Annotated in this window: 42 protein-coding genes (2 of these 42 only partly in view); 21 read left to right on the top strand and 21 right to left on the bottom strand. The window is 50.6% G+C overall.

The window, feature by feature from the left end:
- From proA to AWQ23_RS13020, 3 genes are all read right to left on the bottom strand, one after another.
- Nucleotides 1–1,241 carry the 5' portion of a glutamate-5-semialdehyde dehydrogenase gene (proA, locus tag AWQ23_RS13030; RefSeq protein ID WP_062436060.1) on the bottom strand. It extends 46 nt beyond the left edge of the window, so only the first 1,241 of its 1,287 coding nucleotides appear in the window; its start codon is at nucleotides 1,239–1,241; its stop codon lies off the left edge, out of view.
- A 126-nt stretch (nucleotides 1,242–1,367) separates the two neighbouring features.
- Nucleotides 1,368–1,703 carry a carbon dioxide-concentrating mechanism protein CcmK gene (locus AWQ23_RS13025; RefSeq protein ID WP_062436058.1) on the bottom strand — a complete coding sequence of 112 codons (336 nt, stop codon included), beginning with the start codon at nucleotides 1,701–1,703 and terminating at the stop codon, nucleotides 1,368–1,370.
- Between the two features lie 108 nt (nucleotides 1,704–1,811).
- Nucleotides 1,812–2,120: a carbon dioxide-concentrating mechanism protein CcmK gene (locus tag AWQ23_RS13020; RefSeq protein ID WP_062436057.1), complete on the bottom strand. Its 309-nt coding sequence runs from the start codon at nucleotides 2,118–2,120 to the stop codon at nucleotides 1,812–1,814.
- Nucleotides 2,121–2,198: 78 nt separating this feature from the next.
- Between AWQ23_RS13020 and AWQ23_RS13015 the strand changes: the two genes are divergently transcribed.
- The 3 genes from AWQ23_RS13015 to AWQ23_RS13005 all read left to right on the top strand — a co-directional run bounded on the left by AWQ23_RS13015 (nucleotide 2,199) and on the right by AWQ23_RS13005 (nucleotide 6,627).
- Nucleotides 2,199–2,957, top strand: coding sequence for a hypothetical protein (locus AWQ23_RS13015; RefSeq protein ID WP_062436055.1), 759 nt, complete (start codon nucleotides 2,199–2,201; stop codon nucleotides 2,955–2,957).
- Nucleotides 2,958–3,026: 69 nt separating this feature from the next.
- The gene (locus AWQ23_RS13010) at nucleotides 3,027–5,327 is read left to right on the top strand and encodes a cation-translocating P-type ATPase (RefSeq protein WP_062436053.1); all 2,301 of its coding nucleotides are present in this window, start codon (nucleotides 3,027–3,029) and stop codon (nucleotides 5,325–5,327) included.
- Nucleotides 5,328–5,475: 148 nt separating this feature from the next.
- Nucleotides 5,476–6,627, top strand: coding sequence for a serine hydrolase (locus AWQ23_RS13005; protein WP_062436051.1), 1,152 nt, complete (start codon nucleotides 5,476–5,478; stop codon nucleotides 6,625–6,627).
- 203 nt (nucleotides 6,628–6,830) lie between these two features.
- Here AWQ23_RS13005 and AWQ23_RS13000 read toward each other — a convergent pair whose 3' ends face one another.
- Nucleotides 6,831–7,553 carry a hypothetical protein gene (locus AWQ23_RS13000; RefSeq protein ID WP_062436049.1) on the bottom strand — a complete coding sequence of 241 codons (723 nt, stop codon included), beginning with the start codon at nucleotides 7,551–7,553 and terminating at the stop codon, nucleotides 6,831–6,833.
- Nucleotides 7,554–7,781: 228 nt separating this feature from the next.
- Nucleotides 7,782–9,140, bottom strand: a complete 1,359-nt coding sequence (locus AWQ23_RS12995) for a Rieske 2Fe-2S domain-containing protein (RefSeq protein WP_062436047.1) — start codon at nucleotides 9,138–9,140, stop codon at nucleotides 7,782–7,784.
- A gap of 175 nt (nucleotides 9,141–9,315) precedes the next feature.
- Here AWQ23_RS12995 and AWQ23_RS12990 point away from each other — a divergent pair, with 175 nt between their 5' ends.
- From AWQ23_RS12990 to AWQ23_RS12950, 9 genes are all read left to right on the top strand, one after another.
- Entirely contained in the window at nucleotides 9,316–10,158 is an 843-nt protein-coding gene (locus tag AWQ23_RS12990; protein ID WP_012308201.1) for a prohibitin family protein, read from the top strand.
- A 348-nt stretch (nucleotides 10,159–10,506) separates the two neighbouring features.
- The gene (locus tag AWQ23_RS12985) at nucleotides 10,507–11,754 is read left to right on the top strand and encodes an S-layer homology domain-containing protein (protein WP_198158664.1); all 1,248 of its coding nucleotides are present in this window, start codon (nucleotides 10,507–10,509) and stop codon (nucleotides 11,752–11,754) included.
- Nucleotides 11,755–11,842: 88 nt separating this feature from the next.
- Nucleotides 11,843–12,670, top strand: a complete 828-nt coding sequence (locus AWQ23_RS12980) for an A24 family peptidase (protein WP_062436045.1) — start codon at nucleotides 11,843–11,845, stop codon at nucleotides 12,668–12,670.
- 49 nt (nucleotides 12,671–12,719) lie between these two features.
- Nucleotides 12,720–14,387 carry an AarF/ABC1/UbiB kinase family protein gene (locus AWQ23_RS12975; RefSeq protein ID WP_083500723.1) on the top strand — a complete coding sequence of 556 codons (1,668 nt, stop codon included), beginning with the start codon at nucleotides 12,720–12,722 and terminating at the stop codon, nucleotides 14,385–14,387.
- Nucleotides 14,388–14,894: 507 nt separating this feature from the next.
- Complete coding sequence (locus AWQ23_RS12970; RefSeq protein ID WP_062436040.1) at nucleotides 14,895–16,019, top strand: response regulator; 1,125 nt, start codon at nucleotides 14,895–14,897, stop codon at nucleotides 16,017–16,019.
- An 83-nt stretch (nucleotides 16,020–16,102) separates the two neighbouring features.
- Nucleotides 16,103–16,468: a response regulator gene (locus AWQ23_RS12965; RefSeq protein WP_012308196.1), complete on the top strand. Its 366-nt coding sequence runs from the start codon at nucleotides 16,103–16,105 to the stop codon at nucleotides 16,466–16,468.
- A 39-nt stretch (nucleotides 16,469–16,507) separates the two neighbouring features.
- Complete coding sequence (locus tag AWQ23_RS12960; protein WP_062436039.1) at nucleotides 16,508–17,008, top strand: chemotaxis protein CheW; 501 nt, start codon at nucleotides 16,508–16,510, stop codon at nucleotides 17,006–17,008.
- 42 nt (nucleotides 17,009–17,050) lie between these two features.
- Complete coding sequence (locus AWQ23_RS12955; protein WP_062436037.1) at nucleotides 17,051–20,056, top strand: HAMP domain-containing methyl-accepting chemotaxis protein; 3,006 nt, start codon at nucleotides 17,051–17,053, stop codon at nucleotides 20,054–20,056.
- Nucleotides 20,057–20,102: 46 nt separating this feature from the next.
- On the top strand, nucleotides 20,103–22,871 hold the full coding sequence (locus AWQ23_RS12950) for a response regulator (RefSeq protein ID WP_062436036.1): 2,769 nt from the start codon (nucleotides 20,103–20,105) through the stop codon (nucleotides 22,869–22,871).
- Nucleotides 22,872–22,884: 13 nt separating this feature from the next.
- Here the strand turns inward: AWQ23_RS12950 and AWQ23_RS12945 are convergent, their stop codons facing one another.
- From AWQ23_RS12945 to AWQ23_RS12925, 5 genes are all read right to left on the bottom strand, one after another.
- On the bottom strand, nucleotides 22,885–25,632 hold the full coding sequence (locus tag AWQ23_RS12945) for a carboxypeptidase-like regulatory domain-containing protein (protein ID WP_232308909.1): 2,748 nt from the start codon (nucleotides 25,630–25,632) through the stop codon (nucleotides 22,885–22,887).
- A gap of 165 nt (nucleotides 25,633–25,797) precedes the next feature.
- The gene (locus tag AWQ23_RS12940) at nucleotides 25,798–26,601 is read right to left on the bottom strand and encodes a hypothetical protein (protein ID WP_062436032.1); all 804 of its coding nucleotides are present in this window, start codon (nucleotides 26,599–26,601) and stop codon (nucleotides 25,798–25,800) included.
- 95 nt (nucleotides 26,602–26,696) lie between these two features.
- Entirely contained in the window at nucleotides 26,697–27,716 is a 1,020-nt protein-coding gene (locus tag AWQ23_RS12935; protein ID WP_062436030.1) for a hypothetical protein, read from the bottom strand.
- 156 nt (nucleotides 27,717–27,872) lie between these two features.
- The gene (locus AWQ23_RS12930) at nucleotides 27,873–28,448 is read right to left on the bottom strand and encodes a hypothetical protein (protein WP_062436028.1); all 576 of its coding nucleotides are present in this window, start codon (nucleotides 28,446–28,448) and stop codon (nucleotides 27,873–27,875) included.
- A gap of 978 nt (nucleotides 28,449–29,426) precedes the next feature.
- Complete coding sequence (locus tag AWQ23_RS12925) at nucleotides 29,427–29,984, bottom strand: J domain-containing protein (RefSeq protein ID WP_062436026.1); 558 nt, start codon at nucleotides 29,982–29,984, stop codon at nucleotides 29,427–29,429.
- 149 nt (nucleotides 29,985–30,133) lie between these two features.
- Between AWQ23_RS12925 and AWQ23_RS12920 the strand changes: the two genes are divergently transcribed.
- The 3 genes from AWQ23_RS12920 to AWQ23_RS12910 all read left to right on the top strand — a co-directional run bounded on the left by AWQ23_RS12920 (nucleotide 30,134) and on the right by AWQ23_RS12910 (nucleotide 33,178).
- On the top strand, nucleotides 30,134–30,391 hold the full coding sequence (locus AWQ23_RS12920; RefSeq protein ID WP_062436694.1) for a MoaD/ThiS family protein: 258 nt from the start codon (nucleotides 30,134–30,136) through the stop codon (nucleotides 30,389–30,391).
- A gap of 101 nt (nucleotides 30,392–30,492) precedes the next feature.
- Complete coding sequence (pdxH, locus tag AWQ23_RS12915; protein ID WP_062436025.1) at nucleotides 30,493–31,140, top strand: pyridoxamine 5'-phosphate oxidase; 648 nt, start codon at nucleotides 30,493–30,495, stop codon at nucleotides 31,138–31,140.
- A 64-nt stretch (nucleotides 31,141–31,204) separates the two neighbouring features.
- Nucleotides 31,205–33,178, top strand: a complete 1,974-nt coding sequence (locus tag AWQ23_RS12910; protein WP_062436023.1) for a bifunctional aldolase/short-chain dehydrogenase — start codon at nucleotides 31,205–31,207, stop codon at nucleotides 33,176–33,178.
- A gap of 76 nt (nucleotides 33,179–33,254) precedes the next feature.
- Here AWQ23_RS12910 and hemH read toward each other — a convergent pair whose 3' ends face one another.
- The 3 genes from hemH to AWQ23_RS12895 form a co-directional block, all read right to left on the bottom strand.
- A complete protein-coding gene (gene hemH, locus AWQ23_RS12905; protein ID WP_030007947.1) occupies nucleotides 33,255–34,415 on the bottom strand; it encodes a ferrochelatase in 1,161 nt (386 codons plus the stop codon).
- 160 nt (nucleotides 34,416–34,575) lie between these two features.
- Nucleotides 34,576–37,158 carry an EAL domain-containing protein gene (locus AWQ23_RS12900; protein WP_062436021.1) on the bottom strand — a complete coding sequence of 861 codons (2,583 nt, stop codon included), beginning with the start codon at nucleotides 37,156–37,158 and terminating at the stop codon, nucleotides 34,576–34,578.
- A gap of 144 nt (nucleotides 37,159–37,302) precedes the next feature.
- Nucleotides 37,303–37,740 (bottom strand): NfeD family protein, encoded by a 438-nt coding sequence (locus AWQ23_RS12895; protein ID WP_062436019.1) that lies wholly within the window; start codon nucleotides 37,738–37,740, stop codon nucleotides 37,303–37,305.
- Between the two features lie 147 nt (nucleotides 37,741–37,887).
- Here AWQ23_RS12895 and AWQ23_RS12890 point away from each other — a divergent pair, with 147 nt between their 5' ends.
- Nucleotides 37,888–39,693: a protein phosphatase 2C domain-containing protein gene (locus AWQ23_RS12890; RefSeq protein ID WP_062436016.1), complete on the top strand. Its 1,806-nt coding sequence runs from the start codon at nucleotides 37,888–37,890 to the stop codon at nucleotides 39,691–39,693.
- Here AWQ23_RS12890 and murG read toward each other — a convergent pair.
- A complete protein-coding gene (murG, locus tag AWQ23_RS12885; RefSeq protein ID WP_062436014.1) occupies nucleotides 39,677–40,726 on the bottom strand; it encodes an undecaprenyldiphospho-muramoylpentapeptide beta-N-acetylglucosaminyltransferase in 1,050 nt (349 codons plus the stop codon). The genes AWQ23_RS12890 and murG overlap by 17 nt on opposite strands.
- A 107-nt stretch (nucleotides 40,727–40,833) precedes the next feature.
- Between murG and AWQ23_RS12880 the strand changes: the two genes are divergently transcribed.
- Entirely contained in the window at nucleotides 40,834–41,640 is an 807-nt protein-coding gene (locus tag AWQ23_RS12880) for a hypothetical protein (protein WP_062436012.1), read from the top strand.
- Nucleotides 41,641–41,716: 76 nt separating this feature from the next.
- Here the strand turns inward: AWQ23_RS12880 and AWQ23_RS12875 are convergent, their stop codons facing one another.
- The 5 genes from AWQ23_RS12875 to AWQ23_RS12860 form a co-directional block, all read right to left on the bottom strand.
- Nucleotides 41,717–42,175, bottom strand: coding sequence for a phosphate-starvation-inducible PsiE family protein (locus AWQ23_RS12875; RefSeq protein WP_030007941.1), 459 nt, complete (start codon nucleotides 42,173–42,175; stop codon nucleotides 41,717–41,719).
- Between the two features lie 72 nt (nucleotides 42,176–42,247).
- Nucleotides 42,248–44,410 carry an endonuclease MutS2 gene (locus AWQ23_RS12870; protein ID WP_397428305.1) on the bottom strand — a complete coding sequence of 721 codons (2,163 nt, stop codon included), beginning with the start codon at nucleotides 44,408–44,410 and terminating at the stop codon, nucleotides 42,248–42,250.
- A gap of 2,688 nt (nucleotides 44,411–47,098) precedes the next feature.
- Nucleotides 47,099–47,371 (bottom strand): DUF2442 domain-containing protein, encoded by a 273-nt coding sequence (locus AWQ23_RS12865; protein ID WP_062436010.1) that lies wholly within the window; start codon nucleotides 47,369–47,371, stop codon nucleotides 47,099–47,101.
- Nucleotides 47,343–47,588, bottom strand: coding sequence for a DUF4160 domain-containing protein (locus AWQ23_RS15795; RefSeq protein WP_071884936.1), 246 nt, complete (start codon nucleotides 47,586–47,588; stop codon nucleotides 47,343–47,345). The genes AWQ23_RS12865 and AWQ23_RS15795 overlap by 29 nt, the downstream gene beginning before the upstream one ends.
- 119 nt (nucleotides 47,589–47,707) lie before the next feature.
- A complete protein-coding gene (locus AWQ23_RS12860) occupies nucleotides 47,708–49,255 on the bottom strand; it encodes a pitrilysin family protein (protein WP_030007808.1) in 1,548 nt (515 codons plus the stop codon).
- 199 nt (nucleotides 49,256–49,454) lie between these two features.
- Here AWQ23_RS12860 and AWQ23_RS12855 point away from each other — a divergent pair, with 199 nt between their 5' ends.
- Complete coding sequence (locus tag AWQ23_RS12855; RefSeq protein ID WP_030007807.1) at nucleotides 49,455–49,796, top strand: hypothetical protein; 342 nt, start codon at nucleotides 49,455–49,457, stop codon at nucleotides 49,794–49,796.
- A gap of 29 nt (nucleotides 49,797–49,825) precedes the next feature.
- Nucleotides 49,826–51,628 carry a GAF domain-containing sensor histidine kinase gene (locus AWQ23_RS12850; RefSeq protein WP_062436008.1) on the top strand — a complete coding sequence of 601 codons (1,803 nt, stop codon included), beginning with the start codon at nucleotides 49,826–49,828 and terminating at the stop codon, nucleotides 51,626–51,628.
- Nucleotides 51,629–51,659: 31 nt separating this feature from the next.
- Here the strand turns inward: AWQ23_RS12850 and AWQ23_RS12845 are convergent, their stop codons facing one another.
- Both AWQ23_RS12845 and AWQ23_RS12840 read right to left on the bottom strand, forming a co-directional pair.
- Nucleotides 51,660–52,508, bottom strand: coding sequence for a mechanosensitive ion channel family protein (locus AWQ23_RS12845; RefSeq protein ID WP_232308908.1), 849 nt, complete (start codon nucleotides 52,506–52,508; stop codon nucleotides 51,660–51,662).
- Nucleotides 52,509–52,532: 24 nt separating this feature from the next.
- Nucleotides 52,533–53,768, bottom strand: coding sequence for a hypothetical protein (locus tag AWQ23_RS12840; RefSeq protein WP_071884960.1), 1,236 nt, complete (start codon nucleotides 53,766–53,768; stop codon nucleotides 52,533–52,535).
- Between AWQ23_RS12840 and AWQ23_RS16225 the strand changes: the two genes are divergently transcribed.
- Nucleotides 53,767–54,012: a hypothetical protein gene (locus AWQ23_RS16225; RefSeq protein WP_198158662.1), complete on the top strand. Its 246-nt coding sequence runs from the start codon at nucleotides 53,767–53,769 to the stop codon at nucleotides 54,010–54,012. The two genes, AWQ23_RS12840 and AWQ23_RS16225, sit on opposite strands and share 2 nt — an antisense overlap.
- Before the next feature lie 36 nt (nucleotides 54,013–54,048).
- Nucleotides 54,049–57,671, top strand: partial view of an Ig-like domain-containing alpha-2-macroglobulin family protein gene (locus tag AWQ23_RS12835; RefSeq protein WP_062436002.1) — the 5' portion only. 2,110 nt of this gene lie beyond the right edge of the window; only the first 3,623 of its 5,733 coding nucleotides appear in the window; the start codon lies at nucleotides 54,049–54,051; the stop codon falls past the right edge of the window.

The raw sequence follows: 57,671 nt of genomic DNA, 5'->3' as shown, positions 1-57,671 counted from the left end.
GTCGCGGCGATTTGACCATTGCCGACGAGATGATATTTGTAGGTCACAAGTCCTTCTAAACCCACGGGGCCACGGGGCGGCAGGGTTTGGGTACTGATGCCTACTTCTGCACCGAAGCCGTAACGGAAACCATCGGCAAACCGGGTCGAGCAATTATGGTAAACGCCCGCTGCTTTCACTTCATTGAGGAAAATCTGGGCCGTGGCCGCATCTTCTGTGATAATCCCGTCGGTATGCTTGGAGCCATAGGTATTGATGTGGGCGATCGCCGCTTCGACATCGGGCACAATTTTAATTGCTAACACTAAATCACTGTATTCTGTACGCCAATCTTCTGCCGTCGCAGGTTGGACAGGAATAATTTTTTGGGTTGCCGCATCGCCGCGCAAAGTGACCTGTTTCGCCGTTAAAGCTGCGGCGATCTGGGGTAAAAATTCCGGGGCAATTTTTTCGTGAATTAACAGTGTTTCCACCGCATTACAAGCCGCCGGATACTGGGTTTTCGCATCGACGACAATCGGAATAGTTTTGCTTAAATCTGCCGCCACATCAACATATAGGTGACAAATGCCGTCGGCATGGCCCAGCACGGGGATATTCGTATTTTGCTGCACATATTGCACAAAGGCATTGGAACCGCGCGGGATGATCAAATCCACATATTGATCGAGGGACAGGAGGGTTTTAATTTCTTCGCGGGTGGTCAGGAGGGTGACAGCCTGGGGGGAAACAGCCGTGTCCTGGAGGGCGGTTTGGATGATTTCTGTCAACACAGTGCAGGATTGGATCGCTTCTTTGCCCCCTTTGAGAATCACACCATTACCCGATTTAATTGCGAGGCTGGTGATCTGAATTAGGGCTTCCGGGCGGGCTTCAAAAATAATCCCTAAAACCCCCAGGGGACAAGTGACCCGCTTCAGCACTAAATCTTGATCTAATTCTCGGTGTAGCTGGAGATGGCCGACGGGATCGGGGAGATTAATCACGTCATGGATACCGGCGATCGCCGCTTGTAATTTGCTCTCTCCCAACTTCAGACGGGCATAGAGGGCTGGCGCAATCCCCTCTCGCTGGGCCGCTTCACAATCTGCCTGGTTTGCCGCGACGATCTTCGCCTGATTAGCCGTGAGAGCCTGGGCCACTTTTGCCAAAGCATCATTGCGCTGGGCCAGGCTTAAGGTGCCTAGTTTTTGAGCCGCCGCCCGCGTTTGTTGCGCCAAGTCAATTAGCTGAGTTGCCATGATTCCCTCCAAATTTATCCAGTCCTATGGTTCTATTTAACATCACCCGTAGCCCGACCCAACAACGAAAAAAGCCCATCAAAATAGGCTTTTCTGTAATGAATCTGCGGTTTTGAGAAGGTTGATTTAAACGCGGGTTCCTTCTACGGCAGCCCGGTAGGGTTCAACTTCTTCGCTGTAGTCGATGGGCAGTACCGCACAGACGTTGGGATGGGGACGGGGAATAATCACCCAGGATTCTAAAACGCCACCATGGGCTTTCTCAACGGCTTCAATACCCGCAGCCATTGCCGTTTTGACTTCCGAAACGTCGCCACGAATGTTGATATTGAAGCGGGCACTACCAACCCGAATGTAACCCACCAGGGTTACACGACCGGCTTTAACCATCGCATCGGCAGCGGCAAGTACTCCGGGAAAGCCTTTTGTTTCAAGTGATCCAACCGCAGCTTGAGCGGGCATAGGGGGTCTCCTTTATCTTTGTGATTAGTAAAACTTATTCATATTTGGTTCTTCACCCAAGCACATATTATTCTCTAAACTGGGCAAAACACCAAGATCTTCGCTGCACTAGGAGCGAAATTCGAGGGAGGCCTGGGTATATTCCAGGGGTAAAATCCCGACAACATTATCGGGGGGATTGGGCACGGTGTAATGGCTCATCACTTGACCACCGACAGTTTCCTCGGCGGCCCTTAGACCGGCTTCCATGGCAGGGCGCACTTCTGAGGTACGACCCCGAATGACAACGATGAAATTACCTCTTTCGGCTTTGTCAAAAAACACAATGGTGACACGGCCCGCTTTGACCATGGCATCAGCGGCGGCAAGGACGGCGGGAAAACCTAGGGTTTCAATGACTCCCACGGCTTCTTGCATAATCTCGACTCCTGGGGGCAAGGGATAGGGCTATATTCTCCCACATTGGTTCCCTTCTGCTATAGGAAATTTTTTGGAATGGTCTTGACTGGTTCTTTGCTGCCACTGCCCCCGGAGATTTTGGGTTATCCCCAGGCGACAACACCGGAGATCGCACGACGGCGATCGCATTTGAAACAGTGGGGCATTGAGGCGATGGTTGCGGTAGGGACGAAAAACCTCGGTACTTTACCGATTCTAGGGTTGGGTTACGTGGGGGTTGTGGTCATGGTGCTTTGGCGGGGGCAGCCCCGTGCGCTGAAAATTCGCCGTTTGGATAGTAACCACGACAGCTTGTGGCCGGAAATTGACTGTTTAGTCAAGGCCAATCAGATCGGCATTGGCCCCCGTTTGCTCAAGGGGGCAGCGGATTTCCTCTTAATGGAATTTGTGGCGGGGCGATCGCTCCTGGCTTGGTTGCAGGCCCATCAAGGTCAAGTACATCAAGCCTTGAGACGGACGGTGATGGAAAATATCCTCTCCCAAGCCTTTGCTCTCGATCAGATGGGGTTAGATCGCGGGGACATGGGGCGTTTGACCCAAGACGTGATTGTTAACGCTCAATGCCAGCCCGTGCTTTTAGATTTTAGTGGTGCTAGCCTGAACCGCCGCCCCCAAAACCTAACCAGTGCGCTCCAGGGACTGCTGTGGGGGAGTGCGTTGGCGGAGTATTTTGCCCCGGATTTTCCGGCGAATCAGCGACAAAGATTAATGCCGCACCTGAGACTTTACAAACAAAAACCCCATTCTGAACAGTTTCAAGCGATTATGGCGGCCCTAGGCTGCAAACAACGGTAATAATCAGCCCTGGGACGAAAAATTTTTGGCATACTCAGGGGACAGCCTGTTGCAGTTGGGGCCTTTGGTATGACTTCCCGTTCTCTTTCTCCCGAATCGCGCCTTGCGCCACAAACCACGACGACCTTTGATGTTCAGGGGATGCGTTGTGCGGGTTGTGTCAAGGCCGTAGAACGCCAGTTAACGCAGCAGTCTGGGGTGCTTTCGGCGGTGGTGAATCTGATTACGGAGGTGGCGGTGGTCACCTATGAGCCAGAAAAAATTCAACCAGAAGCGATCGCCAACCGTCTATCCCAAGCAGGCTTTCCTAGCGAACCCCGAACCACAGAAGTTGAAACCTTTAACCAATACCAAGAAAAACGCGCCCAATCCCAGCGAGAACAATATTGGCGTTTGGGGGCGGCGATTGTCTTGCTCCTCGCGTCGAGCCTGGGCCATTTGCATCACCTGACGGGCCTGAAAATTCCCCTGCTGCACTTGATGGGTGTCCATTGGGCGATCGCCACCTTGGCCTTATTTATTCCGGGGTTGCCGATTTTGCGGGACGGCTGGACAGGACTGATTAAAGGCCATGCCAATATGAATACTCTGGTGGGTCTCGGAACATTGAGCGCCTACCTGACAAGCTGTGTGGCTTGGCTGATGCCCCAGTTGGGTTGGGAATGTTTCTTTGATGAACCGGTGATGTTACTGGGATTTATCTTCCTTGGCCGCACCCTCGAAGGTAATGCCAGACTCAAGGCGATCGCCGCCCTCGAATCCCTCCTCGCTCTGCAACCCCAGGGGGCGCGCCTGATGGGTCGAGAACAAAAAGGCGAAACCGAAGAAATTACAATTCCCGTGGCCCAGGTACAGATTGGCGAATGGGTGCGCATTTTACCCGGCGAAAAAATTCCCGTAGATGGAGCGATTATTCGCGGTGAAACCACTGTGGATGAATCGATGTTGACGGGGGAAGCGCTGCCCCAGGAAAAAACGGTCGGCGCATCGGTAAAAGCAGGCACCCTCAATCAACTGGGGGTGATCATTGTGCAAGCCACCCAAACGGCCCAAAATACGATGCTCGCCCAGATTATCCGCACCGTAGAGGCCACCCAGACCCGCAAGGCTCCCGTGCAAAAAATGGCGGATACCATTGCGGGATATTTTGCCTATGGGGTGATGGCCTTGGCGGTGTTGGTCTTTTTATTTTGGGAGCTGATCGGTAGCCAACTCTGGTTAGATTCAGGGGCGACGAACCCAGAAATCTTAAGCCTGAAATTGGCGATCGCCGTTTTGGTGGTGGCCTGTCCCTGTGCCTTGGGGTTAGCAACGCCCACAGCTCTCCTGGTGGGGACAAGTCTTGGGGCTGAGCAGGGCATTTTGATCAAAGGGGGGGATATCCTCGAACGCCTCAATCAACTGACCACCGTTGTTTTTGATAAAACGGGCACCCTCACCCAGGGCAAACCCCAAATTGTCGAGTGGGTTAGTTTTGCCCCTTGGTCGCAAGATTCCCTGCTGCAATGGGCCGCGAGCCTGGAACAGCGCAGCACCCATCCCTATGGCCAAGCCTTTGTGGCGATCGCCCAGCAGCAAAACCAAAAACTCTTTGCCCCTGATCAGGTTGAAACCGCTTTGGGTAAAGGCATTGTCGGTCAAGTAAATGGCCAGTCGGTACATATTGGTAGCCAAGCCTGGCTTGAGACCGCCCAAATTACAATCCCGGAAGCCTGCCATCACCATCTCGAAACCTGGTCAGCCACGGGCAAAACCACCATTTTTATTGCCATCGATCACCAGGTGGCTGGTTTAGTGGCGATCGCCGATCCAATTCGTCCCGATGCCGCCGCTCTAATCGAGAATCTACGCGCCAGAAATTTAGAGGTAATCCTCCTCAGTGGCGATCAAGCACCCGTCGTCAAAAATCTCGCTCAAACTCTCCAGCTTGATCATTATCAAGGTGCCCTTTCCCCCATCGAAAAAGCCGCCGCACTCCGTACCCTCCAGGCTCAACAAAAAGTAGTCGCGATGATCGGTGATGGCATTAACGACGCGCCAGCCCTCGCCACCGCCGATATTGGCATTTCCCTCCAGGGGAGTACTGATGTTGCCCTCGCCACCGCCGACATTATCCTCATGGGCGATCGCCTGATGGATTTTGCCCAAACCCTCCACCTGAGCCAAGCGACCGTCAAAGTGATCCGCCAGAATTTAATCTGGGCCTTTGGCTATAACCTCATCGCAATTCCCCTCGCCGCAGGGATTCTCTTGCCGCAATTTAACTTCACCCTCAGTCCCGCTGTGGCCGCAGGCTTAATGGCCATGAGTTCTGTACTAGTTGTGACGAATTCCCTCACCTTAAAAAAATCGTTCCAAAAAACAAATTAAAATCCCCAATAAAGTTTCACATCAATATTTTTAAACCACTGGACTCGCCTCTGAATATTCATTTCATAATGAATGCGGCGTCAAATAGAATTAAATATTTATCATGCTTAAAATGCTGGCTTTAGTCTTCTTGGGAATTACCACTTCCATGACCTTTCCAACCATTGCTAAAGCGCTACCCGATCAAAAAATTAATCAATATTTAGCAGAACACTACACCCAATACCAAACACGAGAAAATTTCTCTGGAATTCAATTATCCGTTAAAGTTAACGAAGCCCCAACCCAAACCTACGTCATCGGTCGGGAAAGTCATGACCCCAACAGTGCGCCCATTACAGCCGAAAGCCTCTTTCACATCGGCAGCATCACGAAATCTTTTACGGCGGCTTTACTGCTTCAAAATGACAGTAACCAAGCCCTTGATCTAAATGCTGACTTTACCCAATATTTACCCGAATATTCCCACTGGTCTGGCATTACAACCACGCAGCTTTTGAATATGACATCTGGCTTGCCAAATTATACAGATAGTCCCACTGTTAATTATTTGTTGTCGCAAGACCTGGAGCAATTTTGGGAAGAACGCAGTTTGATTGACTTTGTTTATCCACAACATTCTTCTGCTAAACCGCCCCTCAGAAGCGGGTATGACTACAACAACACAGGATATTTATTAAGTGCCCTGCTTTTGGAAACAGTTACCGAAAAATCCTTTGCTAATCTGATTACAGAGCAGCTTTTGCAACCCTACGAACTGGAAGACACATTTTATCCTGTGCCTAATCCTAGTGCCGCTGTTCAGCAACGTCTCGTCGAAGGTTACAATTTCAACCCTTATACCAACCCAGAACTTGTGGGAAAAGATGTTAGCCGTAACAACCTGTCTTGGGCAGGGGCGGCAGGGGCCTTAGTTTCAAATACAGAAGACATTATTCACTGGGTACGAACATTATTCATTGAAGACAATTTGCTGTCCGCTGAAGAAAAAGAAGAAATGCAGCAAATCGTTTCTTTACAGACAGGAGAGGCGATCGCCCAAACAACAGCGACAGATCCCTATGGTTTTGGTTTGGGGATTATTCAGGGTTACGACGAACGTTGGGGCAATTATTGGTTTTATCAAGGCGAAACACTGGGCTATCGTTCATTTTATGTGTATTTCCCTTGTAATCAAGTGATTATTTCTGCTCTATTTAATAGCTCTGTAGATGCTCAAAATAACCACGCCCGCAGTTTAATCCAGCAGGTCTACGGTACTCTTTTAGAAGATGATCCTGCGTTGATATGTCAGACTTGAGTGTTGGAAAACGAAGTTGCTCATCCTAGACAAGCAAATTTAGTCTGAGTTTAGACCCAAGTCGATTTTATTTGTTCGATGCCGTCTTCATAAGCAAAGGCTAAAAAAATCTTCCGCTGCTTAAGCTTGGTGAACGTTTCTATCGGGGAGCTTAAGCATTGGAAGACAAGAATCAATTAAATTTGGCCTAGATTGGTGGCTGGTTAGCGCACCGTAAAGCTGTAACGATCTTGGACGACATAACCACCCGCAGACCAGTTGTAGTAGACGCGTACTTCATAATTGCCTGGGGTGAGACCTCTGAATTGACGGGAACCCGAACGCTGCCCTTGGGTATAAAACCATTCACCGTAGCTATCGTCTGGGGCATTGGCCGCAACAATGGTGATCCAATCCTGGCGATTACCAGGGAGATTAGCGTAGTTCACCATAATCGGTTCATTAGCTTGGTAGACCGTTTTATTGGTAGAGATATGACGGTTGTTAATTGGTGTTGCCGCTTGTGTCCCGACAGTGAAACGATACCGATCCTGGACGACATAACCGCCATTGGGCCAGTTGTGGTAAACCCGCACTTCGTAGCTGCCAGCAGCGAGACCTTTGAATTGACGGGAGCCAGAGCGTTGACCATCGGTATAAAACCATTCTTCGTAGCTATTGTCGGGGGCATTGGCCGGAACGATGGTAATCCAATCTCCAGAATTGCCCGGTAGATTGGCGTAGTTCACCATAATTGGCTCACTGGGGGCGTAGGTTGTTTTTTGGGTGGCAACTTGTCGTCCAACTGGAACTTGACTCACCAGCACCGGGTAGGCGTTAGGGATTGTGCTGGGAACCGTGGGACTGGGATTGGCGATCGCCCCCTCAACCCAAAAGCCGAGGAGGACGGGTAAACAAGAAAACAGGGGCCGTAAGGTCGATTTCATGGGGATTTTTAGAGAGAAAAGATAGTGAAAAAGTAGTGTGCGAAGTAAATTTCAGTTGGGTCTTGGGCAAACAAGTCCGTTAGATAGAGATAGTTGCTGAGGCCAAGAACTGATGCAGATTTTCTCGGAATAGCCGACTCTAGCTGAATTATAGGCAGCTCTTGGGGAGGTGACCTAGGTTTTCTGGCTGATTACAAGAAATTTTTCCCTAAAGAGAGTACGTCCTGATCACTGCTGATAGTTTCGCGTTGGGGGATATTCCCCTTCAAAAAATCGACGTTCTAGGCGATGGAGTTGCCACCAGAGTCCCGCTAAGACAATGATCACCGTGGCGATCGCCCCAAGGCTCCAAGCTGGGAAACCATAGAAAACAGCGAAGGGCAAACCCAACCACAGGAGAAATCCCAAACCAATGATGCTTTTTTTCCCTTTTTGAATCCGATGAAGGGCCTGGGTACAACTGGCGCAATTTTTGGTGTGGGAATGATAGCGCTCTAATAATTGACTTTGTTGTGGTTCTGCGGGCAAAAAATCCTCGTCCGGGAAAGGTTCGCCGTACCGTTCTACCCACTGGCGATAGGCCAACACAAACAGATCTGAACTGGTTGGTAAATAACAGATTTTGGCGTAGTTTTGGGTCGATTTTGCCAGCTCCCGTTCTTGGAGGTGCAAAAAGATTTGATCATCTTCGAGGATGCCCATTTGATTGAGATGGGAAAACCACCGGGGGGTAAATTTAAACGCGAGTCGGGGTATGGCCGCTTTAAAACGGAAGGGGAGCCGCACAATCGCCCGGCAGCGTCCTTTCTCGGTGGGGGTCGCGTAGACAACGGTCATCACCTGGCCAAAGGGACTTTCGGGAATGTCGTGCCACATGGCCGCTGGTGCAAAAAAAGTTGTTTTCTGGGAGCCTAAGGTGCCGCGTCGGGGGCCTTCTTCCCAATTGCCTGTGAAGCCTGTTTTTTCAACTTCAGAAACGTCCAGGATAAATTCCTTGGCATTTTTACGGTTACCGACCCGGGGGTGGTGGGTAAAGGCCACATGGCTCGTATCCAGGACATTTTCTAAGAGGGTTGTCGCATCGTAGGGAATATCACGAAATACATCAGCCATCACCCATTCCCCTGGATGTTGGTCTAACTGGGGCACCGTCGGGATCGGCGTTTGGGCTGCCACGTGGCGATCGCCCCCATAGACGAACAGCAACCCTTGTTTAACGCAACTGGCATAGGTTTTTACCTGGGCTCTGGGACTGTGGTGGGCCTCACCGTCTGGGGCTTGGAAAGGAATTTTGGTACAGGCGCCCGTCTCCGCAAATTGCCAACCGTGGTAAGGGCATTCTAAACAGTCATCGACAATGCGACCTTCGGATAGGGGCGCGAGGCGGTGGGGACACACATCGCTAAAGACTTGCCATTGCTGGGTTTTGGGCTGCCACCAAATTACGAGGGGTTCCCCCAGCAGGACGAAGCGGGTGGGTTTGGTTTTGTCGAGATCCTGCACGAAATGGATCGGATACCAGGCTGCGTGCCAATCAAAGGCAGGCGTCGTGTCGGCAGTGGGTTCAGGGAGGGGCGTTGCAACCATAGATTAGAAAAGGAAATTTCAGACGGAATGATTGGGGTCAGTGCTTTTAGCTTAACGAATTGTTACATTTCCTTGGGGCGATCGCCTTTGGGTTTTGCCCTTTGCCTCCTGGTCGTCTTCACTACAATGGGATGGAAAACCGAGCCGCTAGAACTGATTTGGAGACCAAAACCGCGTGCGTAACATTACTCCCAACCAAAATTTTCCCCTCTCACTGATTGGGGTGGCGATCGCCCTGTTATTTTTCATCGTGCTCAATGCGTTTGTCATCATTAATCCTGGCCAAGCCGGTGTCTTGAGCGTTCTTGGGAAAGCCCAGGACGGCGCTCTCCTGGAAGGAATTCATTTCAAACCACCTCTGATTGCCAGCGTGGATGTCTACGATGTCACCGTCCAAAAATTTGAAGTCCCAGCCCAAAGCTCGACCAAGGATTTGCAAGATTTGACCGCCCGTTTCGCCATTAACTTCCGCCTCGATCCCGTGAAAGTCGTCGAAATTCGACGTACCCAGGGCACCCTACAAAATATCGTCTCGAAAATTATTGCCCCCCAAACCCAAGAATCCTTTAAGGTTGCCGCCGCCAAGCGCACCGTCGAAGAAGCGATCACCAAACGCACCGAACTTAAGGATGACTTTGATACCGCCCTCGAAACCCGCCTCGAAAAATATGGCATCCTTGTCCTCGACACCAGCGTCGTTGATTTAAACTTCTCCGCAGAATTTTCCCGCGCCGTCGAAGAAAAACAAATCGCCGAACAGCGGGCGCAACGGGCCATCTACGTCGCCCAAGAAGCCGAACAGCAGGCCCAGGCAGATATCAACCGAGCCAAGGGGAAAGCCGAAGCCCAACGCTTGCTCGCGGAAACCCTCAAGGCCCAGGGGGGAGACCTCGTGCTCAAAAAAGAAGCCATTGAAGCCTGGAAAGAAGGAGGCGCACAAATGCCGAAGGTGCTCGTCATGGGTGATCAACGCTCCAGCGCCCCCTTTATCTTTGATCTCAACGACATGCCGAAATAGCCCTACAACCCAATCAAAATTTTCACAAAATTACCATCGGGCGATCCAAAGGCGATCGCCTTTTTATGTTGTTTTTGACTAGCTGGAAACATTTTTTAAGCAGGGCTAGTCTTCAATAATCCCTGCATAAATTTAGCAATCCCCATTATTGTTTAGAACATTTCCAAGCAGTTGAAAACGAAAAAATCAGCGGAACATTTACGGGAACAAGTCGTCTAAAAACCTAGTAAATTTAGCTTAAATAATTCGATTTAAGCATTTTTTAAGTGAGAAGTGACGGTAACAACGCTAACCTGAAAATAAGCAGTCACCCTAATCTGAAACGCAAGGAAAAATAATATGCCTTCTATGAAGCGAACCCAGCAATCCACCGCTCTTCTTTTGGCCTTATCCCTCGGACTAGGAAGTACATTACCCTTCCAGGGATCGTTGCTGCAACCCGCAGCGGTGGTGGCCCAAACAAGTCAATTTCCAGATGTTCCGAGTAATTATTGGGCCACAGGATTTATTAATGAATTGGTGAACCGAGGGATCATTGCCGGTTTTCCTGATGGTTCTTTTCGGCCCGATGCGCCTGTGACCCGTGCTCAGTTTGCGGCCATGGTGCAGAAAGCCCTCCCCAAGAGCCAAGACCGCAATGCGATTAATTTTGTAGATGTCCCCAGCAGCTATTGGGCTTTTAATGCGATTAATAATGCCTACGAGATGGGCTTTCTTTCGGGATATCCAGGTCAGGTTTTCCGCCCCGAACAAAATATTCCCCGGGAGCAGGTTTTAGTCGCCCTAGCCAATGGTTTAAATTATTCAGCCCGTAACAACATCAATACCACCCTCGGCTATTACCAGGATGCGGCGAATATTGCTGATTTTGCCCGGAGCCCCATTGCCGCCGCGACAGAACAAAAGATGGTGGTGAACTATGCCAATTTGCAACAACTCAATCCCAAGCGCAATGCCACACGGGCTGAGGTGGCCGCGTTTATTTATCAGGCTCTCTTTTCCCAGGGTCAGGTACAGGCACTAAATTCCCCTTATATCGTCACCCAGGATGTGGTGGCTGTGGACTATCGCATCACAGCGGGCACGATTATTCCAATTAGTTACACCGCTGACAAAATCCTCTTAACCCAGGATGAAATTTTACCGGTGACCCTCACGGTGGATGCCAATATTGTCAATACCCAGGGGATAGTGCTGATTCCCCAGGGCAGTGAAATTCAAGGGGAGTTCCGACCGTCAGGAAATGGGACGCGCTTTGTCGCCCAACGCCTAGAGTTACCCAACGGCCAAATGTACAATATCAACGCGGCCTCCCAGGTGATCACAGATACGGAGAGTGTGCGTCGGGGCACTGATGTGGGTAATCTGTTGAGAAATGCGGCTTTAGGTACGGGGGCCGCTGCCGCGATCGCCGCCATTACCGGAGACCGGGCGATCGCCACAGAGGAACTCTTAATTGGTGCTGGTGCTGGTATTCTCGCAACCTTGATCCCCCAATTTTTGGGCCTTGATCGCGTGGATCTGTTGGTGGTAGAAACCAATACGGATCTTGATCTCACCTTGGCCAATGACCTGATTCTTCAAGTCAATCCCTAGGAAAAAGATTGTTTTAGGGTTTTTGAAAATTTGGCGATCGCCTAAGGGGATAATGGGGCTGGTTGGCTAGGGTTTGAGAGACATCACCATGCTCGCGCTTTTACAACAGTCCGGTTTGTTGGCGATCGCCTTTATTTTTCTATTCATCTGGGGAGCCTGTTTCGGCAGTTTCCTCAACGTGGTGGTTTATCGGCTGCCAGCGGGTTTATCCCTGGCACATCCCCCCTCCCGCTGTCCCCACTGTGGCCACCAACTGGGCGCACGGGAAAATATTCCAGTATTGGGTTGGCTCCTGTTGGGGGGCAAATGTCGCTGGTGCAAAACGCCCATTGCCGCCCGGTATCCCCTCGTTGAAGCGCTGATGGGTTTGCTCTGTGTCGCCACGGTGGTTCAATTTGGGTTGACCCTAGAGGCGATCGCCGCCTTTACCCTGCTGTTTTGGTTGGTGGCCTTGGCCCTCATTGATTACGACACTTTTACCCTGCCCAACCCCTTAACCCAATCGGGCCTCGTACTCGGTCTCCTCTTCCAGATGGGGCTAGGCTTCCAGGCGAATGGCTTCCCTGGCGCGATCTATGGGTTAATGGGTGGCATTGGGGCCGCAGTATTGGGACTGTGGTTACTAGATGGCATTGGTGTCATTGGTTCGGCGGTGCTGGGCCAAGAGGCCATGGGGGGCGGTGATCCGAAACTTTTGGCGATGATTGGCGCCTGGCTGGGGTGGCAAAACGTCCTCTTAACAGTAATTTTGGCCTGCGCCCTGGGCACAATGATTATCGGCGGGGCCATGGGCCTCGGTAAACACCAACGGGGACAACATTTACCCTTTGGGCCGTTTCTTGCTCTGGGGGCGATTAGTAGTCTCTTTTGGGGCGATCGCCTGATCGAACTCTACCTAAACACGTTTTTGGGTTGAAGCTTTTCTGTATGATGAGGGATGGTCGAAATCTAGGGCAAAATCAATCGTGAAAACTCCCCGCTGGCAACGGCGCAAACTGAGTCTCAGGCAACGGCAACTGGAAATCTTTACCGTGGCCGCCCAGTTTATCCTCCGGCTCGGCAAAGACCGACTCCCCGGTGGCAACCCCGCCCGCAAACGCCACCGCCAAGCCCGCTGGCTCGTGAATCACCTCCTGGATCTGGGGCCAACTTTCATCAAAATTGGCCAGGCCATGTCAACCCGCCCGGATCTATTTCCCATCGAATACATCGAGGAACTGAGCCAACTCCAAGACCGGGTGCCGCCATTTAAGGGGCAAGCGGCGATCGCCGTCATCGAGCAAGAATTTAACAAATCTATCTATGCCCTCTTTAAGGACTTTGAACTAGAACCCCTCGCCTCCGCTAGCCTGGGCCAAGTGCACCGGGCCACCCTCTACAGCGGCGAAGAAGTGGCTGTAAAAGTTCAGCGCCCCGGCCTGAGTCGTCTGTTCCAAGTGGATATGCAAGTCCTCGAAAAACTCTTGCATTGGGCCAGTTATTTTTTAAAAGACCTCAAAAAATACAATCTCAATCAAATTTACCGGGAATTTTTCGAGCTTCTCTACCAAGAAATTGACTATATCCATGAAGGAAAAAATGGTGATCATTTTCGGCAAAATTTCGCCGACGATCAGCAAATTCTCGTGCCCAAGGTTTATTGGCAATACACCACCCGCAAGGTCTTAACCCTCGAATATCTACCGGGCATTAAAATTGACGACCGGGCCGCCCTCGAAGCAAGCAATATTGACCCAGACCATGTGATTAGCCTCGGCATTTCTTCTTACCTCAAACAACTGCTCCAGGATGGCTTTTTTCAGTCCGATCCCCACCCCGGCAATATGGCCGTCGATGCCACAGGGAAGCTGATTTTCTATGATTTCGGCACGATGACCGAAGTCAAATCCATGGAAAAAACCCAGATGATGCGCACCTTTTTTGCGGTGCTGCGCAAGGATACGGACGAGGTGGTCGAAACTCTGGTTTACATGGGCCTCATCGAACCGATGGCAGATATGACCCCAGTCAAACGGATGATTGCGTTTCTTTTAGATCGGTTCCGCGATCGCCCCATTGATCTCCAGGAATTTGAGCAGATTAGTAACGAGCTCTACCTGATGTTTGAGCAGCAACCGTTTCGCCTGCCGCCCCAAATGACTTTTATCATCAAGGCCCTCACCACCCTCGATGGCATTGCCCGCGCCCTCGACCCCCAATACAATCTCATGGCGGCGGCCCAACCGTTTATTCGTAGCTTGGCCGTGAGTCACAAACCTGGGGAAAATCGCCTGGGGAGCCTCGCTCAACAGACTAAAGAATTCGTCCTGTACCAATTCCAGAAACCCAGCCGCACCGAAATGGCCATTAAACGCCTCGAATCACGCATCGAGTTGGGCGAACTACAATTTCGTGTTAAATCCGTTGAAGGCGATCGCCAATTGCGCCGCATCTACCTCGCGATCAAAACCATGATGTACGGCATCCTCTGGGGCTTCAGTAGCGTGGTCGGTATTTTAGTCTGGAGTCAAGCGACCTCTCTCTTCCTCATCGGGGCGATCGCCCTCACCGTATTTTTCTTTGGCCTCCAAACCCTCCGCGCCCTCCTCCAACTGCTCATCCAAGAACGCCTCGATCACTTAATCCGTCGTTAATAGGCTCCCCCAATTTCAATTTAGACACCATTGGAACAGCACAAGGTGAAAATCCTAAAATTCCTTGCTATATCTAGGTTTGAATCACATGAATGGGGCGTCAAGATCGGTGGGGTCAAAGTCTTTTCGTAGCTAAACATACTACTTTTAACCAAGTCTTTATGGTAAGAAAATAATCTCTTTCTGTAGCATTAGTATTGCTCAGATTAACTAATAGAGTTGCCCCCAAGCACCATGAATTTTCAATCTTGCCCTAGCCCCATTTATTCAAGCTTTTTGTACTGCGGTTTGAGCCTAGTCGTCCCATTCAATGCGGCCACCAGGCAGCCCGATAAAACTATGAAATCCATATTTTTCAGGCGATAAAGTCGATCTAGAATAAATTGCCCCTGACATAATTCTGTCGCTGCGCTTACCCACTACCCTCCCGATCCATGTTTCCCAGCCATGGGTAAAGACCAAAGGCGCTAAACCCTCTTCAAATCAATTCCCGCTAGTGTGTTTCATATGAAAGTGCAAGATGCCACCACCAAAAACGTTGTGATTCCGGGCCAAGTCCTCCAATCCCTGATCCAACGGCAAATGTCGGGGACCATGACAATTTACGATCCCTTAGATGAATCGGTATTTTGGCAGCTTTATTTTGGGGGCGGGAAGCTGCATTTTGCCACCAGTGGTATGGGTAAACGGGAGCGCTTAACGTATCTTTTAGGGCAACTGTTTCCGAAAGCAAAATTTCCCATGGGAGATAGCTTTTCCCAAGATTACGATTACATTTGTCAAATTTGGAAGGCGGGGAAATTATCCCTCCAGCAAGTCCGCCAAGTTTTATTTTTTACGACCCAAGAGGCGATCGCCCAATTTCTATCCCTGCCCCGCGCTGCCATTAAATTTGAACGCGCCCTTAATTTAGATCCCCTGTTGCTGTCCTTGTCCCTCAAGGAAATGGTGCGCCCAATCCAGCCGACCGTTCGCCAATGGGTACAACTCCGCCCCGAAATCGCTTCCCCTTTCCAGCGCCTACAAGTCAAAGATTTCCGTGAAATCCGGAGCCGCTCCTGGCTAAACCTCCAGGACTATCAATTTATGGAAAGCCTCCGGGAGCCCCTCGACCAACAAGTCACCCTCTATGAGCTGAGTCACCACACCCGCCGTTCTACCCTCGAACTCAGCCAACTCTTCCATCCCCTCGTCAAAACAGGCTTGATTGAAGTTATTCCCTATGCGGGCGTTCCCCAAAAACCCAAACCCCGCATTGCCTGTATTGATGACAGCAAATCAATACAGCGGGTCGTCAAAATGACCCTAGAAGCCAGTGGCTTTGAGGTTATCGGGGTCACTGAACCTGCTTTATCTCTGAGTACCTTTGCTCGCCAACGGCCAGAACTAATTCTGATGGATATCAACATGCCCGAAATCGATGGTTACGAGCTTTGTCGCCTGTTCAACCAATCCGAAATGCTTAGGGATATCCCCGTGGTGATGCTTACGGGGCGCGATGGAATTATTGATCGCCTCCGTGCCAAGATGGTGGGGGCTTCTGACTACATCGCTAAACCGTTCAATCCCCAGGATTTGATACGGATGGTGCAGTCCTATGTGGAGCAAACATCAGCGCAATCTACGCCCTAGAGGTTGTATTTCATAATCTCTAAACTCAATTTTCAGAATAAATTGCGCCAAGTTCTAACACTGACACTGATCAAGAAAATAAGATGAAAAAAGTTTTAGTTGTTGATGATTCTAAATCGGAACAAACCCTTGTCCGGGCACTCCTGGAAAAAATGAGCCTAGAGGTCAGCCTTGCGGACAATGGCGATGAAGCCTTAACTTGGCTGCGCAACCATGACCAACCGGATCTAATTTTCCTCGATATTGTGATGCCTGGGCTCAATGGCCTCGATTTATGCCGAGAAATTCGCGAAAGTCTGGGTTACGAGGAGGTGCCAATTATTTTTTGCTCTAACAAAAGCCAGGACTTCGACCGTTTTTGGGCGTTACGTCAAGGGGGCAACGCTTATTTAACGAAACCCTACAGTCCGATGGAATTCATGAAAACAGTCAAAGAGTATTTGGCTTAGATAGTGCTGTTTTTTCTTCGATAAAGGTCTGATTTTGCCATGGTCGCTCCCCCTACCCAAACCGATTTTTTCCGGGTTCAACTGTATCCTGCTGGGGCTGACCCCCTTGCCCAAACGCGCTTGTTGATTCCCCTAGAGAATATGTTGGAAGTGATGACCCTGCCCCGCCAAGACATTTGCCCGGTACCAGGGGTCGCTCCAGGAGTGTTGGGGGTGACGAACCAACGGGGGCAGTTGATTTGGGTGGTGGATCGGCGATCGCCTTCGGGATTAGGAACATCTGCAGCGCGGCCCAATCCCCAGGAAAAGCTAACGGTGGTGCTCCTGGGCCAGGGGGATGCAGGGCAAGTGGGCTTTGTGGTGACCCAGCTTGAGGGCATTGCGCCGTTTGACTTGGGGGAGGCGGCTCCGGTGGCGACGGCTTGGCAGAGATTTTATCCCCATTGCGATCGCCAACTGGTCAAGGGGCCAGAGACGGGATTTACATTGGCCATGGGCCATTTATCCCGCCACCTACAGGGCGTTCCGGTCAATCAGTAAGTTTTGAGTTTTTTCAACGTCAATTTCACAGAATCACTACCTATGGGCACAACAGAACAGACCATGAACACGGCAACTTCTCCGGCTTTTTCTGAGGAAATCAAAGAACTCCAGGCGGCAATCGCCCTTGATCCGACAGATATTGTGATGAAAATCAGTCTGGCGAGTCAACTGGAAACCGAAGGCTTTTTGCCGGAGGCGGCGGAAGTTTACCGCGACATCGTGGCTTCAGATCAAGACGGCGTCTTTGCCGCCAGTGCCCAACAGGCGCTCCTTGCCCTAGGGGAAGCGATGGATTTCCCAGAGGTAAAGAATGGCAATGGTAACAATGGCGATCGCTCAGCGGCATCAACCAACGGGAATGGAACAGCGGCTACGGCCCACCCACCGGAATCTCCCATTGTCCTAGAAGTCTCAGAAGCGAAAGAATACAGCCCAGAGATTGTGGCATTGCAAGCAGCGATCGCCGCTGACCCCACGGACATGGTCGCCCAAATTAGCCTCGCCAGCGCCCTCGAAAGTGAAGGCTTTTTTCCAGAGGCGATCGCCAGCTATCAGCAAATCATTGACCAAGATCCCGAAGGCATTTTTGCCGCCAGTGCCGCCAAAGCCCTTGAAGATCTTCAGGCACAGTTGCCCCAGCCCGATCCAGAGACCGATGACCCCTCGGCGATCGCGCTTCCAGACCAAACCCCCAAACCCGTTGCCCTGGTTTACGACGATGTTGACTATACCGATGTCGATGTCACCTCCCCTCCCCTGAAGCGATTACAGAACCTTTCTATTGCCCAGAAACAATTCATCGGTATTTTTGCTTCCAGTGCCATTGCGATCGCCGGAGTGGTGGCAGCAGGGGCGGTGATTATTGTTACTTCTGGGCGATCGCAGCTCCGGGAACAGGCCACCTCAGAGCTCGCGGTCAACGACATTAACTACAACGTCAAAATTGACCAGATGGGTTTTGGGTTCCGGGGCCAATCGGATAACGCCGCAATCATCGCCGCCGCAGCGGCCTACCAAAGTACAGGTACCGTTCCCCCTGAGCAGCTCGCCCAGGTGCAGGCCATTCTCCAAAACGAAATCCAAGCCCGTAATATCGAATATGCCACCCTGGTCAGTACGAATCTCCGGATTATCACCAACGGCAACGGCGATCGCCAAGGGGAAGTATTTGACCCCAATGGCCTCGTCACCCAAGCCCTCCAGACGAGACAGCAACTCAAAACCAGCGAACTACTCCCTTGGGATGACCTGAATCGAGAAGTAACCAGATTCCCCATTGGCACCAAAAAAGGCGAATTTGCCCTCGTCCGCTACACCGTTACCCCCGTGATCGGCAGCAACGATAATCTTCTTGGGGCCTTGGTTTCCGGCGATGTGATTTTCAATGCCAAATTGGATATTGCCGCGAATACTGTCAGTGCGTTCAATGGCGGTTACAGTGCGATTTACCAAGTCAACCCCGATGGTGGTTTCCAGCTCGCCAGTGCCCTCTACCAACAGGATGCCCAGGAAGAAGGGGAAGACAGTACCCGTAAGGTGATCCAGACCTCCCTTAATGCCCCTGATCTGCTCACGCTACCGGATTTCTCTTTCCTGACGGCCGCCGTCAACGCTAGGGGGGAAACCGTGGTCGATACCCAGGTGATTGATGGCATCTCCTACACCCTCGCGGCGGAATCCATTCTCAATAGCGCCGGGGAACCCGTGGCGATCATTGTCCGGGGCACCGATGAAAATACCCTCAATGCCCTAATCCAGGACAGCTTACTGCTTCAGACAACGGTGGGTTTAATTGGGGTCTTTGTGGCGGCTGGTCTAGCGTGGCTCCTGGGACGCACGATCACAAGACCGATCAAGCGCCTCCAAAAGGTAACCACTGAGTTTGGGGCCGGGAACCTTGATGCGAGGGCCGAGGTTTTTGCCAAGGATGAAGTGGGACAGTTAGCCACCACGTTTAATAATATGGCAGCGCAAATTCGCTCCATTACCGATGCCGTCGAAGCCCAAGCTCAAGCTAAAGATCAAGAGGCAGCCTTCCAGCGCCAGGAGCGGGAACGTCTCCAGGAAGGGGTGATTCGGTTGCTGCTCCAAATTGAAGAGGTGCGCCAGGGGAACCTCACGGTACAGGCGATGGTAGACGAAGGGGAAGTGGGTTCCATTGCCGATGCCTTCAATGCCACCCTCCGGAGTCTGCGGGCCTTGGTTTCCCAGGTGAAATCTTCGGCAGACGAGGTATATGATTTGGCGATCGTCAACAATGACCTGATCACGCGCCTCTCCACGGAAGCCACAGTCCAGGAACAGGCGATCCAATCGGCGGAACGTTCGGTACAAGGCATTGCCCAATCCATTCAAGCGGTAGCGAAATCGGCCCAGGGGGCAGCCCAAATTGCCCGAAAATCCCGTTTGGCGGCCCAGGAAGGCCAGGCAACCATGGACGAAACGGTGACAAGTATTGATCTAATTCGGGGTTCAGTGGCAGATACCTCGAAGAAAGCGAAACGTCTAGCAGAATCTTCCCAGGAAATTTCGAAGATCGTTAACATCATTTCTGACATTTCCGAAAAGACGAACCTCCTGGCTTTTAATGCTTCCATTGAGGCAACGCGGGCTGGGGAAAATGGCCAAGGTTTCCGAGTGGTCGCTGATGAAGTACGTCGCTTGGCAGAACAGGTCACCACAGCAGCCCAGGAAGTGGAGCAGTTGATCGGCGGGATCCAAGAAGAAACGGCCCAGATGATGCAGATGATGGAGGAAAGTACTTCCCAGGTGGTCACGGGGACAGAATTGGTGAAAAAGACGAAAACGACGCTCCAGAGTGTGTCCCGCATTAGTGAGGAAATTGACAAAGTGCTGGCGCGGATTTCGAAGGCGATGGTCTCCCAGCGGGATGTGTCTGGGAAGGTCACGAAAATTATGCAATCGGCGGCGGAGGTGGCCCAAAAGACGGCGGCAGAATCCCAAACGATGTCTGGTCAGTTGGATGCGCTAACCCAGGTGGCGATCGCCCTGAAGGATTCTTCGTCCCGCTTTGAGATTGAGTAACGTTTTTATTTTTCGGCTGTTTTAATGTTCTTTTACTATCTTTGCCATGTTGGATGCTGCTAGTTTAAAGGCGATCGCCCTCGAAGCCCGCCACTGCTTTTTGCTGGAAGATGCCCCGGATTTTGTTGAGTTGTTCCACCAAAGTATGGGGCTGTTGCAAGCAGAACTCCAACAACCAGCAGGCCACGATCAGGCAAAGCTATACCAAGATCTGGTGCGCGCTGCCCATTCCATCAAAGGAGGCGCTGGCATCGCAGAATTATCGACCCTGCACAACCTAGCCCACCAGATGGAGGATCTCTTAGAGGCGATCGCCGCCGGCCGGATTAAAGCAGAACAGACTGCACTGGATTTGATCAGCCTCGCCATGGAGGAGGTGCAACATTGCCTCGACTTGGCAGCCCGGGACGACGACCACCCAGGGGACAGTCCGGGGGCCGCACAAATGGCGATCGCCCTCCAAGAATTTCTCGGTCAGGCCCAAACCCCTGCACCCGAAGCCATTGCTCCTGCTGGTAATGCCCCCAGTAAATTTGTCGCCACCGCCCTCAAGGTGGATCTCGAAGCCTGTGTGCAGCGCCTCGAAAAACTCCTCACCCACGATCCCACCCCCCGCAGCGCCGCCCGCCAACTCAAAACCCTCGAAGAAGAATGCCGCCTCCTAGGGGATGCCCTTGGGGTTCCCTGGCTGAAGGCCATTGCCACCCTGATCCAAACAGCCCTAGATAGTACGGCCATTGATTCCGTTACCCTCAGCCAAGGGGCGATCGCCGAAATCCGTCGTCTGACCCAGGCATACCTAACCAACCCTGATGAGGCCAAGATTAGCGAATCATTCCAAGCTCTCCTAAGCGTTCCAGAACCACCAAAACTTGAGATCCCAGCCGAGGCTGACCCCAGTCCCGATCCAGTTCCTGCCACGCCGGTTAATGCCACGCCAAAACCTGCTCCCAAACAAACCTCTAGCCTGCAAATTCGGATGCCGATCCAGCAACTCAACCGCATGGGGAATGCTGTCGGGGAACTGTTCATTGGCTACGAAAAGCTCACCCGGCACCAAGATCAACTCCTCCGGGCCAGCCGCAATCTTAAAAAAAGAACCCAGCAACTCAACCCGATCCGCGATGAAGTGACAGCCCTCTACGATAAATTGGCTGTGGCTACCGCTGGTTCAGGCCAAAATGGTGGCAGCCAAAAACCGTCCCTAGAATTGGCCACTACGACCCATACAGAATTTGACACCCTCCACTTTGACCAATACACCCAGGCCCATTCCCAACTCCAGCAGTTCCAGGAACTAATGGTGCAGGTGCAGGAGATCCAGGAAGATTTGGAACTAATGCGGTGGGAGTTCCAAGAATCTTTAGAAGGGGTGCGGCAACAGTTAGAGTATCTCAACCAGGATCTGACCCAATCGCGCCTGATGCCTTTTGGTAATCTGGCACGCCGTTTTCGTCAGTCCTTGGAGACCTTGAGTAAACGCTACCCCCAGATGGCACAGCTCGTGATTGAGGGGGAACAGGTTTTGGTAGACCAAGCAATTTTGGAACAATTGCGCACGCCCCTGACCCACCTAATCCGGAATGCTTTTGACCATGGCATTGAACCGCCCCAGGAACGCCGCCAAGCCCAAAAAACCGAGACGGGAACCATTCGCCTCAGTGCGCAATTGCGGGGGAATATGGTGGAAATTTTGGTGCAAGACGATGGCCGGGGTATTGATCTAAACCGGGTGCAACAAAAGGCGATCGCCAAGGGACTTTGTGCGCCCAATCACCAACCAACTGAAGCCGAAATCCTTGAATATTTATTTGCCCCAGGCTTTTCGACGAGGGACACCGTCAGCGATCTCTCTGGTCGGGGTCTAGGTCTTGATATTGTCCGCCTCGAACTGGCCCAACTCAAAGGCACCATTATCGCCAGTAGTGAGCGGCACCAGGGCACAAAATTTACGATCCGCATTCCCCTGAGCTTTAATATTTTGCCGTTGCTCCTCTGCCGCTGCCAGCAACAGGCGATCGCCTTTCCTTCGGTGACTGTCCAGGCTGTGCTCTCGCTGGTTAACAAAGACAATTTAGAGTATCCAGAATTTCTTGATTGGCAGGGCACCCCCCTCAAACTCCATGCCCTCGATCAACTGCTGCCCTATCCCCAAAGCAATCTCCTCCTGCCCCCTGAACAGCGGCCAGCCCCCACCATCGGTCTGATCGTGCGTCAGGGGAAAAAATCTTTGGCGATCGCCGTGGATGAAATCCTTGGGGAACGGGAACTGGTGCTGAAATCCCTAGACAATACCGTGGCCTATCCTCCCTACGTTGCGGGGTGTACCGTGTTGGGTTCTGGGGAAGTGATTCCGGTGCTTTTACCCGATGCCTTTGAGCAACTCTTGGCCAGCCCAGAGCAACCCCAAGCTTCTAGCCCCGCCCCTGAACAACCCAAGCGCCAACCGACGATTTTGGTCATTGATGACTCTGTTGCTGTCCGCCGTACCCTCAATAAACTATTAAATCAAGTCGGCTATCAGGTGCAGCAGTGCCGGGATGGCAAAGAGGCCTGGAACCTCCTCAACCGCTCAAAACAGACCTTTGATCTCGCAATTTGTGACCTGGAAATGCCTGGTTATGATGGCTTTACCCTCTTGCAAATGGTGCGGGGCCAAAGCCAATGGGACCACTTACCCTTCGTAATGCTCACCTCCCGCGATAATGATCTCCACCGTCAGAAAGCCCAGGATCTCGGTGCCAATGATTACTTCACAAAACCGTTTCACCCGGTGCGCTTCCTGAAGGCGATCGCCCAATATGTCGAGGCTTAACCGCAAACCAAGATTACAGGCGCAAATCCAATTCTGTAAATTCTTCAGCATCTATCTCAATGCGGAGCTGGCCCGGTTTAGCGGGTTTGCCATCGATGAATAGGTCATAGACACCAGTTCCTACAGATTCTAGATAGTAGATACCTGCGCCATTGGTCACCGACAATGATCGCTCCTGGGGGTTGTTTTGGTTGACTGCTTCGACCCTTACCCCACCCAGTGGTTTCCCTTGGGCATTGACCACCGTGCCCGCGACAATGTAGGCACGGGTAAGGGGCACATAAATAGGCGTGTAACTACCAGCACTCACTTCTACTGCAAAGGCCGACTGCGTTGTCTGCCAGCCCAGGGGCAAGCCCGCCGGATCTACATCGAAGCGATAGGTATCCGGTGGCAGTCGCACAAAGATTCCTCTCCGTCGCAAATCCGGCTCATATTCACTAAAGCGGTTAATGGGCTGTTCGTTAATCAAGAATAAAAAGTCTGCGGTTTCCGCCTCAATCCCTTGCAAATAGGCCGTTTCTGTTTCATCTTGGACACCATTCCGATTGGCATCGATAAAAGGGATCACCACAATGCCACCCTCTGTTCGTAAACGTTCAAAGCGACTGGGTTTTAGGCTGAAATTAGGTGAAAGGATTGCATCGGAACCAATGAGGAGGCTGAAGCTTGACTCATTACCCGTAAGAGAAATATCTTGGTACCGCGCGGTTAGATTCAGGCCCAAAAGCTGATTGGTGGTTACAGCAATTTGCCATCCTGCTCCCTGGGTGCCAACGCCATAGCCAAGATCGACGATCCAGTCGGAAAGGCGATCGCCCACCGTCGAATTCATTTCATAGCGCCACCCTGCCACGAGCAGCTCGTTCGTCCGGGCCTCGTTGTCCTCGTTGGGGCTACTTTGGTAGCGCGCAAAGACCGAGTGACCCGTATCCACCAGGGCTTCAGGATTACGGAAAAAATACTCTACTTCCGTTGCAATCTGACGGTCACGCAGCCGGTGGTCTAGGGTGAGGTTTTGATAGCGGGAAAACAATCGCCAATCAGGGCTTTGGTCGGCACTAAAGGTCACGCTATTGCGAATTAAAAGATCCCCAAGGGCACCACTGAGGTCGAATCCACCTTCCAGGGCTTTATTGTTAAAGCTCCAACCAACCCGCGTACTAAAACCCGGAAAAAGCCGCCAAGTGGCCTGGGCGATTTGATCGCTGCTGTTACTGTTGAAGGCAAGACGAAAATTGTCACTGACATCCCAGCGGGTGCGAATGCGCTCAGACAGTTCATCTTTGTCAAACTCAAAATCAAACCTCTGGCCTGGATTGAAGCGGACATTTAGATCGTAGCGGAGATCAGATTGTTGTTCGTCGCTATTAAAGGTTGCTGCTCCCGTGATCCGCAGGGGCAATCGACCGGGCTGAAAGAAAAATTCCCCTAGACCTTTAAGTTGACCATCGTAAAAAAGACCCGTACCGAGGGTGAGATTGTCCGTGGCGCCCCAACGGTAGGCGAATCCTCCCTGGAGATCATCCGAGAGGGAGCCAAAAAAAGTATCCGCTTGTCGAAGCCGTTCAAAGCCAGCAGAGAGGAGGAGGGCTGAGGTGCCTTTACTCAGCTGCCCAGGCAGAGAAGAAAATTCAGCGGCCCGAATTTCTGGGAAGGCGCTCAGTTGACCATTGGGATAAAGTCGAAGTTCGTAGCGATTACCGGCTATGCCGCCTCTGCCTTTATTGGTAGAAGCACTGGGAATATTTTCAAAGCGATAGATGCCAGACTGATCAACGAGTTGTTCCCCAACAATTAAATTGCCATTTTTATTGACCAGTTGAACAAGAGTCCCTGGTTCGGCGCGGCCTCGGATATCACGCTCTAGGCGATCGCTATTGAGACGTTGTTGGGGATTAAAGCCATTGCTGGCATTGGTAAATTCGGTGGGAGGTTGAAAGCCAAAGCGGCGCACGATACTGACACCTGTATAGCGACCACTGCCCTCTGGCCAAAAGGTACGCTGATCGCCGATGACATAGTCGGTGCTAGGGGTTTGGCGTAGGTATTGAAATTCTTCGAGTTGCCAACTGCGGGGATCGGTTAAATCGCGTTGATCAATCTTGCTGTACCAACTTCCCCCAAAAAATGTCCCGATGCCAACCAGATCGCCTTCGTATTCTGTGGGGCGATCGCCTCCTCCTGTCACACGAATTTCTTGACCAATAGCACTAAAAGACAAATTCGGGGCTTCAATGCGGGGTAAACCCTCCAACACAATGGTCCGCTCCGGGAGGGAATATCGCCCAGTTAATCCCAAAGAACCTGATGCCCTCAGCCACTCAGGGGTCAGAACAATAGCATATTCAGAAATATCAAACTCCACCGGAATTTGTAGCAGATCGCGGATCTGGGTGACGGTGAATACCAAGCCCAATTGTGGATCTGTATCGAGAAGGCTGGGATCGAGCCTGATGACTGCTGCCGGAGACCGCAATTCTATGGTGCCATCGGCAAGGGGGGTTGCCGTAAATTGGAGCGCTTTGAGGACATCATTGTAGGCGATCGCCCAGTTGGAAAAATCAATGGCTTGAATGCCATTTTCTGAACCTCGTACCAAGGTGCCAGGATTGGCAGTGCGATCGCCAAGCTTAATCCCCACCGGAATCAAATCAAAGGATGCAGGGAAAGTCTCCGACGTGGTTTCCGTTGCACCATTATCAGCAGGCTCGCTGTCCTGTTGGGCATCAACAACCTCAGCACCCAATAGGAAAAGCATGAAAAAGCTGAATAGTAGTAGCCGAAAGGTCAAGGGTAAATACTCTAAACGACGGGGAAAAATGTGAGACTTTTTCAGGTTAGAGTGCGCCACAGTTTCTCACAACAAAATAAGTCATCTGGCTGAATTTATTTTTCCCATTGGTGAGGGTCGGGTTAAGGCACGCTACCGTGCGGCAGGCACCGTGACATCAAAGGAAAATGGCGTTGTGGTCACTGCTCCAGATTCGCTCCATTGCAACTGCCCTGCTACTTGATAGGTTCCCGCTGGTAAGTTAGTCCGGTCTGGGGGCAGCTCTAGGGGGAAAAGGCGATCGCCTCCGGCAATTACAGTACGTTGATCAATATCTGCCTGGAGCAAAGGCTGATCATTTTGTGACAATGTCCAGGTGCCTTTTGATTGCACCGTACCATTGCTGGGGTTACTCACCAAAAGTTGAAATTCTTGTTTCGTTGGATCGTAGCTCGCCTCAACGGGAGTCAAGGCAAAATTGACCTGGCCATGTTTCACGTAAACTGTCACCCCCACACGGGCCCGAATACTCAAACCGCCCCCCGCTTCATCTCGTTCTCGCAGGGGTTCAGCAAAGATCACCGACCGATATTCACCATTTGCCGTCGAAGGCAACATTCGCGTAATCAGTCGCACTCGTCTCGTTTGGCCGGGTTCTAGAACCAACTCCCTAGGGGAAAACATCAAATAAGGACTGAGGTCATAGGGATCGGACTCTGCGGTGGCAAAACCAGTGCGCGTGTAGGTAAAAGATTCCGCCGAGAGGCGTACCCGCTGGGATTGGGTTCCCTGGTTTGTTAGACTGATCACCCCATTCGCCATCCCCTGGCTGGTTTCTGTTTTGATCACCATGGGAGAGACTTGCACCTGGGCGTTGAGGGGGAGTGGCAAAAGTAAAGCCAAAGAACAGAGCGCCCAGCTAAGGTTTTTGCGCCAAGACACAACAGGATAAGCCATAGGACAAGGAAGAAAAGAAGTAATGGATAATGAAAAGATGATGGCCTAGAAGCAATCTACGGAGAAAGGCTGCTTACAAATTGCTTATGTGTGTATTATTTAGCCGTAATGGTGACAGTGGTTTGGGCGTTGTATTCTGAAGCGAACAGTTGATCACTATTCGGCGTCCAGGTGGAGCGAATCGTTAAGGTTGCATCACCATTGTCATCTGTATTTTGGTTTTCAATAAGCTCTGGGCCACTGTAATTGTTGAAGCCGTTGCCATTGAGTTCATAGGCGAATTGATGGGTCGCGGTCAGGTTGGTTGCCCCCCCTGTTGGCGGCGTGTAGGTAGCGCTGTCTACACTGAAGTTGATATCGACGGTGGTGGCATTACAGTCAAACTTCGCTGTATCGCTGGCTTGAAGCTGGGAAACATTGGGCTCACTGCCTGTTTTGATATAGGGGGTGGCTGTTTCCCGGAAGCGAATCACATTATCGAGTACACAACTAGGGCTGACTGTATTACTGATCGTGGTAGTTTCATTAGCAATAGTGCCCCCACCAACCGGGGTTGCATCAACTTCAAACTGGGTGGTGTAGGTGCCAGCGGCAAATTCGGAGGCGCTCCCCTGGAGGGCAAAGCGGGATTGGATATTGACGGTGAGCGTTCCGGTACCATCGAGGGAGAGATTTTCGCCTTTACCACCAGCAGTTGACACGACTAAATTGGTTGAGCCACTGGTATTAACGGTGGTTTGAGTATCGACCAGATTCGTAAAGGAACCACCCGAACCAATCGAAATCGTATGAGTAACACCATTCGGAGAACCGAGATCCAGATTAGCCGGGCCAGCGGTTGGTGCAGTGAGCGGCAGTAGCGTCACATCTAGATCAACATTGCTGAGGTTGCTTCCTCCGGTCGTGCCATCATCGGTACAGCGAAATGTCACGGCGTAGCTTTCGGTTTGGGTTGTGCTGGTGACATCGTAGCTGAGAGGGGAAGAGGGGACATTCGTCGTAAAGCATCCTGGGGTTTGGGCGGAGGCTTGCTTTGTTTGGAATCCCCCCAAAAACAGAGAGAGGAAGATGATCTGAAACCACCACTTGGGAGATGGAACGGCTTGAGAATTCATTACCTGAAGTGTGATCCGATGACGTTATTGCTTGATATTTTAGAAGCTACCGGAAAAAACAGATTTAGTTCAATGTGCAAAAGTGAGGCTAGTTTCCCCCAAGAAATGAGAGGAAACTTTTCTGATACAACAAAACAATCAAGGAAAGATTAGAAACTACTGTGCGGTGATGTCTACAGTCACAGATGCAGAGTAAGCACCAGCGACTAACTCATCAGCAGTCGTAGACCAAGCCGAAGCAATTACAAGACTAATATCTCCATTTGCATCAGTAATTTCACCAGTAAGATTATTACCTGAGCCATCACTAAATGCAGTTGCTCCTGCACCATTAATACTCTGAGTGAAAGTATGAGAAACACTGCTTTCGAGGGTGTCAGCGCCAGTATTCGTGCTAGTAGGTGAGGTGGCAGTAATGTTAGTGAGTGAAATATTCACTGTTTCACTGTTACAGTCAAAGTCGATTTGGTCACTTGCGGATAGTCCGGTATTTTCAAGAACCGTCACGTTGTCTGGTGTGTAATCAACAGCCGTTGCATCAAAGCCTGCACTCGTCTTGATAGCACATTGAGCATCGACTGTTCCGGAGAAAGATGCCACATCATTAGCATCCGTTGGATCAGCATAAGCTGACAGCATTGTGAAGTTAGCAGCGGTAATGGCTGAGACAAAGATCGTACCACCAACAATAAGCTTGGCAGATTTGGTGCTAAAAACGTTGTAGAATTTCATGGCTTTTCCTCAGTTTTAAAACAAAAAACTTTTGACCTGTAAAGCATTTTTGAATTTGAGGCAGTGATCGTCTGGCTTGACAAATTTCTTTTTGCTTTATACTCCTAATCATACCCAAAAGAGATCCAAAACCTAATAGCAAAAAAACAAAAATACAAAAGTTCACAAAGTCCATTGTTTTCAGGTAAAAACACAAGAAAAGGCAGTTATTTTCACTGATTTATATTTTTTAAAAGATATTAACTACACCTAAGTACAGTGGTTTTAAGGGCGTTTTTAGGTATTTTTACGGTTAAAATAGTACCAGGCAAGAATGCCTAGTTGATATTACGGATATCAAGTTAAATGGATTAAATATTTTGTATTTGCACACAAAATCGTCGGCAAAAATCGAGCAATTTGTGGGTTGCTTTTGATTTTTTTTACCACAAAGAGGGCATCTTCTTGATCAAAAAAAGACACCTGAGTCAGTTTCTTTTAAAGAAGTTCTCTAAAAAAATAAACTTTGTCTTATTTGGTTTTTTGAATCTTGTTGGGTCAGTTGGAACAACAACTGGCCGATAACAGCGCAGAAAAAATGTTTTTGTTAACGACAAGCTCTAGCGGCGATCGCCTTTTTTTAAGAGCTACTTTTGCTAGTAAGTATATGTACTTTATTTTTTCATTACAAAAAGATGGTTTTTCTTTACTGTTCTTTCATCATATCTGCATTTCTTAACGATGTCTATCTAGCGATCTGCCTTTGGACAGATGACGCACCCAGGATTACAAAATTTAATTGTCAGCCTTTGGCAGCAGATGTCTTTGGCTGAGCCGATCCAGGGTTAAGATTCGTCTTAAAACAAGGCTAAACCTATTTTGTGGTACTCATTAAGCGATCGCCAGCAGTTTTCGTCAAATATGTCCAAGTCCCCAACAGCCACCCACCCACCAGAAAAGGTGCAATGACGGCGGTTACTACACTTTTTGCGGCCTCGATTAAATCGCAGGAATCAAAATAGTTTGCAAGAGTTCCTCTACCCGTTGGCGGAGTTTGCGGTTGTGGGGGTCAGCCAGGAGTGCTTTGTGGAGATAGGTGCGGGCTTTGTGGTGCTGCCCCTGTTGGAGTAAATGGCGGCCCCAACTGAGGTAGGTAATCCCTTGCCATTGGCGCACCTCTAGATCCTGGGGGAGCCGCTGGGCTAGACCTTCCATTAAGGCGATCGCCCTAGCATAGCGCTGTTGTTGTAGGCAGTCCTGGAGCCGTTGGTAGCTCTGCCACTTCAGCCGCTGATCTAGAGGAGAAAGGATCGCCTTCCCCGTGGGCTGCTGTGGTTCCGGGGATGGGAGCCAAGTTTGTTTGTCCGGAGAACGGTGGATTTCTGCTAGGACTTTGTAGGCTTGGGTAATCTGGATGAATTTGTATTCCGCTTGGCGATCGCCACGATTTACATCCGGGTGACATTGCCGCGCCAAACGACGATAGGCCGCCTTTACTGCTTCCAGCTCTGCATCAACCCGTAACCCTAAAATTTTGTAGCACTCAAGGAGATTCATCGATGGTTGTTATCTGGAAGGAGGCGAAATTTAACCCAAGGATACCCCAAAAAAATCCTGTCAGCGTGATTCCTTTGGCGAAACCCCAACAACACCGCTATGATCCTCTGAAAATGTCCTCACAACTCCCCCTCACCCGAAAACATTCAATGTCTGCCCCGCTCCAAATCACCATTAAGCTCTTCGCAATCTACCAGGAAACCTACGGCACCGAAGTTTTACATTGGCAAGTTGCCCCTGGCAGCACAGTTATGGACGTTTTCCAGCGCATTCTCAGTGAATATCCCAGTTTGGCAGAATGGCAGGCCGTCACCCGCTTTGGCGTGAATTTAGAATTTGTCTCCCCGGAAACAGTGCTCCAGGAGGGCGATGAAGTGGTTCTGATTCCTCCCGTCAGTGGTGGTTGATTTTTTGAGCGCACCACCCGCTGGAAAAAATTCCACTACAATACAAAGCGACTTTTGTTCTGTCCTTTAAGTCCATTACCGTTAGTTCGTTGGTGCCGCCGATGATTATGCACGTTGCCAATCTCCGCCAAAATTACACCAAAGCGGGTCTCCATGAAGATGATGTGAGCGATGACCCCATGGTGCAATTTGCCACTTGGTTTCAGCAGGCAACGGAAACCGAAGAAATTCGTGAGCCCAATGCGATGGTTCTCAGCTCCGTCGGCCCTGACGGGAAACCCAGTTCGCGGGTTGTGCTTTTAAAAGATTTTAGTGACGCTGGATTAACTTTTTTTACCAACTACACCAGCCAAAAGGGTTTGGAACTAACAGGAACCCAATATGCGGCTTTGGTATTTTGGTGGGAACCCCTAGAAAGACAAGTACGCATCGAAGGCACCGTCGAAAAACTGCCTCCTGAACGCTCCGATGAATATTTCGCCAGCCGCCCCCGTAAATCCCAAATTGGGGCCTGGGCCTCTACCCAAAGTCAGGCGATCGCCAATCGGGAAGTCCTCGAACAGCGCTTCAAAGACCTCGAAGCCGAGTACGCCGATAAAGAGATTCCCCGGCCAGACCATTGGGGCGGCTTTTTGGTGAAGCCCGAAAAAATTGAATTTTGGCAAGGACGTCCCAGTCGGCTCCATGACCGGCTTGTGTTTACCTTACAAGGCGATCGCACCTGGCAACGGCAACGCTTAGCGCCGTAAATTTTAGCTCCGCAACCCGAAGCAGCCTAAGATTTGTACTGTGTAATTTAGCGGAACTCAGTACATGAAAAGCCTTTGGAATGATCAAGAAGCAGCCACCTACCAGGGGGATTTGGCCCTGCGGGTTTACACGTCGCGTTTGTTAGGGCGAGATCCCTCTTTGGTACTCCATGGCGGTGGTAATACCTCCGTCAAGGTTACAGAAACGAACCTGGTCGGCGAAACCGAAGAAATCCTCTACGTCAAAGGGAGCGGTTGGGATTTGGCGACCATCGAAGCAGCCGGTTTTGCCCCGGTGCGGATGCAGCATTTGTTGAAATTGGCTCAGTTACCCAGCCTAAGTGACCCCCAGATGGTCAACGAACTAAAGACCCAAATGACCGTCGCCACCGCCCCGACTCCCTCGGTGGAAACGATTTTGCACGCGATCTTGCCCTACAAATACGTCGATCACACCCATGCCGACGCGATTGTGACGATTACCAACACACCGGAGGGACTGGATCGCATCAAGGAAATTTATGGCGATCGCCTGGTGATTATTCCCTATATCATGCCGGGGTTTGACCTCGCTCGCCTTTGTGCCGAAAAATTTGCCGCCGCCGCCCACGCCCAAACCGAGGGGATGATTTTGTTAAACCACGGGATTTTCTCCTTTGGGGCGACGGCCAAAGAATCCTACGAGCGGATGATTGCCCTCGTCCAGGAAGCAGAAACCTATCTCCAGCAGCAAGGGGCTTGGCAGATTCCCCAACGTTCTGTAAAAACCAGTGACACTCCCATCGCCGAAACCCTAGCGCAGCTCCGTTACGACGTTTCCCAGGTGGCAGGTTTCCCCGTGATTCTTAAAGGTGATCACCGCCCGGAAATTTTGAACTTTACCCAACGGGAAGACTTAGGGCGCATTTCCCAACAAAATCCCGCCACCCCTGATCATGTGATCCGCACCAAACCTGTGCCCCTAATTGGTCGCGATGTGCAAGGGTTCGCCGCCGCTTACAAAGCCTATTTTGCCAGCCAAGCGCCCCAGGCCAAGGAACCCAAAACCATGCTCGATCCAGCCCCCAGGGTAATTCTCGATCCGGAACTCGGTTTAATTACCATTGGTCAAACAGCAAAAGCCGCAAACATCGTTGCAGATATTTATCGCCACACCATCGAAATTATTTCCCGCGCTGAACAGCTCAGTCGTTACCAAGCCCTTTCTCAAAAGGACATTTTTGACATGGAATATTGGGATCTAGAGCAAGCCAAACTAAAAAAAGGGGGCAATCCACCAGAATTCACCGGCGAAATTGCCCTGGTGACGGGGGCCGCCTCTGGCATTGGCAAAGCCTGCGTTGAATCTCTCCTCAAACGAGGTGCTGCAGTGGTAGCTCTGGATATCAACCCCGCCATCGAAACCCTCTGCGATCGCCCCGATTTTTTTGGCCTGACTTGCGATCTCACCGACGAAACCCAAATTAAAAACGCCTTAGAGCAAGCAGTCCAATATTTTGGTGGTCTGGACATGGTAATTCTTAACGCCGGGATTTTCCCCCCCAGCCAGGCGATCGCCAATCTCTCCACCGACCACTGGCGACAGGTACTCGACATTAATCTCGACAGCAATTTGGTTCTGCTGCGGGAATGCCATCCTTTTCTGAAACTGGCACCGAAAGGGGGCCGGGTCGCGATCATTGGCTCGAAAAATGTTGCTGCCCCAGGTCAAGGGGTGGCTGCCTATTCCGTTTCCAAAGCGGCCCTCAACCAACTGGCACGGGTGGCCGCCCTCGAATGGGGTTCAGACGGGATTCGGATCAATACCGTCCATCCCAATGCCGTTTTCGATACAGGAATTTGGACACCTGAAGTGCTCGAAAAACGCGCCAAAGCCTACGGCCTGACCATTGAAGATTACAAGAAAAACAATCTCCTCCAGGTGGAAATCACTAGCCAGGACGTCGCCGAATGTGCCGTAACCCTTTGCAGTGATCTATTCGCTAAAACAACCGCCGCCCAAATTCCCCTTGATGGCGGTAACGAGCGCGTCATCTAAATATAAACAAAGTCCCCCTTCCGAAGGGGGAGCTAGGGGGATGTCACTTCCGCAGAGGGAGCTAGGGGGATGTTATTTACATAATGCCAACAAAATGGAGCGGGCCTTGGCCACTAATCAACTCCAACAACAACGCCAAAAAGCCGATCATGGCGAGGCGGCCATTTAAAACCTCGGCGCTGGTATTCATGCCCCAGGACAATTCTTGGGGATACATTTTCATATTTTCTTTGGGGTGGGTGACCTGACCAAAGGTGCGAGGACATTGTTCGAGGGAATCGGTGACCAAGTTCGCCAAGGATTCGATGAACAATGGATGGGTATTCAGAGCCGGAACGCGGCGGAAATTTTCAATGCCAGCTTCCTCGGCAACTTCCCGATACTCAATATCGATTTCCTGGAGGGTTTCGATGTGCTCAGACACAAAACTAATGGGAATCACCACCAAATCCTTCACGCCTTTTTCGCCCAGGGCAATGAGGGAATCTTCGGTGTAGGGTTGGAGCCATTCTACGGGGCCAACACGACTTTGGTAGGCCAGGGTGTAGTCATTGGGACGACCAAGGGCTTCCATGATTAACTTGGTGCATTCTTCGATTTCCCGTTGGTAAGGATCCCCTGCCTCTTCGACATAGCTTTGGGGGACGCCATGGGCACTAAAGAAAATATGGGCCTGGTCTGGGTTTTCAAATTGATCCAGCTCTTGGCGAATGAGATCGACCATCGCAGCAATGTATTGGGGATGGTCATACCAGGAGGGAATGAGGGTGTAATCGAGTTGATTGAGGTCTTTGTCGGTGCGCCACATTTCTTCGAGCACCCGGAAGCTAGACCCGCTAGTGCTGATGGAAAACTGGGGATAAAGGGGCAATACCACAAGCTGATCAAGGTTATCTTGTTTAATTTCGGCGATCGCCTCTTCGGTGAAGGGGTGCCAGTAGCGCATCCCCACATAAACTTTGACCTCTTGACCCCACTCCGCCAACTTTTGGGCGAGGGCTGTCCCCTGGGCCTCGGTGATTTGTCGGAGGGGCGAACCACCGCCAATTTCTTTATAGTTTTCTTGGGATTTGCCGGCCCGGAGCGTGGAAATGAGCCAAGCAAGCGGCTTTTGCATCCATGGCGCGGGTAAACGAATAATTTCGGGGTCAGCAAACAAATTAAATAAAAAAGGACGGACATCCTCTAATTTGTCTGGCCCACCTAGGTTAAGTAATAAGACCCCAACACGACCCATAGCTGATACAAATTAAATTTACTGGTATTTTCTTTAAGTTATTGTAACAATATATCTCTTTGGGACGGCGTGCCTGTCGTGGTGGCTACAAGAAAGTCGAAAAAGTTTACATTTCACCACTTTATTTTTCAGGTTTTCGGCAAGCCCAAGTAGTGTCTTTCTAAACAACTCGCTTGAGGCCTTCAGCGGAGAAGCGATGGACCTGTTCGGCTCTTTGGGGACGCCCGAGAAAATATCCTTGGGCAATGTCGCACCCCATTTCTTTGAGTAAATCCAGGATGGCCTGATTCTCGACCCCTTCTGCCACCACTTCTAGGCCGAGGCTGTGGGCTAAATTAATCGTCGAGCGGACAATCACCAGGCTTTGTTCGTTGGTGAGCATATCCACCACAAAGGATTGATCAATTTTTAGGGCATGAACCGGAAACCGCTGTAGATAACTCAGAGAAGAATATCCGGTACCAAAGTCATCAATGGATAAATGCACCCCCAGATTAGCGAAGCATTGTAATAGCTCTAGGGCATAGCGCGGGTCACTCATGAGGGCGGTTTCTGTAATTTCGAGTTCAACCTGTGCAGGGATGATTTCATATTGCTGGAGGAGCGACTCAAAGGTGGTCAGGCAGTTTGGATCGAGCAAGCTACAGGCCGATAGATTAAGGGCGATCGCCAAATCAAGGCCTTGGTTTTGCCAGGCTTTTTTTTGTTGGAAAGCTTCTTCCCAAATCCAGTAGGTCAGCGCGTGGATTGCATCACTTTGTTCCGCGAGGGGGACAAATTCAGCGGGGGAAATAAGCCCAAACGTAGGGTGGTGCCAACGGGCCAAAGCCTCTACGCCGATCAGTCTTTTTTGCCGGAGATCAAACTTCGGTTGGTAGCATAAAAAGAATTGTTGGCGGGCGCTCGGTTTCCCGAGGCTAGAGAGAATGGCGAGGCGACGCGGGGTGTAGTGGTCAATATCTTCGTGGTAAATCTCATAGGCTGTACGTTTTTGTTTTGCCGCATACATCGCCACTTCGGCACTGCGGAGGGCGGCGTGGCTGTCTGTCCCGTGGTTGGGGAACATCGCAATCCCCAGGCTCGCCGTAATGTGAATCACATTGCCCGCCGTGACAAAGGGTTGTTGGATCGCTGCCTGCAAAATATCGGCCAATTCCACCGCATGCTGACAGGCTTCTTCCCATTCACTGTGCATCATCGGACAGGCAACGGCGAATTCATCTCCCCCCAAACGACAGACAATCCCCTGGTAGGGACTGAGGGCCGAGAGTAAGCGCAGGGCAATCTGTTGCAGAAAGGTATTCCCAAGCTTGTGGCCCAGGGTGTCATTGAGATCCTTGAAACGGTCTAGGTCAATCAGCATCACAATGATTAACTCGTACCCCAAGGAGGGAGTATTTAACCACTCCTGAATTGTGTCGTGGAATAGATTGCGATTGCCGATGGTCGTCAAACTATCGTAGCGGGCTTGGTAGCGCAGTTCTTTGAAATGGTGCGCATTGGCGATCGCCAAAGAAATCGACTGACCCAGGGCGCGGAGGGTATCAATTTCATAGGAAGCTAAGGTTTTATCCTCTTGGAATAGCATCAACAGCAAGCCAAACTGTTGTTCATGGAAAATCAAAGGAATCGTTAAAACCTTTGCCGCATTGCTCAGGGCAACACTTTGGGGACTGAGATCATCACAAAAACAAGCTAACTCCGCAGCGTCTAAAATTTGGAGCGTTTTATCCTGCAAAGCATAGCGAAAAAGACGATGGCTGGCGGTGAGTTGATTGAGGGCAACGCGCCTTTCCGACGAAAAACCCGCATGGCTCTGGAGCTTGAGTAGGCCATCCTCAAAAGTTGCACCTTCTAATAAATAAAAACCAATACAAGTTTCTGCATAATATTGATGTAGCGTTGTCGTGGTTTCCCGGGCGATATCTTCAATTTCTAGGGAGCCATGTAACCGCTGGGTAAGGGCATGGGCCAAGGTCAAGAAGCAATTGTGCATCTGCAAAGACCGTTGGGAACGTCGCAGTTCCGCTTCGACCTGTTTGAGGGCAGAAATATCAATGGCAATGCCCGTAAATCCCGAAGCATTTTGATCGAGATCAAGCTCAACCCGCGACGCAAAGCCATATAACCTTAACGTGTTGCCCTGTTTTGTCCGGACTCGAAATTCCCCTTCTGCATAGCCTTGACTAAAAACTTCTAGTAACTGTTGCTGCACAAACTCTCGATCTTCAGGCACAACTGTCTCAATCGCCTTGAGGTGAGACATTTCTGCATCACTAAAACCGAGCACTTCTTGATAAAAACGATTCCAACGGATAAAGTTGCCCGCACCATCACAGACGAACAACGCGCCTTGGAGACTATTAAATAATCCTTGGAGAATATTGCGTTCGGATTCTAAGGCTTCACTGGTCTGTCTGTAGGCAGAGGCCCGCCGCTGGAACGTCGTTAAAGTTGGCAACCACCGCACCAGTCCAACGCCAACGAAGATCAGCCCAACACCTTCACTAATAAATCGCTCACCGAACTGCCAGACCGTTCCTAAAGATTGCCACTGGGTACCGAGGTATTGGGAGAATTGCAAAAAAGATAACCAACGCCCTAAAGCTAACAGGATGCAACCAAAAATAATGTAGCGATAGTCCTGTTGCCGCATCGCGATTTTTTGATCATGTTTTACGAGGACATAGACAATGCCCGTTAACATTAAAGCGGCACATAGGGCAGCAAGGGACTGGTACATAGATATGGCTAGAGCGGTAAGAAATGGTGTCGGAAAAAAGCTGCAATCTAAATGTATTTTATCGGTGAAAAACTTCTCAAATTATAGAATTGCTTACAGGTTAACTGAGCTTAACTAAACCTCTTCTGAGTTAGGGACATGGGCCTAGGGTTCAAGGAGATGCCGGGGCATAACAATTAAGGTTGTGCCTTCCCGACGCAGCACATAAACGGTCTGATGGGGATCAATGGTGACGGTTTCGTCGGCGCAGCGGGCGCGCCAGGAGTTGCCTTCGTACAAAACGCGGCCAGCTTCACCGGGGGCGATCGCCGTTAGGGTTTCGGCATCGGCAGCATCACTGATGGTCCGCATGGAAGTTTTGGGGGTAAAAAAACGGCGGGAACTCACAATGGCGATGGTCGAAAACAGCAGCCATAGAAAAATTTGTATATTCGGATTCAGGCTCGGAATGAGATACACAATGACAGCCACGGCCACGGCCCCAAGCCCTAGCATAAACTCCATGAAGGCGGTGGGAAAAATAAACTCTAGGGAGCAAAGCACCGCGCCAATAATTAACCAGATCATTAAAGGATTGAGCATTCACCGAGACCCTAATACTGGGGATTTTTCGCCATATAATTTCGATCAGGGATGGCCTCCGTCTGTCAGCACCATTGACCGCTGACTTCATCATAGCTTGACTACTGGGCCTGGGCTGTTTGTGCGCTGTACTGTTTTTTAAAGTTTATGTCTATTACTCTTCCTTATCTCCGAGCATCGGGTTCCTTGGCGTTAACCTTTCAGGCAGCGGATCTTGTTGGCGATCGCTACTGGGTGGTTGCGCCGCAAATTTGGCAAGACACCAAGCCCGAAGCACCACCGGACTGCACAGCCCCCAATGACCTGGCCGAATGCTATGGCAAATTATATTCCCGTCAACTGCACCTGCCCCGCGTTTACGATATTTTATCTCTCCCGGAAGGAGAAATTTTACTCCTCGACAACATCCCAATTAACAATCAAGGGGAACTGCTGCCTGCCCTAGGATCGGTCTGGGCAGATGCTTCTCCCCTGCAACAGTTAAATTGGCTGTGGCAAATGCTCGATCTTTGGGAAGATTTAGCGGTCGTGGCCATGGGTACCAGTCTTTTACCATTAGAAAATATCCGGGTCGATGGTTGGCGACTCCGACTGATGGAATTATTGGCCGATCCCCCTGGTGAGCCTGTAACCTTAGGGGCCTTAGCAACTCCCTGGCGATCGCTCTTATCCGAAAGCGCGCCACCACTCCAAGAACTGCTGACGGAAATGATTGAGAGCTTCAACGATCCGAATGCCGATCTAGAGATCATTTTGCCCCGGTTAAATCAACTCCTTTTAGAGCAGTCTAGCCAGCAACATCTGCAAATGGCGATCGCCAGTGCCACCGATCAGGGAAAACTCCCTACAAGCAACCAAGATGCCCACTACCCTACAACCCAGGATTTAGCCGCTCCCCCTACGGCAACCCTAGCCTTGAGTGATCATTTATTAATGGTGTGTGACGGCGTTGAAGGCCATGGCCAAGGTGAAGTAGCGAGTCAGTTGGCAATTCAGTCCCTTAAGTTGCAACTGACAGGTTTCTTCCAAGGGCTATTTGATACCGATGAAGTGGTGCCCCCGGCGGTCATCGAACAACAGCTAGCGGCCTACATTCGCATTACAAATAACTTGATCGCCGAACGTAACGATCAAGAAGGACGCACAGGGGGCGATCGCATGGCCACTACTCTAACCCTTGCCCTCCAGGTACCCCAAAGACCCAAGGCCGACGAACTCCAGGATAGCCACAGCCACGAACTCTACATTGCCCAGGTGGGGGACAGCCGGGCCTATTGGATCACTAAAGATCAATGCGTTTGCTTAACGGTGGATGATGATGTGCTCAGTCGGGAAGTCCAGGCGGGCCGGGCTATTTATCGTCAAGGGTTACAGCGCCCCGATCACATGGCCCTCACCCAAGCCTTAGGGATTAAAGGGGGCGATCGCCTCCATCCTGTGATTCGCCGCTTCGTGTTTGCTGAAGATGGGGTGTTGGTGGTCTGTTCCGACGGCCTGAGTGACCATGGATTTTTAGAGTCCCATTGGCAGACCTTCGCCCCGGTGATGATCCAGGGTCATTTGCCCCCGGCAGCCCTGCTCCAGAGCTTGATTGAGAAGGCGATCGCCAAAAATCCTGGGGACAATATTACGGCGGCGATCGCCTTCTACCGCTTCACAACGGACACCTTCACCCAGGCCCCGGAACTTGAAACGGCTCCCGCCCCTGAAGACTTTGAGCCGGAATTTGTCCCCCCAGATCTGGCCCTAGATACAACCCTTGAGGCGGAACTGGCGTCGGAACCAGAAGCGGAAAACAGTCTGTCCCAGTTCACCTTAATTTTGGTGAGTTTAGTGGCGATTCTTCTGATGTTAGTCCTGGCGGCCTTTGGTTTGAACTGGCTGTTAAACCGTGAACCTCTACCGACGCAACCGGATGATCCGAATCTTGAAACCCCTACAAACGTAGAGTAGTACGCAGGAAATAAGCAATTTTTTCGGCACTTTCTGGCATCCCTAAAGCGGCGACATTGGCGGCGATCGCCTCCCGTTTCCCCGGTGCTTCCAATAGACCCAAGACCATCGCCGTGAGGGATTCAGGGGTTAATTCAGCCTGGGGTGCTAACAGTGCGGCTTCGTGTTTCGCAAAAACCTGGGCATTGAGGGTTTGGTGATCCTCGGCGGCGTAGGGATAGGGAATCAGAATGGCCGGCGTTTTGGTAATGGTTAATTCCGTCAGGGCGCTGGCCCCGGAGCGACTAATCACCACGTCCGCCCGTTGCAGGAGGGGAGCAATATTCTCAACAAAGGGTAAGGTGAGATAGTTTTCGGCTTGGAACTGACTAACATCAGGGTCGTTTTTCCCGGTGATATGAACGATCGAGGCTCCGGCTTCGAGCCAGCGGCCCGCACATTGACGCACCAATTGATTTATCCCCACGGCCCCCTGAGAGCCTCCCATCGCCAAAATCAAAGGGCGATCGCCTGGAAGATCCAACTCTAGGGGTTGGGGCGTGAGAAATTCGGCTCGCACTGGGGTACCGAGGTGAATGGTTTTTGCCTTGGGTAAATATTGGGCCGACTCCTGAAAGCCTACAATCACAGCAGTGGCATATTGCCCCAACAGGCGGGTCACTTTACCGGGAAGTACATTGGACTCGTGGAGGATCACCGGAATTCGTCGCAGTCGCGCCGCCAGGATTGCCGGAGCGGCAATATATCCCCCGGTGGTAAAGACAAGATCAATCTGGCGATCGCCTAAAATTTTGTAGGTTTGAAAAATAGACGCGAGCAACTGCAAACCATTGGCTAGCTTTTGAAGGGGGTTGCCCTGGAGTCCCTTGGCCGTGACCGCATGGCGGCGATATTGATTAGGCACTAAATCCGTTTCGAGGCGATCGCGCACCCCCAGCCATTCAATCTCACAGTCCGTTAATTTTTCTGCCACCGCCAGGGCCGGAAAGAGATGTCCCCCGGTGCCACTGGCCGCCATCAAGATTCGGGTCACTGCCTTTGCCACAATTTCAGTCGTTTTTCGTCTCAGGTTCTAGAATAGATTACACGTTCCGATCAACTGATGGGAACTTGTCCGTTTGAAGGAGTGATGGAAAATTTATGGGCTACTGGCAATCTTGGCAACGGTTTTTTGGCATGGCGATCGCCACGGGAGTTTTGACCTTGGGATTTGGTTTACGCAGCGAGGCCCGCACTCCGGCCACTGCCCCAGCCTCCCTTACGGATCTTTTGGTAGACATTGACCAAGCTGCCAATGACCAGCAATTAGAGCAACTCTTAAATTTCTACGGTGAGAATTTCACCCATAGCGACGGGCTAACTAAGACTGATCTACAGGATTTGTTAACCCAACTCTGGGAAGAATATCCCCGCCTAAGCTACAACACCAAGCTGCTCAATTGGGAGCAAACGGGCGATCGCCTTGTGGCCGAAACCGAAACCCAAGTGCGGGGCCTCAAGAAACAAGCAGGTCGCTGGGTGCACTACGAAAGTAAAATCCGTTCCCAACAGACATTCCAAGGGGACAAACTCATTAGCCAAGATATTTTGTCCGAAGCGTCAACCCTCACCAGTGGTGACAATCCCCCGGCCCTCAAGGTTCTCATTCCAGAAACCGTCGCCCCTGCCGCTGATTTTGGCTTTGATGTGATTGTGCAGGATCCATTGGGGGAAGAGATTTTATTGGGTGGTGCCCTCGAAGAACCGATTACTAGCAGCACCTACACGAATCCAGAGGCTTTTGATCTGAATATCCTCCCTGCTGGTGGCATTTTTAAACGGGTAGAAGCCCCCACCGAAGCGGGAGATATGTGGTACTCGGCCCTGGTGGTACGCAGTGATGGCATGGTGCTCACCACCCACCGGGTCAAGGTTGAAGATGCGCCTCTCCAGGCTAACGGTCTATAGTTTGTCCGGCTAATTTTGTTTGAGTGAAATCTCTAAATAGCGTCAATTACCGCTCCGTGTTCAATGTTTGAGAACGCTACTGGGGCGGTTTTTGGTCTTTGGTCGGGTCTAGGTCGGGGGAATACCCATCTTCGGGGTGGCTTTGTTTCATGAAGTAATAGCCCACCGTCAGGGAAAGAATAATTGCGGCAATGCCAAATAAACTCACGCTATCGGTAGTTTTGATGTCTAGGATAATTACCTTCCGGGCGATCGCAATAATGGCGACGGATAAAACCACCTCAAAATGGGGGCGTCCCTTGGAGAGATAGGTGTTGATAATGCTCTCTAGGAGTTCGATGCCGATGATGATCAGCATAAAGAGACTAAAAACTTCTAGCAGTTGGTCAGCGTTTAACAACAGTATCGGGGGGGCGGCGATACTTTGGAACAGGAACCAACCAAAATCTAGGGTTGCTAAGCCAATGGCGATCGCCATCATCGCCAGCAAGATTTGAATCATTAATTTTTCGTAGCGTTTAAAGAGCTTGAGCATTGAGTCCCTGGGGCTAGATTGGTGTTCTGATACAAAAGGATTCCCAGGGAAACATTGTAGTATGCGGCCTTCTTAGGAAAAATAGGCCAGGGTGACGCCAGCCCCCCCTTCTTTCTGATCGGCGAGTTCGTAGCGCTGAATTTGGGGATGATATTTCAAAAACTCGTGGACGCCTTCCCGGAGCTTGCCGGTACCTTTGCCGTGGATAATCCAAATGACCTGGGAACCCGCAGCGGTGGCATTGGCGATCGCCTGTTCGAGGCTACTTTCTGCTTGGTGCATCCGTTGTCCCCGGATATCGATGGTGTTGCGTGTAGTTCGCACCGTCACGGTTTCGGGTGTTTTTGCTTTGGGAGTGGCTTGTTTTTTCGGGGTTTTTGGCTTGGGCTCTGCTTCGACTTTTTGGCCCTGGAGTGATTCAATTTCTGTCCAATCGAGGGACATTTTCATCACCCCAAAACGGGCAACAAGGGTTTTATTTTCAGGGTCTAGTTCGATGACCTCGGCGGTTTGCCCCAGTTTAGAAATGCGAATTTTTTCCCCCAGTTGTGGTTGATAACCCGGTTTTTTCCGTTTGGGTTGACTCACTTTGCTCGCAGCAATGTCCCCCAGGGCTTCGGTGGCGGCCTGGGCTTTTTGGGCGGTGGGCTGACCCTTTTGTAGAGTACGAATTACCTGGGCAATCTCGGCTTTGGCTTCGGCGATCGCCGCTTGTACCTGTTGGTCTTGGGCAAGTTTGAGTTCTGCTTCCCGGCGTTGGAGATCGGCGGCCTTGCCAGAAACTTCCGTATAGAAACGTTCGGTCTGTTTGAGGAGAGCTTCGGCTTCCTTTGCTTTTTGTTCCTGTTCCCGCCGCTGGGCTTCAAGGGCCGCAATCACCTCGTTAACATTAGTATTGGTATTCCCCAACAGATCCTGGGCCGTTTCCACAATCTCCGCATCTAGGCCCAAACGCTTGGCGATCGCCAAGGCATTGGAACGTCCCGGAATCCCCCAAAGTAACTTGTAAGTGGGCCGAAGGGAATATTCATCAAATTCTACCGAGGCATTTTCAAAGCGCTCATCTTCATACTTCAGGGCCTTTAGTTCGCCATAATGGGTGGTGGCCACCGTGAGCTGGGTCTGGTCTGCTAAATATTTCAACAGGGCGATTGCTAGGGCACTACCTTCGGTGGGATCGGTTCCGGCCCCCACTTCATCGAGGAGCACAAGATTATTCTGATTGTCCTGGTCTAAAGCTTCAATAATGCGACCCACACGGCGAATATGACCGGAAAAGGTCGATAAACTCTGCTGCAGAGATTGTTCATCACCGATATCAGCTAAAATCTGGTCAAACCAAGGGATTTCCACTGGGGCGATCGCCGGAATAAACAAACCCACTTTCGCCATGAGCGCAGCCATTCCCAGAGTCTTCAAGGTGACAGTTTTGCCGCCAGTATTGGGGCCTGTGATTGCCACAACGCGGATTTCTGGGCGGATTTGCACATTGATCGGCATCACTTCCAGGCTTTCTTCTTGTTTCTCTTGCCACACCAGCAAAGGATGGCGCAACTGCCGCAGTATCGTCGGTTGATCGGGGGCGATAAATTTGGGCGGGTGCCCCTCGAGCCAAAGGCTATAGCGGGCACGGGTCATGGCCAGATCGAGGGTGGTGACGATCGCCAAGAGTTTTTCGAGATCTTCGACGACCTCAGCTACTTTTTCGGTGAGCTGACGCAGGACAATTTCAATTTCCCGCTCCTCTTGTTTCACCGCCTGACGGAGGCGATTGCCCAACTCCACAATCCCTTTCGGTTCGATGTAAAGGGTCGAGCCCGTACTGGAAATATCGTGGACGATGCCAGGAATCTGTTCCTTTTGTCCTGCTTTGACGGGTAACACAAAGCGATCGCCCCGTTGGGTAATGACCGCTTCTTGGATTGAGCCGCTGTGCCGCTGCATGATCCGCTGCAAAGTTTGGTAAATCTGCTCCCTAGCCCCTTTGATTTTGACGCGAATCCCTTCGAGTTTGGGACTAGCTCGGTCTGTGACATCCCCCCGGTCATCGATGCAATGGTGAATGTCTTGTTCTAATTCTGGGTAGGTGCGCACCTGCTCCACCAGGCGGCTTAATTGGGGGAGTTCTAGTTCGGCATTTTCCACTAAGCGCCGTAGTCGCCTTACCCCAGCTAAGGTGGTGGCAATGAGCAATAAATCTTTGCCAGTGATCAGCCCGCCCACGGTCGCCCGCACTCAGTAAAAATTTACTGGCGTCTGCATCAACAAAAATATCATCGCCAACGTCATCTGCTTGGTCAATGGCATAAACAAGGGACGTTCCTAAAGTAAAGCCAGTATTTTTATCCGCAGAAGTAAACGTCTTGGCAACTTCACCCCAAACCTGACTGTAGTAGTCTCGGTCAGGATTAATGTAACCAATCAAACCAGTAAAAGCTCGCACGCCTCTTTCAGGGTTGAGATACTGATAGTCAGCCCCTGCATAGGAACGAAACTTTTGCCCTGATTCACCTTCGGTGTAATCCCAAAGCAGTCCAGTATAGTATCGCTTTTGGTTACGGGCATCAACTTTAGTTCCTGTGAAGCTGATATGGGGAATGTAGTTTGTCAGTTCACGATATACAACAGTATTGGGGGCGATCGCATCTCTCTCAAAGAAGTCAATACCAATCTGGGTGTATGCATTGGGGACATCATTAAAGTCAATATCGACAATGTCTTCAACTTCACCAAATTCGTCTAGAAATACCCCAAAAACATCGATATTGATGTCTGTATTCCCTGAACCGGCTTCTTCAAAAGCAGAATTTGTCAAGCGTGGTGCAGAAATGTTTCTGAAGAGACTACCATCCTCAGTAACTCTAAAACTACGCTCAATGACAGGCGATAAACCAAGCCAGATCCCGTTGTAGCGGCCAACTGGAATGTCTGATAATTCACGCTCTTCACCCGGTGCTAAAGGAGGAACACTTTCTGCTCTAGCAATACCCGCGTGATACCAGGCAAAGCTATTCGCTGGAATTCTTGCTGCATCAGCTGCTCTGAATAAGTTGGTATTAATGTTGGGATTGTAAGGCTTCTCAGTCCCTTCTAAGGTGGGTTCAGCATCAGGCAACCAAATACTCGCAAGTTGAGCAACAATATCTAACTCGACACTTTCATCATTGGGGATAATATTAAGTGCCCGGACGGTGCGACCTAAAACAGCTTCTTCGCTGTTTTGCTTAATAACTTGGCGGACATTGGCGAGTTTAGTTGTTACCACATAATCAATTTCTTCAGATCTTCTAGTAAATCGATTACGTTCTGTATTTTCTGCAAAACCAGAGTTGCGTACGTCAAGATCTACACCCAGTTGCTTTTCTCCTGGTTCCAAGGTTTCTTCCGAGCCAATAAAAAAGTCAGTGCCTTCTGCTTGAATACGACCAAGTAGTGACCCTTCAATAGGATCTCCATTAGCATCGGAGGCAGGAACGACCTCTCCAAATTGATATGCCTCTAAACCTCCCCCTTGAAAACTTTCAAAATCTTCTCCAGCAAGAATATCAACTGGAATTAAGTTGGTCGGCTCTGTGTCTTCATAGACGAGTTTGATAGGGGGAATATAGCTACAAACAGCACCGTCTTCTAGCGCCTCTGGGCTTTGTTCATCGAGGGGGACTAGATCACAAGAACCAGTTAAGCTAAGTCTCAACCGGAAACCTTGTATGGTAATGGGCACCTCTAGAGTTGTTGTCACTTCCCTCAACTGCTGAGCCGTTTTAACCTGGAGGAAGTTACCGTAAAATTCTGTCGTTAAAACATTATCCTCTACTGTTGCACCGATCCCAGACCCCAAATTTTGCAGAATTTCAAACCCAGTATCACGAACAGTAAAGTCTCCACTGAGAATATTCGTCGAAACCTCCAAATCCGAAAGATGAGAGACCGGCATGGTATCCAAATAAACAGTGGAATAGCGCGGATTTAAAGACCGTAATTGACTTTCGGAAATGACTTGTACACCAGTGTCTTCATCTTGATCGTCTGATTCAGAAAGAATATCTTCTAGCTCTTGCTCTGGATCTTCTTCTCCGGCGATAGTCTCGTCATCAACTTCTGCGTCTGGCGATACTTCGTCTGGCTCAGAGAGCAGTTGCTCTAATTGTTCATCAACATTTCTAATATTAGAAGGGGAGCCAGGCTCTGAAACACTCGTATCTTCGACACCACCAGTGACTCCTGGTAACGAGGATTGGCCTGTCGATGAAGCACCACTACCAGATTGAGCAATCAAACTTGTCTGCTGTCGAGTTTCAAACTCAGGGACTGACTGAGGTTTGACGCGTCTTTTGTTTTCTTGTCTTTCTATGACCGGGCTGGAGTCTGAGAGAAGATGCTCTGCCGGATTCGCTGAAGCCGCGAAGATAGGGCCACAAGATAGAAGGATCGCAGTATAGACTACTGCCCTAGTACCTTTGACTTGTTTTAAATTCTTGAAGTTCATACCCACACACCAAAATTATGCTTCTATTTTACGTAGACTTCCCGAAAAATCCGAGAGAATCCAAACTTATTTAACAAGTGAAACAATATTCTTCACATATTAGATGAGCTACTTTATTTTTCAATCACTCTTCATCAAAAATTCAAGACGATCGGAAATCTACCCTTAGACTGATTGCTTTTTATTTATTTGGCAAAATAGTTGATTTGAGGTGGTGAATAGCTAGATAAACTAGGCTCTTGATTACTATTTGTTATGAAAAGTCCAAATCCCATCAATATCTTTGTCTCAACACTTTGATTTCGTGCCTAGATGGGCATGAAATTCTGTTCTGTAAATTATCGTGATAATCTGTAATTATCCTTGATGTTTCTTGATTTAAAGACAATTCGCTCATAGTCCCACAAAACATCTATGAGTTTAGGCGATCGCCTTGGCTATGGCATCGTCGAGTTTGACAATGGTGAAGGTGCACCGCGCAACATTCCCTCTGTGCTGAGATCTTCATCAAGTTCCTCCCAGTGGATTCCATAGCCACCACCACAAAGCTCCCAATTAAGAAGCTGGTTTTCAGTCGCATTGAGGAGTTTCGGATACCAAGCTAAGGGAACAGTGATTATTCGCCCATCCATCAAGGCAACACTAATCGTTTCCATTGTAAAGCTGACATCTTTAACTCGTTCATCTGCCTGAATCGCCAAAATACCCATACCACGCCTCCAATAATATTTTTTGATGTTCTTCCACTATTTTGTACAGTTTGCGTAGCTCTTTGGCACTAAAACCGATATTTTTTCCAAGACTAACTGGCTCTAACCAAAACTTAGCTGACACAGCATCGCGGTCAATGTGGATATGAGGTGGCTCATTCGGTTCATGACTGAAAAAGTACAGACGATATGGGCCAATCCTTAAAACAGTAGGCATCGTTTTTGTTTAAGTTTTTAACTGGGGGCGATCGCCTTTTTGATGATGACCGCCCCTGATCGCCTATTCTCCAAGAATTACTTTGGCCTCGGCGATCGCCTTTATTCTTTATTCCGTCTCTATTCCGTCGGTGCCGACAACAACTTCCCAACGGTGCGATTTTCTGGGGTGAAGGTTTCCTGAGCAACCCGTTGCACATCCTCTGCGGTAATCGCAGCAATGCGGTCTAGCTCTGTGAACAACTCCCGCCAGTCTCCCGTTTGCACTTCATAGGTCGCCAGTAGGCGGGCCATACCCATATTGGAATCTAGCGATCGCAACAGACTGGCCCGGGCTTGGGTTTTTACCCGCTCTAGCTCCTCAGGGCTCACTGGCTCTGTTTTCAAGCGTTCCAATTCCGCCGCAAAGGCCGCAGCCACATCATCTACGGTTTTTCCGGGAGCTGTGAGGGCATAAAGCAACATAATATTCGGATATTTTTCGCCGGGAAAACCATTAAACCCTTCCGCATTCAGGGCCACCTGTTGTTCTTCCACGAGGGACTTGTACAAACGGGACGTGCGACCATTGCTGAGAATCGAAGCGATAATTTGGTACACCACATAGTCTGGATCCGTTAACTGGGGCGCATGGTAGCCTTCCAAGTACCATGGTTGGCTGGGGAGTTCGAGGGTGACAGAACGGGTTTCTGTTTGGGGCGGCTCCACAGGAAGCGGCGGTTCCTCCAAGGCTGCAGCTTTGGGGAAACGACCAAAGTAAACCTCTGCCATGGCTTTGACCTGGGTGGGGTCTACATCTCCCACGATGGCGATGGTGAGGTTATCGGGGGTGTAGTGTTCCGCAAAGAAATCCTTAATATCTTGGCGAGTCAGGTTACGGATATCTTCGTCATAACCGATCACCGGACGACGGTAGGGGTGAGTCGAAAAGGCCGTATCAAGAAAGACTTCGACCATTTTGCCGATGGGGGAATTATCCGTGCGCATCCGCCGTTCTTCGAGGATCACCTCCCGCTCCTTATAAAATTCCCGGAAAACAGGATCTAAAAAGCGTTCCGACTCGAGGGACATCCACAATTCCAATTTGTTGCTAGGGAAACTGTAAAAGTATTGGGTATAGTCGGCGGACGTGGCGGCATTTAACCCAACCCCCCCAGCGGCTTCAACCACTTGGCCAAAGGCATTTTGGATGACATATTCGTTGGCTTCTGCTTGCACCTGCTGAAATTCGGTTTCAAGGGTCTCGAACTGGGCCATGTCGCCAGCTTCCTTGGCCTGCTGCATTTGGTCAAAGAGTCGATCAAGGCGATCTAATAGGACTTGTTCGGCCTCGTAGTTGGTGGTGCCGAGGTTTGTGCTGCCCTTAAAGGCGAGGTGTTCGAGGAAGTGGGCCACCCCTGTTTTGCCGTCGGGTTCATCGACGCCGCCCACATCAGCATAGGTGACAAAGGAAACGACGGGGGCGCTCCGGTCTTCGAGCACGATAAATTGCAGGCCATTGTCGAGGGTAAATTCGGTGATATTTTCAATGACTTGGTCGAGGTAGGGTTGAATCGAGGGGGTCACACCAGGAACCTGGGCCCAACTGATGGCGGGGGAAAGTTGCCAACTGATCACGGCGATTAAGCAACTGGCGAGTAATCTACGACGGAACAACCCTTTAAACATGGAGATTTTTGGTGATGATCTTGAAGAAAATATTCTCGTCCTATTCTAAAGGAAAGTTTTTGGAATGCCCGACGGGTTAGATCGGAAAATAGCGGCATTGATCCCCTGAAAACCGGAGAAATGGGCGACTCCTTGGCAAATTTTGGCGGGAATAAATAGTAAGATCGACGGGTCTACTTTGTCCTATCTTTGATTTTCGATGCCCATGGTTTCCCCTGATTCTGCCGCTAATCTCTCTGAACAACTTGACCGTATCCAGCAGGAATTATTAGCGATCGCCGCCCAATATGAAGGCAACGGGGAAAGGCTCCTGGAGATTTTGCGCGAACTAGAATTCACCCATCGTCAAATTTCTGAAGATTATTTTTATCCGAGTCTCCCGGAACGGCGGCGGGATCTGTACAACATCCTGCGGGACATGGAAACAGAAGGGGGATGGCCCTACATTGCGCGGCCGAAGTTACAGTTTATTTTGGAAAAGTTTTTGGCGGTGGAGTCAGAAGCTTTAGAGAATGATTCTGAGGATGACGGGGAAGAATAAAAGTAGAGCAAGATATTTCAGGCGAAACCATGGTCTCCGCTGCCCTCTACGACTGCTTAGAATTTGGCATCTCATCCCCGCGCCTTTTAACCCGCCTAACGGCGGCGATCGCCCAGCAGTTACAGGTAGATTGGGTTTGTTTGAGGGTCGATTTAAGCCCATCCCAAAGCCTGACCGAGACCTGGCCCACGAACCTAGCCGATGTCAATCTTGTTCTACCCCAAGAATTTCACCCTGACATTTGCACCTATACCGATTTACGTCACACGCCTTATCACGCTCTGATGGCCCAGGGTCTGGAGGCGATCGCCACTGTGCCCCTCCCCGCACAGCAGGCCCAGGGTTATCTATGGCTCGGTTGTCAGTCCCAAACCTTACCCCAGATAAATACCCTTGAGGCACTCCGTCCACCGCTCCAGTTGGCCCTTGGAATCTTGGCCCAGCAAAACCGCATCGTCAATTGCCAACAGTACCAACAGGCCCAGCGGGAAATTCAGCAGCTCATTGATGAAATTCAGGACACACCAAAATTATTTCAGGCCGCCAGTACCCAACTCCAAACAATTTTCGGCGTCGAGCAGGGAGGTATTCTTTTACTCAAATCGGCGAATCCCCTCCGTCAACGACAGGAACCTGATCCGACGGATACTTTGGAGCTTAAGTCTAGCTGGTCTGAGCTGCCGACCCAATGGTCGCTCCAGGACTGTGAACTCTGTCAGGTGGCTTGGCAAAAAGCGCCTCTGGTGTGGGCGATCGCCGATACCACAACCCATCCCTGGCAATCTCCTCTGGTGCGATCCCAAGTCCGTAGCCTACTCTTTGCTCCGTTAATGGGTGGGCAACTGTCTTCCCAGCACAGTCAACCAGTCTTAGGCTTTGTGATTTTGGCCCAGCGATCGCCCCGACAATGGCTCCCCGAAGAAATTCAAACCATGGCCAGCATTGCTCACCAATTGGGCCGCACGATGATCCACCACCAGGCCCTCCGGCAGGTGCAATCCCTGGTCGAAGAACGCACGAGTCAATTGAAATGGAGCCTTGAAGTCCAGGCGAAACTTAGTCAACAGATGCGGCACCAAATTCAACAACTGCGGCACCTTAATCGCTTGAAGGATGATTTTTTGAGCACCGTTAGTCACGAACTCAATACTCCCCTGGCAACGATGAAGCTGGCGATTAAAATGCTCAAACAACCGGGGCGATCGCCAGAAAAACAACGGACTTATTTAAACATTCTCGATCAAGAACTCAACCGAGAAAGCAAACTCATCCACGACCTGCTCCAGCTCCAACAGGCAGAGGCCAGTGAATTTGCCCTCAAACCCCAACGCCTCGCCCTCGGCCCGGCCCTCTCAGAGCTTGTGCAAAAGTTCCAAGATCGCTGGACTCCCCTCAAACAACTCCAGTTTCACCTCCGGTTTAAGCCCAAGGCTCTCAGCACAAAATTGCAATTTGAGACGGACCCCGAACAGTTTCTCAATGCCATGAGTGAACTCCTCACCAATGCCGGGAAATATGCCACCCCCAAGAGTAACGTTACCCTCAGCGTTGAATATTTGGGGCGATCGCCAGCCCGGATTCAAATTCGCCTTTGTAACGATGGAGCCGCCATCCACACCGAAGAACAATCCCAAATTTTTGATAAATTTCGTCGGGGCACCGGAGCCACGGCCCAGGCCATTCCTGGTACTGGTCTTGGTCTCGCCCTTGTGAAAACCATTGTTGAACATTTAGAAGGTAGCATTACCGTTTCTAGTGACCCCAATCCTCACCGCAATGATTACCGCACGTGCTTTCTATTGGATTTTCCCCAGGCGATCGCCGGGTTTTAACGGGCGGATTTTTAGATCAATATAATTCGACTTACTCCTCTGCATCCATGGTTTGGGGGACAAGCCTCGGATAAGGCAGACCTTGGTGGGCGAAGGCTTGTTTCGCGCGACGGATTAAATCTGTTTTATAGATAAATTCGTCCCTCGCATCCATGGGATAGCAACGGAGCTTAAATTGGGTGCCCCACATTTTTTCTTGCATCACCACCACAATCGGTAGCTTAAGCTGGGTATATTTGCTGCTGTAGGCCGCTTGGTAGAGAATTTGGATCACCTGCTCCACATCAACGCCATGGCCAAAGAAAAAGTCCGTGGCGACCTGGGCTTCGAGTTGGCCGCTATTGGCATTGGAAACCGCCTCTGTCCAGGTTTTGTTATGGGGAATGGTGACGAGGTTATCGTCGGGGGTCTGGAGCTGAATCCCCCGCAAGCCATAGCCAACGACCTCGCCATAATGTTCGCCAATTTTAATGCGATCGCCAACACGATAGGGCGCTTCAAATAAGGCCACGGCCCCGGCAATGATCGAACTGACATAATCCTTAAAGGCAAAACCCAAGGCCACGGCGATGGTGCCGGTTAGGGCGATGAGGTTGTTTTGGGAGAGATTAAAAAACAAATTCAGCAGATAAGCGAGGATTAAAATCAGGATCAAGCCTTTCCAGAAGGGGATTGATTGTTTAATCAAGAGCCGCAAGCGCCGGGGCACCCGTTCCGACAACCAGTTAATGGTGCCTTGGATCAGGGCCATCGTGCCGTAAGCAATGGCGATCGCCAGCACAGCCCGGAGGATTTTTTGGATCGTGAAATCCGTTAAAAGTCTTTGGGATAAATTTTCAGGCGGGTCAACCTGGGCGAAGAGGGTGAACCATTCAGACATCGGCACAAAGGATACTCCCATCGATTAATCTTCCCCCACGAAAAAATTGTTATTGGCCAGCTCACTTTTGAGGCGGATATAGTGGGCCGCTTGAATGGAGAGAGCCCCTTGATTTTCCCGCAACACCCCCTGGCGGAGGAGCCACTGGATCCGCGCTTGGATGCGATTCCGGGATTCCCCCAAACTCAAGGCCAAGTGAGCGCGGCTAATTTGGCCATGGATCAAGACAGAATGGAGAATGTAAAGATCACCACTGGCTAAGCTGGGGAGACTAGGCAAAGACGGTTTAACGCTCTCAAGGGTGAGGGGCTGTTGGTGCGGATCTGTTGCGTCGAAATCAAATTGGAGGTTTGGGTGTTGCTCGATTTGCTCTTGGTGAATCCGTAAGCTTTGGAGCCAAAGATTTGCGGCGATTTGACCTGTACCGTCGGCTTGACTAGCGAGATTTTGCCAATCATCGAGACGCTCGCCTTTAGGGGAATCTGATTCAGAATCTTCTTCTGGAAAGTCGTCGGGGGCACTAGGGGGCGGCGGCAAAACCACCTGGGTAATGGGTTCTAACCAAGTCTGGAGCATTTCCCCTTTTAACTTAGGGAGGGTGTCCACATGGCTAAAATAGGCGCTAATTTGTCCCACAAAATCCAGAAAGTCCCAGGCCCAATGGTTACAACTCATGATCCAGAAACAGTGGCGATTTTGAATGGTGATATCCCGGAGGGTCTCAATGCCTTCCCAACCGCCAATACACCGGAGAAAACATTGCTCTAGACAGGGAATAATCACCAGGGTTTGCCGTTGTTCTAGCTGATCCACAGTGGGCTGATCTTGGCGATCGCCTGGGCTGAGATCAATCTGGGGATAAAGTTCTAGGGCTTTTTGGATCTGTTGGCTAATGTGTCTGGGGTGGAGGGGGCGCTGTAGACAATCCAGGGGAGTGAGGATTTCCAGATCAGGAAAAGTTTGGCGGGGGATACTCTCACTCAAAATTTTGGGGAGCGGCTCCACGGGATTGCCCAGAAGCACAAAACTATTGGGGGCTTCCAAATTCGTCTGCCAAGTTTCAATGGCCTCGGTAATGGAGGCTTTGACAGGCGCACAATAGCCCTCTGGACTCGCCAGGGTTTCCAGTTGACGCGCCAACTGGAGGGACAGGGTATCGGGGAGTTCTACCAAGTCGGCAGCTTCTTCCGTGGTCGCCTGCTGCTGGGTAAACCAGGTGTGGAACTGCTGTTTGAGGGAGTCAACAAAAAGAGGTGCCATGGCATCGGTAGGAAAAAGCTGCGGGGCGATCGCCAATCCATTCCCGGAGGAATCATCGTTATCAAGCCCATTTGCTCACAATTTGTCCGCCATTTTAGGGGATATTTGCAGAGCAGCCGACTTTTTCATCAAGATTGCGTCATTTTACCCAATGGCTCCCCCGGTGATCGCCACAATTTCGTCGCAAATTAATATCTTTGTCGTTTTTAAGAAATATACAAAAAATCGTTTATTGCCAGGGTGATTCGTTATTACAGAAGAGAGAATCAGAGGGCATTGTATGGGGTTTCCACGTCGCTTTGTTAAATTTCTCTTACTGGCCTGTTTAAGCTGTCTGTTGGCGATCGCCGGATTGTCTGGGTGCCAACAAATCCTCCAAATCAGCCAGGTCACCAACCAAGCCGCGCCTTTTCCCGCCGTTGCCGCGCTCCCTTTACCAGAACTACCCGACTGGATCACCGAAATTAGCCCCACCGGAGAAGCCGCCGACCTCGCCCAAATCAGGATTCTGTTTAAACATCCCCTGATTCCCGTCGCCCAACTCGAAAGCCCCCAGGAAACAGCCCTCCTCCAAAATGTTGAACTGATTCCCGCCATTTCTGGGCAATTTCGCTTTCTCACGCCGAAAATGATTGGTTTTCAAGCCGACCAACCCCTGCCCAAAGCCACCCGTTTCCAAGTCACTCTCAAATCCGGTTTAGGGGATCTCGAAAATAATCAACTCACGGAAGATTTAGCTTGGACATTCCAAACACCCCAAATTCGCCTCAGCAATTTACCTGGGGTTGTCGGCACTTTGCCCGAAGATGCAGAACCCTTGGGTCTTGAGGAAGCAAGCACAGTGACTAGCAACACCCGACTCGACCTCGACTCCCTCAAGCAACACACTGTTTTTGTCAGCGGCCAGAGCAAAGTTAAGGCAACTGTTACGATGCAGGAACCGCCAGCAGATATTCTTTCAGACGGTCAATTCGATCCAGAAAAAACCTGGCAATACATTGTCAAACCCCGTCAGCCTTTACAGAAAGCAAGTCAATACACCCTAGAATTTCAACCGGGAATCGCCCCAGACCAAGGCAATTTGCCCACCGAAAAAAGCTTTCGCTCCGTCTTTAAAACCTATGCGCCGTTGCAATATGAAGAAATGGCTTTCTATGGGCAGCCGGATGCGGGGGGAGCCTATGGTCGTTTTGTAAAAGGGAGCGCCCAACTGGTTTTTAATAATGGTTTGGATGCCGATTCTGCCCTTGAAAATATTACGATTAGCCCAAAACCGGAGGGGGATGATCTCGCCGTTCGTACCTATCCCGGTAGTCGCTCGGTGGATCTGAATCCGTGGGTACTCCAACCGAATACCGATTACACGATTACCCTCGGCAAAAATCTTAAGGATCAATACGGGCAAACCCTCGGCAAGGATCAAACCCTTACCTATAATCCCGGTGATGTGGCGGCGGATATTTGGGCGCAGCGGGATCTGAATATTTTTCCGGCGGGGACGGATCTAAATCTTGATATTGAAACGATTAATTTACCGGAAGGGAAGTTTCAGGCGGGTTATCGGGTGGTGCAACCGACGGATTTGGTTTACGCGGCGACGGCTTATCCGCAAAATAACCGCACCGATTTAGTGCCGTCCGAAAGCAGTTGGGAAAGCATTACAGTCAAACAACCGAAAAATCAGTTGGTGAAAACGCCGATTCCGATTCGGGAAAAATTGGGTGGGAATACGGGTTTACTCGCTTACGGGATTACGGCAAAAACCAATACCTACAAGGATCAGAATAATCAAACCCAGTGGCGATCGCCGCAATATTATGGCTTGGTGCAGTTGACGAATTTGGGGGTGTTTGCCCAGTGGTTTCCGGAGTCGGGCATCGTGCGGGTACACCATCTGGATACGGGGGAGGCTGTCCCTAATGTCCAGATCGAAATTTATCAATCCAAGTTAGATCAAAAAACGAAGGGCACACCGCAAGCTTGTTTTACGGGGCAGACCGATGCGGGGGGTAATTTACTCGTTACGGGAAATGGCTGGCGGAGTTGTTTGCAGGGTCAGGATTATGCGCCGCAATTACTCGTGATTGCCCGCGAAAATTCGGACTGGGCTTTTACGCGTACTGATGAGTACAGCGGTTCCTACGGTTACGGGATTTATGCCGATTGGGATAATGGGGAAACCCAAGGGCGGGGCACAATTTTTAGCGATCGCCAACTGTATCAACCGGGCGAAAAGGCTTATTTTACGGGGGTTGCCTATTATTTAAAAAATGGGAAATTGCGGCAAGATATTAACCAAAATTACAAGGTGATCCTGAGTAACCCAGAGGGGAAAGAGACCACTTTAGGCAACTTCCAAACGAATCGCTACGGCACGTTTACGGTGGAATGGGATGTGCCGAAAACGCAGGATTTGGGGAATTATTACCTCCGCGCCGAAGCTGCCAATGGGGTGAATATTTACGGGGATTTTCGGGTGGCTGAATTCCGGCCGCCCAATTTCAAAGTGGATCTCAAGCTCGATCAAAAATTTGCAAAGATGGGCGATCGCCTGACGGCTACGACCCAGAGCGATTATTTGTTTGGTGCGCCCGTGAGCAACAGCAAGGTGAATTATTACGTCACCCGCAGTCGCGGTTATTTTCAACCGGAGGGATGGGACGAATTCCAGTTTGGGCGGCAGTGGCATTGGTCGGAAACGGAGCCGTCCATTAGTAGCGATGTCCTGCAAACGCAAAAAACCTTAAACGATGGCGGGCAAAGTTCCCAAACCATCGACGTGGCGCGGGATCTGCCCTATCCGGTGACCTATCGCGTGGAAACAGAAGTGACCGATGCGGCGAATTTGTCCGTGTCCAATACCCAAACCTTTACCGCGTTGCCCGGCGATCGCCTGATTGGGATCAACCATGATTTCGTTGCCGATGCGGAAAAACCCTTTAAAACCCAAGTGATTGTCACCAGTCCCGACGGGAAAGCGATTGATGGGCAAACGGTCAAATTAGAATTGCAGAAGGTCAATTACAGCGAAGTTTCCCAAATTATCGAGGGATCTCAAGTTAAACGCCCCCAAGTGGAATACGAGGCGATCGCCAGTCAAACTATTAAATCTGCCGCCAAACCCCAAACCGTTGAACTGACTGCCCCCGACAGTGGTTCCTATCGACTCCATGCCACGATTAGCGGGCAACCCGATGCCGCCGCCACCGATAGTTTCATTTGGGTCAGCGGTGCGGGCTGGTTTAATTGGGGCGATCGCTTCGACAATAACCGCGTCGAAGTCACCCTCGACAAAGATGAATACAAAATTGGCGACACCGCGACAGCATTAATTCAATCCCTCTACCCCGAAGCAGAACTGTATTTTTCCGTGATTCGCCACGGCGTACTGTACGAAACCCAGCAAACCGTGACCGGAGCCGCGCCCCAAGTGCAATTTACCGTCACGCCGGAGATGTTGCCCAATGCGGCGGTGGAAGCCGTTTTGATTCATAGGGGGGAATCCATTGAAGCTGCCCGCAAAAATGGCGTGGATAAGCTGATGAAAATTGGCTTTGATGATTTCCGCACGAGCCTCGCGGAGAAAAAATTAACCGTCGCCATTCAGCCGCAGCAAGATAAAGTGATGCCCGGTGACGCACAAACCTTAAATCTGCAACTCAAGGATCAAGGGGATCAACCCGTTGCCGGACAGTTAACGGTGATGGTGGTCAATGAAGCGATTTTGCAATTGACGGGCTATCGTCCTCCCGATCTGCTGGCTGAAATTTATCGCGACCAACCGATCACCACCCGCTGGGCTGATAATCGCCCCGATGTGAACATTGCGCCGATGGATTCGACCGAAGCAAAAGGTTGGGGTTATGGCGGTGGCGCATCCTCGGCTTTAGCAAATACCCGCAC

This window comes from Picosynechococcus sp. PCC 73109 (assembly GCF_001521855.1).
Lineage (GTDB): Bacteria > Cyanobacteriota > Cyanobacteriia > Cyanobacteriales > MRBY01 > MRBY01.
Note: the sequence above shows the minus strand (reverse complement) of the source record. Positions and strands in the feature narration are given on the sequence as shown.

Coding starts and splice junctions, on each gene's coding strand:
- AWQ23_RS13005 (WP_062436051.1), top strand. CDS start 5,476: ATGACCTTTCCAACCATTGCTAAAGCGCTACCCGATCAAAAAATTAAT.
- AWQ23_RS12865 (WP_062436010.1), bottom strand. CDS start 47,371: ATGGGTATTTTGGCGATTCAGGCAGATGAACGAGTTAAAGATGTCAGC.
- AWQ23_RS12895 (WP_062436019.1), bottom strand. CDS start 37,740: ATGCTCAATCCTTTAATGATCTGGTTAATTATTGGCGCGGTGCTTTGC.
- AWQ23_RS16225 (WP_198158662.1), top strand. CDS start 53,767: ATGGCATCGGTAGGAAAAAGCTGCGGGGCGATCGCCAATCCATTCCCG.
- AWQ23_RS12930 (WP_062436028.1), bottom strand. CDS start 28,448: ATGAAATTCTACAACGTTTTTAGCACCAAATCTGCCAAGCTTATTGTT.
- AWQ23_RS12880 (WP_062436012.1), top strand. CDS start 40,834: ATGGGCTACTGGCAATCTTGGCAACGGTTTTTTGGCATGGCGATCGCC.
- AWQ23_RS12955 (WP_062436037.1), top strand. CDS start 17,051: ATGGGCACAACAGAACAGACCATGAACACGGCAACTTCTCCGGCTTTT.
- AWQ23_RS13020 (WP_062436057.1), bottom strand. CDS start 2,120: ATGCAAGAAGCCGTGGGAGTCATTGAAACCCTAGGTTTTCCCGCCGTC.
- AWQ23_RS12850 (WP_062436008.1), top strand. CDS start 49,826: ATGGTCTCCGCTGCCCTCTACGACTGCTTAGAATTTGGCATCTCATCC.
- AWQ23_RS12925 (WP_062436026.1), bottom strand. CDS start 29,984: ATGAATCTCCTTGAGTGCTACAAAATTTTAGGGTTACGGGTTGATGCA.
- AWQ23_RS12980 (WP_062436045.1), top strand. CDS start 11,843: ATGCTCGCGCTTTTACAACAGTCCGGTTTGTTGGCGATCGCCTTTATT.
- AWQ23_RS13015 (WP_062436055.1), top strand. CDS start 2,199: ATGGTCTTGACTGGTTCTTTGCTGCCACTGCCCCCGGAGATTTTGGGT.
- pdxH (WP_062436025.1), top strand. CDS start 30,493: ATGATTATGCACGTTGCCAATCTCCGCCAAAATTACACCAAAGCGGGT.
- AWQ23_RS12855 (WP_030007807.1), top strand. CDS start 49,455: ATGCCCATGGTTTCCCCTGATTCTGCCGCTAATCTCTCTGAACAACTT.
- AWQ23_RS12860 (WP_030007808.1), bottom strand. CDS start 49,255: ATGTTTAAAGGGTTGTTCCGTCGTAGATTACTCGCCAGTTGCTTAATC.
- AWQ23_RS12960 (WP_062436039.1), top strand. CDS start 16,508: ATGGTCGCTCCCCCTACCCAAACCGATTTTTTCCGGGTTCAACTGTAT.
- AWQ23_RS13025 (WP_062436058.1), bottom strand. CDS start 1,703: ATGCCCGCTCAAGCTGCGGTTGGATCACTTGAAACAAAAGGCTTTCCC.
- AWQ23_RS12875 (WP_030007941.1), bottom strand. CDS start 42,175: ATGCTCAAGCTCTTTAAACGCTACGAAAAATTAATGATTCAAATCTTG.
- AWQ23_RS12970 (WP_062436040.1), top strand. CDS start 14,895: ATGAAAGTGCAAGATGCCACCACCAAAAACGTTGTGATTCCGGGCCAA.
- AWQ23_RS12995 (WP_062436047.1), bottom strand. CDS start 9,140: ATGGTTGCAACGCCCCTCCCTGAACCCACTGCCGACACGACGCCTGCC.
- hemH (WP_030007947.1), bottom strand. CDS start 34,415: ATGGGTCGTGTTGGGGTCTTATTACTTAACCTAGGTGGGCCAGACAAA.
- AWQ23_RS12920 (WP_062436694.1), top strand. CDS start 30,134: ATGTCTGCCCCGCTCCAAATCACCATTAAGCTCTTCGCAATCTACCAG.
- AWQ23_RS12890 (WP_062436016.1), top strand. CDS start 37,888: ATGTCTATTACTCTTCCTTATCTCCGAGCATCGGGTTCCTTGGCGTTA.
- AWQ23_RS12940 (WP_062436032.1), bottom strand. CDS start 26,601: ATGGCTTATCCTGTTGTGTCTTGGCGCAAAAACCTTAGCTGGGCGCTC.
- AWQ23_RS13000 (WP_062436049.1), bottom strand. CDS start 7,553: ATGAAATCGACCTTACGGCCCCTGTTTTCTTGTTTACCCGTCCTCCTC.
- AWQ23_RS12985 (WP_198158664.1), top strand. CDS start 10,507: ATGAAGCGAACCCAGCAATCCACCGCTCTTCTTTTGGCCTTATCCCTC.
- AWQ23_RS12935 (WP_062436030.1), bottom strand. CDS start 27,716: ATGAATTCTCAAGCCGTTCCATCTCCCAAGTGGTGGTTTCAGATCATC.
- AWQ23_RS15795 (WP_071884936.1), bottom strand. CDS start 47,588: ATGCCTACTGTTTTAAGGATTGGCCCATATCGTCTGTACTTTTTCAGT.
- AWQ23_RS12910 (WP_062436023.1), top strand. CDS start 31,205: ATGAAAAGCCTTTGGAATGATCAAGAAGCAGCCACCTACCAGGGGGAT.
- AWQ23_RS12950 (WP_062436036.1), top strand. CDS start 20,103: ATGTTGGATGCTGCTAGTTTAAAGGCGATCGCCCTCGAAGCCCGCCAC.
- AWQ23_RS12900 (WP_062436021.1), bottom strand. CDS start 37,158: ATGTACCAGTCCCTTGCTGCCCTATGTGCCGCTTTAATGTTAACGGGC.
- AWQ23_RS12965 (WP_012308196.1), top strand. CDS start 16,103: ATGAAAAAAGTTTTAGTTGTTGATGATTCTAAATCGGAACAAACCCTT.
- AWQ23_RS12840 (WP_071884960.1), bottom strand. CDS start 53,768: ATGGCACCTCTTTTTGTTGACTCCCTCAAACAGCAGTTCCACACCTGG.
- AWQ23_RS12945 (WP_232308909.1), bottom strand. CDS start 25,632: ATGCTTTTCCTATTGGGTGCTGAGGTTGTTGATGCCCAACAGGACAGC.
- AWQ23_RS12845 (WP_232308908.1), bottom strand. CDS start 52,508: ATGTCTGAATGGTTCACCCTCTTCGCCCAGGTTGACCCGCCTGAAAAT.
- AWQ23_RS13010 (WP_062436053.1), top strand. CDS start 3,027: ATGACTTCCCGTTCTCTTTCTCCCGAATCGCGCCTTGCGCCACAAACC.